The organism is Paenibacillus antri, from assembly GCF_005765165.1.
GTDB classification, from domain to species: Bacteria; Bacillota; Bacilli; order Paenibacillales; family YIM-B00363; genus Paenibacillus_AE; species Paenibacillus_AE antri.
The window spans coordinates 1-57,671 of sequence record NZ_VCIW01000001.1; the positions used below are offsets into that span (position 1 = coordinate 1).

The 57,671-nt window shown below is 58.4% G+C and carries 45 protein-coding genes and 1 rRNA gene (1 of these 46 running past the window's edge); 8 read left to right on the forward strand and 38 right to left on the reverse strand.

The features are described 5' to 3' along the window. Nucleotides 1–1,134 (reverse strand): 16S ribosomal RNA (locus tag FE782_RS00005); the annotation flags it as partial. 489 nt (nt 1,135–1,623) lie between these two features. On the opposite strand from FE782_RS00005, the gene FE782_RS00010 reads away from it, so the two are divergent. Further along, nucleotides 1,624–2,550 carry a PD-(D/E)XK nuclease family protein gene (locus FE782_RS00010; protein ID WP_138191238.1) on the forward strand — a complete coding sequence of 309 codons (927 nt, stop codon included), beginning with the start codon at nt 1,624–1,626 and terminating at the stop codon, nt 2,548–2,550. 68 nt (nt 2,551–2,618) lie between these two features. Here the strand turns inward: FE782_RS00010 and FE782_RS00015 are convergent, their stop codons facing one another. After that, a complete protein-coding gene (locus FE782_RS00015; RefSeq protein WP_138191240.1) occupies nt 2,619–3,095 on the reverse strand; it encodes a YiaA/YiaB family inner membrane protein in 477 nt (158 codons plus the stop codon). A gap of 155 nt (nt 3,096–3,250) precedes the next feature. On the opposite strand from FE782_RS00015, the gene FE782_RS00020 reads away from it, so the two are divergent. The 4 genes from FE782_RS00020 (at nt 3,251) to FE782_RS00035 (ending at nt 7,488) form a co-directional block, all read left to right on the forward strand. Further along, on the forward strand, nt 3,251–4,651 hold the full coding sequence (locus FE782_RS00020; RefSeq protein WP_138191242.1) for a spore germination protein: 1,401 nt from the start codon (nt 3,251–3,253) through the stop codon (nt 4,649–4,651). After that, the gene (locus tag FE782_RS00025; protein WP_138191244.1) at nt 4,648–5,736 is read left to right on the forward strand and encodes a GerAB/ArcD/ProY family transporter; all 1,089 of its coding nucleotides are present in this window, start codon (nt 4,648–4,650) and stop codon (nt 5,734–5,736) included. Before FE782_RS00020 ends, FE782_RS00025 begins: the two co-directional genes overlap by 4 nt. After that, on the forward strand, nt 5,733–6,857 hold the full coding sequence (locus FE782_RS00030) for a Ger(x)C family spore germination protein (RefSeq protein ID WP_138191246.1): 1,125 nt from the start codon (nt 5,733–5,735) through the stop codon (nt 6,855–6,857). The genes FE782_RS00025 and FE782_RS00030 overlap by 4 nt, the downstream gene beginning before the upstream one ends. A gap of 136 nt (nt 6,858–6,993) precedes the next feature. Beyond that, a complete protein-coding gene (locus FE782_RS00035) occupies nt 6,994–7,488 on the forward strand; it encodes a hypothetical protein (protein WP_138191248.1) in 495 nt (164 codons plus the stop codon). A gap of 44 nt (nt 7,489–7,532) precedes the next feature. Here the strand turns inward: FE782_RS00035 and FE782_RS00040 are convergent, their stop codons facing one another. The 27 genes from FE782_RS00040 to FE782_RS00175 form a co-directional block, all read right to left on the reverse strand. Then, on the reverse strand, nt 7,533–8,576 hold the full coding sequence (locus FE782_RS00040) for a glycoside hydrolase family 88/105 protein (RefSeq protein WP_138191250.1): 1,044 nt from the start codon (nt 8,574–8,576) through the stop codon (nt 7,533–7,535). 66 nt (nt 8,577–8,642) lie between these two features. Further along, entirely contained in the window at nt 8,643–10,295 is a 1,653-nt protein-coding gene (locus tag FE782_RS00045) for a type 2 periplasmic-binding domain-containing protein (protein WP_138191252.1), read from the reverse strand. A 36-nt stretch (nt 10,296–10,331) separates the two neighbouring features. Continuing rightward, entirely contained in the window at nt 10,332–11,231 is a 900-nt protein-coding gene (locus FE782_RS00050; protein ID WP_138191253.1) for a carbohydrate ABC transporter permease, read from the reverse strand. A 15-nt stretch (nt 11,232–11,246) separates the two neighbouring features. Then, nucleotides 11,247–12,212, reverse strand: coding sequence for an ABC transporter permease (locus FE782_RS00055; RefSeq protein WP_138191255.1), 966 nt, complete (start codon nt 12,210–12,212; stop codon nt 11,247–11,249). Between the two features lie 259 nt (nt 12,213–12,471). After that, the gene (locus FE782_RS00060; protein WP_138191258.1) at nt 12,472–14,757 is read right to left on the reverse strand and encodes an AraC family transcriptional regulator; all 2,286 of its coding nucleotides are present in this window, start codon (nt 14,755–14,757) and stop codon (nt 12,472–12,474) included. Between the two features lie 327 nt (nt 14,758–15,084). Beyond that, the gene (locus FE782_RS00065) at nt 15,085–15,399 is read right to left on the reverse strand and encodes a phage lytic cycle repressor MrpR family protein (protein ID WP_158299177.1); all 315 of its coding nucleotides are present in this window, start codon (nt 15,397–15,399) and stop codon (nt 15,085–15,087) included. 12 nt (nt 15,400–15,411) lie between these two features. After that, entirely contained in the window at nt 15,412–17,061 is a 1,650-nt protein-coding gene (locus tag FE782_RS00070) for a catalase (RefSeq protein ID WP_138191261.1), read from the reverse strand. Nucleotides 17,062–17,193: 132 nt separating this feature from the next. Next, nucleotides 17,194–18,102 (reverse strand): DMT family transporter, encoded by a 909-nt coding sequence (locus FE782_RS00075; protein ID WP_338016879.1) that lies wholly within the window; start codon nt 18,100–18,102, stop codon nt 17,194–17,196. A 206-nt stretch (nt 18,103–18,308) separates the two neighbouring features. Further along, nucleotides 18,309–18,641 (reverse strand): antibiotic biosynthesis monooxygenase, encoded by a 333-nt coding sequence (locus FE782_RS00080; RefSeq protein WP_138191265.1) that lies wholly within the window; start codon nt 18,639–18,641, stop codon nt 18,309–18,311. Nucleotides 18,642–18,753: 112 nt separating this feature from the next. Continuing rightward, nucleotides 18,754–19,434, reverse strand: coding sequence for a PadR family transcriptional regulator (locus tag FE782_RS00085; protein WP_138191267.1), 681 nt, complete (start codon nt 19,432–19,434; stop codon nt 18,754–18,756). Between the two features lie 152 nt (nt 19,435–19,586). Continuing rightward, nucleotides 19,587–20,984, reverse strand: coding sequence for an MATE family efflux transporter (locus FE782_RS00090; protein ID WP_138191269.1), 1,398 nt, complete (start codon nt 20,982–20,984; stop codon nt 19,587–19,589). After that, on the reverse strand, nt 20,971–21,798 hold the full coding sequence (locus FE782_RS00095) for a sugar phosphate isomerase/epimerase family protein (RefSeq protein ID WP_138191271.1): 828 nt from the start codon (nt 21,796–21,798) through the stop codon (nt 20,971–20,973). Before FE782_RS00095 ends, FE782_RS00090 begins: the two co-directional genes overlap by 14 nt. A 6-nt stretch (nt 21,799–21,804) precedes the next feature. After that, entirely contained in the window at nt 21,805–22,863 is a 1,059-nt protein-coding gene (locus FE782_RS00100; RefSeq protein ID WP_138191273.1) for an oxidoreductase, read from the reverse strand. A gap of 19 nt (nt 22,864–22,882) precedes the next feature. Then, on the reverse strand, nt 22,883–23,779 hold the full coding sequence (locus FE782_RS00105) for an AraC family transcriptional regulator (protein WP_138191275.1): 897 nt from the start codon (nt 23,777–23,779) through the stop codon (nt 22,883–22,885). Then, on the reverse strand, nt 23,776–24,531 hold the full coding sequence (locus FE782_RS00110) for a sugar phosphate isomerase/epimerase family protein (protein WP_138191277.1): 756 nt from the start codon (nt 24,529–24,531) through the stop codon (nt 23,776–23,778). The genes FE782_RS00105 and FE782_RS00110 overlap by 4 nt, the downstream gene beginning before the upstream one ends. A gap of 41 nt (nt 24,532–24,572) precedes the next feature. After that, complete coding sequence (locus FE782_RS00115) at nt 24,573–25,685, reverse strand: Gfo/Idh/MocA family protein (RefSeq protein ID WP_138191279.1); 1,113 nt, start codon at nt 25,683–25,685, stop codon at nt 24,573–24,575. Between the two features lie 245 nt (nt 25,686–25,930). After that, a complete protein-coding gene (locus tag FE782_RS00120; RefSeq protein ID WP_138191282.1) occupies nt 25,931–26,446 on the reverse strand; it encodes a CBO0543 family protein in 516 nt (171 codons plus the stop codon). 382 nt (nt 26,447–26,828) lie between these two features. Beyond that, nucleotides 26,829–28,127: an alpha-L-fucosidase gene (locus FE782_RS00130; RefSeq protein WP_138191284.1), complete on the reverse strand. Its 1,299-nt coding sequence runs from the start codon at nt 28,125–28,127 to the stop codon at nt 26,829–26,831. A gap of 265 nt (nt 28,128–28,392) precedes the next feature. Continuing rightward, on the reverse strand, nt 28,393–29,859 hold the full coding sequence (locus FE782_RS00135) for a DUF2961 domain-containing protein (RefSeq protein ID WP_138191286.1): 1,467 nt from the start codon (nt 29,857–29,859) through the stop codon (nt 28,393–28,395). Between the two features lie 17 nt (nt 29,860–29,876). Then, entirely contained in the window at nt 29,877–31,334 is a 1,458-nt protein-coding gene (locus FE782_RS00140) for a sulfatase family protein (RefSeq protein ID WP_138191288.1), read from the reverse strand. Then, nucleotides 31,331–32,728 (reverse strand): sulfatase-like hydrolase/transferase, encoded by a 1,398-nt coding sequence (locus tag FE782_RS00145; RefSeq protein WP_158299178.1) that lies wholly within the window; start codon nt 32,726–32,728, stop codon nt 31,331–31,333. Before FE782_RS00145 ends, FE782_RS00140 begins: the two co-directional genes overlap by 4 nt. 18 nt (nt 32,729–32,746) lie before the next feature. After that, entirely contained in the window at nt 32,747–34,117 is a 1,371-nt protein-coding gene (locus FE782_RS00150) for a sulfatase family protein (RefSeq protein WP_138191292.1), read from the reverse strand. A gap of 95 nt (nt 34,118–34,212) precedes the next feature. Further along, entirely contained in the window at nt 34,213–35,970 is a 1,758-nt protein-coding gene (locus FE782_RS00155) for an S-layer homology domain-containing protein (RefSeq protein ID WP_158299179.1), read from the reverse strand. Between the two features lie 90 nt (nt 35,971–36,060). Next, on the reverse strand, nt 36,061–41,013 hold the full coding sequence (locus FE782_RS00160) for a right-handed parallel beta-helix repeat-containing protein (RefSeq protein ID WP_138191297.1): 4,953 nt from the start codon (nt 41,011–41,013) through the stop codon (nt 36,061–36,063). A gap of 355 nt (nt 41,014–41,368) precedes the next feature. Further along, nucleotides 41,369–41,824, reverse strand: coding sequence for a helix-turn-helix transcriptional regulator (locus tag FE782_RS00165; RefSeq protein WP_138191299.1), 456 nt, complete (start codon nt 41,822–41,824; stop codon nt 41,369–41,371). A 186-nt stretch (nt 41,825–42,010) separates the two neighbouring features. Then, nucleotides 42,011–42,979: a response regulator gene (locus FE782_RS00170; protein ID WP_138191301.1), complete on the reverse strand. Its 969-nt coding sequence runs from the start codon at nt 42,977–42,979 to the stop codon at nt 42,011–42,013. A gap of 3 nt (nt 42,980–42,982) precedes the next feature. Continuing rightward, complete coding sequence (locus tag FE782_RS00175; RefSeq protein ID WP_138191303.1) at nt 42,983–44,725, reverse strand: sensor histidine kinase; 1,743 nt, start codon at nt 44,723–44,725, stop codon at nt 42,983–42,985. 122 nt (nt 44,726–44,847) lie between these two features. Between FE782_RS00175 and FE782_RS00180 the strand changes: the two genes are divergently transcribed. The 3 genes from FE782_RS00180 to FE782_RS00190 are packed head-to-tail and all read left to right on the forward strand — an operon-like array spanning nt 44,848 to nt 48,306. Continuing rightward, the gene (locus FE782_RS00180) at nt 44,848–45,795 is read left to right on the forward strand and encodes an ABC transporter permease (RefSeq protein ID WP_238392271.1); all 948 of its coding nucleotides are present in this window, start codon (nt 44,848–44,850) and stop codon (nt 45,793–45,795) included. Further along, nucleotides 45,789–46,667 (forward strand): carbohydrate ABC transporter permease, encoded by an 879-nt coding sequence (locus FE782_RS00185; RefSeq protein ID WP_138191305.1) that lies wholly within the window; start codon nt 45,789–45,791, stop codon nt 46,665–46,667. The genes FE782_RS00180 and FE782_RS00185 overlap by 7 nt, the downstream gene beginning before the upstream one ends. A 55-nt stretch (nt 46,668–46,722) precedes the next feature. After that, nucleotides 46,723–48,306: an extracellular solute-binding protein gene (locus FE782_RS00190; RefSeq protein ID WP_138191307.1), complete on the forward strand. Its 1,584-nt coding sequence runs from the start codon at nt 46,723–46,725 to the stop codon at nt 48,304–48,306. 92 nt (nt 48,307–48,398) lie between these two features. Here the strand turns inward: FE782_RS00190 and FE782_RS00195 are convergent, their stop codons facing one another. From FE782_RS00195 to FE782_RS00235, 9 genes are all read right to left on the reverse strand, one after another. Beyond that, entirely contained in the window at nt 48,399–48,782 is a 384-nt protein-coding gene (locus tag FE782_RS00195; RefSeq protein ID WP_138191309.1) for a hypothetical protein, read from the reverse strand. A gap of 90 nt (nt 48,783–48,872) precedes the next feature. Further along, on the reverse strand, nt 48,873–49,652 hold the full coding sequence (locus FE782_RS00200) for an SDR family oxidoreductase (RefSeq protein WP_138191311.1): 780 nt from the start codon (nt 49,650–49,652) through the stop codon (nt 48,873–48,875). 29 nt (nt 49,653–49,681) lie between these two features. Next, complete coding sequence (locus FE782_RS00205) at nt 49,682–50,410, reverse strand: glycerophosphodiester phosphodiesterase (protein ID WP_238392272.1); 729 nt, start codon at nt 50,408–50,410, stop codon at nt 49,682–49,684. After that, nucleotides 50,407–51,750, reverse strand: coding sequence for an FAD-dependent oxidoreductase (locus tag FE782_RS00210; protein WP_138191313.1), 1,344 nt, complete (start codon nt 51,748–51,750; stop codon nt 50,407–50,409). Before FE782_RS00210 ends, FE782_RS00205 begins: the two co-directional genes overlap by 4 nt. 15 nt (nt 51,751–51,765) lie before the next feature. Continuing rightward, on the reverse strand, nt 51,766–53,340 hold the full coding sequence (locus FE782_RS00215) for an extracellular solute-binding protein (protein WP_158299180.1): 1,575 nt from the start codon (nt 53,338–53,340) through the stop codon (nt 51,766–51,768). 27 nt (nt 53,341–53,367) lie between these two features. Next, entirely contained in the window at nt 53,368–54,228 is an 861-nt protein-coding gene (locus tag FE782_RS00220; protein ID WP_138191317.1) for a carbohydrate ABC transporter permease, read from the reverse strand. Next, nucleotides 54,222–55,133: an ABC transporter permease gene (locus FE782_RS00225; RefSeq protein ID WP_238392273.1), complete on the reverse strand. Its 912-nt coding sequence runs from the start codon at nt 55,131–55,133 to the stop codon at nt 54,222–54,224. The genes FE782_RS00220 and FE782_RS00225 overlap by 7 nt, the downstream gene beginning before the upstream one ends. 98 nt (nt 55,134–55,231) lie before the next feature. Then, nucleotides 55,232–57,004: a cache domain-containing sensor histidine kinase gene (locus FE782_RS00230; RefSeq protein WP_138191321.1), complete on the reverse strand. Its 1,773-nt coding sequence runs from the start codon at nt 57,002–57,004 to the stop codon at nt 55,232–55,234. Further along, on the reverse strand, nt 57,001–57,671 hold the 3' end of the coding sequence (locus FE782_RS00235) for a helix-turn-helix domain-containing protein (protein ID WP_238392313.1). 910 nt of this gene lie beyond the right edge of the window; the window shows 671 of its 1,581 coding nt (coding positions 911–1,581); the start codon falls outside the window, past its right edge; its stop codon occupies nt 57,001–57,003. Before FE782_RS00235 ends, FE782_RS00230 begins: the two co-directional genes overlap by 4 nt.

Sequence of the window (57,671 nt, forward strand, 5' to 3'; positions counted from 1 at the left end):
ACGTGCTGGCAACAAAGATCAAGGGTTGCGCTCGTTGCGGGACTTAACCCAACATCTCACGACACGAGCTGACGACAACCATGCACCACCTGTCTCCTCTGCCCCGAAGGGAAGGTGCATCTCTGCACCGGTCAGAGGGATGTCAAGACCTGGTAAGGTTCTTCGCGTTGCTTCGAATTAAACCACATACTCCACTGCTTGTGCGGGTCCCCGTCAATTCCTTTGAGTTTCACTCTTGCGAGCGTACTCCCCAGGCGGAGTGCTTACTGTGTTAACTTCGGCACCGAGGAATCGAATCCCCGACACCTAGCACTCATCGTTTACGGCGTGGACTACCAGGGTATCTAATCCTGTTTGCTCCCCACGCTTTCGCGCCTCAGCGTCAGTTACAGGCCAGAAAGTCGCCTTCGCCACTGGTGTTCCTCCACATCTCTACGCATTTCACCGCTACACGTGGAATTCCACTTTCCTCTCCTGCACTCCAGTTTCCCAGTTTCCCATGCGAACCGAGGTTGAGCCCCGGGATTAAACACAAGACTTAAGAAACCGCCTGCGCGCGCTTTACGCCCAATAATTCCGGACAACGCTTGCCCCCTACGTATTACCGCGGCTGCTGGCACGTAGTTAGCCGGGGCTTTCTTCTCAGGTACCGTCAAGCCTAGGGCATTCCCTCCCCAGGCTGTTCTTCCCTGGCAACAGAGCTTTACGATCCGAAGACCTTCCTCACTCACGCGGCGTTGCTCGGTCAGACTTTCGTCCATTGCCGAAGATTCCCTACTGCTGCCTCCCGTAGGAGTCTGGGCCGTGTCTCAGTCCCAGTGTGGCCGATCACCCTCTCAGGTCGGCTACGCATCGTCGCCTTGGTGGGCCGTTACCCCGCCAACTAGCTAATGCGCCGCAGGCCCATCCACAAGCGATGCCGAAGCATCTTTCACGATTCGCTCAGGCGAGCGAATCGATTATCCGGTATTAGCAGGCGTTTCCGCCAGTTATCCCGGTCTTATGGGCAGGTTGCCTACGTGTTACTCACCCGTCCGCCGCTAAGTGAACCCCGAAGGGAACACTCCGCTCGACTTGCATGTATTAGGCACGCCGCCAGCGTTCGTCCTGAGCCAGGATCAAACTCTCCAAAAAGGGTAGTTCAATATACTGCGCTCATTACAAGCTAGCATTTCTTACTTAAAGCATATGCTTGGAGATTTTTTCTCGGCGAGTTCCTCGCCTGCGAAAAAACTCCGGCTCATGTTCAGTTTTCAAGGAGCAAGCTTGTGTTACTCGGTGTTACTCGGTATTGCTTGTCCGACCCTCGAGATTTTTCTCCGACGCTGTCGTGCGTCTCCGAAAAACTCTGCCCTCACGGCCGGAAGACTAATTTAACACAAATCGTAATGCGAAATCAACAACTATTTTATTCCAATCGGTTGTTTTCTTTGCTGAAAAACGACCGGATGACTAATATACCTGATATTCCGCATAGAGGCAACAGGGATTTCCTGCCAGTCGATGTGGAACTAATTTATTATGAACCGACGGAGGCGTTCTTATTCAAGCGCCATTTCACGTACACCCTCTTGTCCGGTTATAATCGAAGGGAAATAACCGAGAAAATGAGGTTCATCCGTCATGAGCAAATTCCCGGAATTCTCGTGGTCGTATTCTCGACATTCCTGTTTCGAGGATTGTCAGTTGAAATATTACTACCACTATTACCTCTCCCACGGCGGATGGCTGTTCAACTCGGCCACCCCCGAGAGCGCCGCCGCGTACCGACTGAAACAAATTACGAACTTATACTTAGTATTCGGCGAATCCCTACATAAAGCGGCGGAGAAACTAATCGAACGCATCTCCCGGAAGCAGTCCCTGCCGGACTCGGATGCGGTACAACGCGTGATCAGAAACGATCTGAACCGAGCCTATGCCGAGTCGCTCGATCCGCAACGGTGGCAGCAGCAACCGAAGCAGCGAATCATGCTGCATGAGCTGTATTATGAAGGAGCGCTGTCCGAGAAGGCGATTTCGACCATGACCGAACGACGGAAGGCGTGCGCGGACCGGCTGCTTGCATCGAAGACGCTGCAAGAACTGCTGCATGAAGAGCGGGCCGAGATCCTGGAAGTCGAAAAGTTGAATACGCAACTGATCCATGAAACCAAAACCTATGTAAAGATGGATTTGCTCTATCGCTTGGGCGATCAATACGTCATTGCCGACTGGAAAACCGGGAAGGAGAACCAAGGACACGAAATTCAGCTTCTCCAATATGCGAGTTATGTCTCCGAGCATTACGGCGTGCCGGCCGAAAACATCGTCATCCGACTAGAGTATCTTCTTGGCGGAAACCACGAGGAAATGTACGTCGAGGCGGGCTTCGAAGAGAAGATGAACGACTTCATCGGGGAAAGTCTACATTGGATGAAGGCGAAGCTCGACGACGATTACTTCAATAAGGCCAAGCCCATGGAGCATTTCGAGTCCGCCCGCTCGCCTTTTCTTTGCAAATCCTGCAATTTCAAACAAATTTGCAACCGAAGCCTGGCGGTGTCGTAAGCGAACCGTCCGGCGGTATAAAACCGGGCGATACTCGCCGATGGACGGATCAAGGGCTTTATCGATGTCTAACCTTGGATCGTTCGATGCGGGTCTTGTCGCTCGAGGATTTCCTTGTCCTCGGCGTTATCGCGGACGACCTTCTGTACGCTTATGGCGCTGTAAGCGATCAACAGGATGACGGCGATGTAGTATCCTTTCACGTTCAATTCGAACGGAGCGTTATATAAGCCGATGAAAAACATAGCGAATCCGATGATGAGCCCGACGTAAGCCATTCCCGTAAACGCCGCCGTATTTCGCATCCGATGATTCGGGTTGTCTTGGCGAAGCTCGCGATCCTCCGTGTTGTCCCGAACGACCTTCTGTACCACGATGCACGCCATCGTTATGAGGATCATGCACAAGAGATAATATCCCTTCACATTTAAATCCCAATCGGCATTGTACACCCCGATGCAGAACAGGAACATGCCCGCGGCCAGACTAAAATAGGAAGCAGCCGTATATGCCGGCGTATTCCGTCGACGGTAACGTGAATTCATATGGCGCGAACCTCCCGGTCGGTAGACGTTAGTTTATTACTTATTCGCCCGCACGAAGGTTCATTCCGTAAATCTGAATCCCGGCGACGGACGACGCGTTGCATAGTTTTCCAAATCCATCGAATGCTATAAGAAAACGGTGGGAGGACGAAACGGTGGATCCGAAGACGAGCGCCATGCTTCAGGAGACGACCGCCCTGCTAGCGAATTGCGCGGATCTGGTCCGCAGGCGCGAAGCGGAGTCGGACGTCGAGGTGTTGTACTTCCAGTCGCTCGCCGACCCGAAGCGGCTCCACGACGTCGTGATGACGCCGCTCGCCGAAGGCGCGGCCGACGCTTCGAGTGTGCGGGAACAGCCGCATTATCGCCGCGTAACGAACGCCGAAGCCGCCGTCGACGCGCTCCTTCGCGGCGAAGCGGTCGTGTTCGTCTCCGATAGCGCGTTCTCCGCGGAGATTGCGGCTCCCGTATCCAGAAACGTGCAGCCGCCTGAACAGGAAACCGTCATCACCGGACCGATGGACGGGTTTACGGAGTCGCTGAATACGAACCTCGGTTTGATTCGGAAGCGAGTGAAGAGCCGGCAGTTGAAGAACGTCTCGGTGACCGTCGGGTCGCTCTCGAAGACCGCCGTCAACATCCTATATATCGAAGGGTTGGCCGACAATCGGCTGCTGAACGAGCTGCTCCGCCGGATGAACGGGCTGGACAAACGTGCCGTGTTCGACGGCAATATGCTGACCCAATACCTCAGCGACGACATCTATTCCGTCTTCCCTCCGTTCCTCACGAGCGAACGTCCGGACGTGATCGTTTCGAAGCTGACGGAAGGGAAGATCGTCGGGCTCGTGGACGGCAGTCCGCACGCGTTCAGCCTGCCTTCGACGTTCCTCGAGTTTTTCTCGTCGGCCGAAGATTATTACCAGCGGTGGGCGGTCGGCACGGCGCTCCGCGTGCTGCGCATTATCGCCTTCGCGATATCCGTTTCCTTCACGGCGATATACGTGGCGGTAACGACGTTCCATTACGAGATGATTCCGCAATCCCTGCTCCTGACGTTGGCCGAGTCTCGAAGCCGCGTACCTTTCCCTCCGCTGTACGAAGCCATGATCATGGAAGTGACGATCGAGCTGCTTCGCGAAGCGGGTGCCCGTCTTCCGACGAAGATCGGCCAGACGATCGGCATCGTCGGCGGAATCGTCATCGGCCAAGCCGCCGTGGACGCGGGGTTCACGAGCAACATTCTGATCATCGCCGTCGCGTTGTCGGCTATCGCCTCGTTCGTGATTCCGAGTTACGTCATGAGCGCATCCATTCGGTTAATTCGGTTCGGCATGATTTTGCTCGCGGGAATTTGGGGCAATCTCGGGATCGCTATGGGGGTGGCGCTGCTCGTGATCCACCTCGGCGGATTGACCAACCTGGGCGCCCCGTACTTGGCGCCGTTAGCCCCGTCCAGCGGAAGAGATTTATTAAAGGCGTTCTTCCGGCTTCCCCAAAGACCTCGTTGGAGTCGGCGCGGCAAGCCGTCGGCGGAAGGGAACGATTCGGCTTGAACGAAAAACTGCACCCGTATCATACGGCGATTCTCATTTACATGATCCAATCCGGCATTACCATCTTCAGTCTTCCGCGAACCATCGCGGAGACGTACGGCACGAACGGATGGGTCATGGTCTTCGCGTACGCCGGGCTCGCGACGATCGGGATTTATCTGATTTCCGTCGTTCACCGCAAAGGCGGAGGAGAGAGCGTCTTCAACATCGTGGAATCGAGGCTGCCGACCTTCGCGACGATCCCGTTATACGCGGCCCTCGTCCTGCTGTGGTGCTTACTCGCGGGACTCGTGTGCAAGCAATATATCATGATTTTGCAGATGGTGGCGTTCCCGACGACGAGTCCGCTGGCGATTCACTCGATGTTCGGTTTTCTGCTGTACCTGCTGCTGGTGAAGAGCATCTACAGCATCAGTAAAACGACGACCGTCTTTTTCTATTTGAGCATTACCATGATGTTTTTGCTCTTGTTTCACATCGGAGACATTTCTTTGGTTCGCTTGACCCCATACGTGCTGCAAGGCGGAACATGGGATTGGCGAACGATTCTTGACATCTACGCAGCGTTTCTCGGTTATGAATTGGCGTTGTTTCTGATTCCATACGCCGGCGAGCGCCGGGGATTTATCAAGGGAGTGTATGCGGCGAACGCATTCGTAACGTTCGTGTACTTCAGCACGACGTTCGTGGCGCTCGGCTTCTTCGGGGTGACCATGGTGAAGACGATGAAATATCCGATCCTCGACTTGCTGGCTTACGTCGAATTCCCGTTCGTGGAGCGGATCGAGAACGTTCTGTATTCCCTGTTTCTTTTCAAGATTCTCCTGACGGCGCTGATGTATTTGTGGGCCGCGTTGGAAACGGCGAAACGAATCGTTCCGCGCGCGAATCCGAAGTGGCTCACCGTCTTCCTGATCGGGGCGAACCTCGCTTTGGCGGTCCCGCCGACGACGCTGCAGGAAGTCGAGGATTGGCTGCGGATCGGGTTCGAAACGGAGACGCTTATCGCATTGGCGCTCCCCCTGCTGCTGATCGCGCTGCTCCCGCTTCGCAAGCGACGGTCGACGGGAGGGGGGAGCGGATGAAGGGCACGAAACTTGCCGCGATCCTATTATTGCTGCCGCTTCTAGCGGCTTGCGGGCGCAGCGACCGCCGAATTATCGAAGAAGTAGGGTTTATCGGGCTTGCCAGTTACGATGCGCTGCCGGGGAAGGACGGAGAGAAACCGGAAGACGCGGGGATCTATGTAGGTCTCTCCGTGCCGCTCGTCGATCCGAAGGCGAAGGCGCGCCGCGAAGTGCTCGGTACCGAAGCGCGATCGAGCAAGAACGCCCGGCAGAAGCTCGCCGCGCGGACCGATCGTATGCTCGTGAGCGGCCAGCTCCGGAACGCGTTGTTCGGCGCCAAGCTCGCCAAGCAAGGAATCTGGGTGCAGATGGACACCCTTGTTCGAGATCCGTCCATCGGTCAACGCGTCAAGGTGACGGTCGTGGACGGGAATGCGTTCGAGTTGCTTTCTTCCGATTACGGCCCGCACGTACTCACGGAGCAATATCTCAACGATCTGCTTAACAAAGAGGCGGAGGAGCATGTCGTCCCGCTTACGATGCTGTTTAAGTTCGCAAGGGATTATCACGACGACGGCATCGATCCCGTCGCCCCCGTCTTGCGGAAGGCGGGGGATCATGTCGAAGTGAGCGGCATCGCCCTGTTTCAAGACGACCGCCTGGTCGGGAAGATCGATCTTGAATCCTCGCCGTATTTCGGGTTGCTCCGGGGCAGCTTCCGAAGCGGCGAAATTAGCATGGTACTGGAAAACGGGGATCACGCGATGCTCAACTTTATATCCAATCGCCGCCGAGTGAAGATCAAACGGGTGGCGGGTTCGCCGTCGGACATCGCCGTCGACGTGTCCTTGCGCATCGAAGGACAGATGCTGGAATACTTCGGCGATTCGAAGCTGAGCGATCCGGAACAACAGTCGAAGCTGGAACGAGCGATGGAAGAGGCTATACAATCGAAATGCGAAGACGTGATCAAGCGAATGCAATCGAAGAAAGCCGACGCGATCGGCTTAGGACAATACGTTCGAAACCGGATCGGCTACGCGAGGTGGAAAGAACTCGAGTGGAGAGAGGTTTTCCCGCTCGTCGATATCCGCGTGACGGTCGACGTCCACGTCAAGGATTACGGATTACTAACGTGAAGAAGACGACCGCCGATGCAGCAAGGGATCGGCGGTTTTCGTCGCGGGAAATTCGGAGAGATCGGATTCGTTCGGACGAGCGAAGCGAGGAAGTGATATAATAGAGGGGATTTTTTGAAAATGGAGGTACTAACGGATGTGGACCGTGGTGAAGTGGATCGTTAAGCTGGTACTCGGCCTAATACTGTTGTTCGTGCACTGGTCGCTGTTTCTCTTGTTCGTCGTTCTTCTCATGCTGCGCAACTGGCAGAAGCAGCGCAGACAGTCGCACGCTCGCTTGAGCGAGGAGCAAGAGGAGGGCATCGTCTACCGCGAATTCGAGCTGTTCGACTTGGAGGGCAGGAACGAAGACGGAACCGATCGCAAGGCGATTTACGACAAATGTTACCGCGGCGATGAGGTGACGCTGAAATACAACCCTGCGCCCGGGAACGAGAATCGATTGGAGGTCTGGACGAAGTTCGGGCAAATCGGCTTGATTGCGCCCTATTACGTGGAACAATACGCGGATACGTTCAAGTCGGAAGCCGGCGCCCGCGGACGAATCAAAAAAATCGCCTCGGGAGCCGACGCCTCTTGCATTTTGGAAATCGCGTTTCCGACGGAAGAGGAGAACGCTGCCGACCGATAAAACGGTGCGGCGGTTCTCCCCCTTTTTCCCAATTCGGTATGAAATTATGCGCCGTACTTCGGACCCTCGTTCGACTCCAGCGCGGCCGTCAAGAACGCTAGCGCCAATCCTTGCCCCCAACCCTGGGCCCATTTCCGGTCGATGCCGAGATATCCTTCGATATTCTTCATCACCGCGGTGCCGCCGGATACGTTCAAGACGCGCCCGTTCTCGGCGATATTCCCCAACACGCCGTCCAATGCTTTCCGTACGTATTTCGCATGCAGCGGATTGCCCTGCATGACCATGGCCGCGGCGATCCCCGACGACGCCGAAACCTCGCTGTAAGCTTCCGGGTAATCGAGAACGGTGCCCCAGAGGCCGTCGTCCTTCTGCAGCTTCTTGAGCGCCGCGAGCTGATCGCGTAACGAACTCCAGATATGCATCATCGGAGGATACAGATAGCTTTCCGGCAGCCCCCTTGCCGCGCGGGACATCGTATAAGCCGCCCAAGCGTTGGCGCGCGCCCAGTAGATGCCGGACATATGATCCTTGCCGATGTGGTTATACCCGTGGTACCAGAGCCCCGTATTTTCGTCCTGCAAATAATTGATATGCCAGTAGAACTGATTCAGCGCGTCGTCGATCAGACGCTTCTCCTGCAGCTTCACGCCGACGCGAAGCAGGAAGTAAGCCGCCATGAACAGCGTATCCGCCCATGCCTGCTCGGGGAAGTCGTTCTTCGCGGACACTGTATGCTGCAGCACCCGATCGCCGAAACGCAGCGCTCTATGCTCGAGATAGTCCACCTTGCTTAGGATGAGGTCGAGGTACTTCTGATCCCCCGACTGCTCATATAAGGTAAGCAGCATATGCCCCATGGCGCAGGTGTTTACCGTCCATCCCGGAAGTCCCGCTTCGATGTATTCGTCCACCCAGCCCGCCATCCGGTCCAAATACGATGGCTCGCCGGTTACCTCGAACGCGCGGCTAACCCCGTAATACGCGACGCCGCCCGGCCAATCCCACGTCAAATCCATGCCGAAGGTGTATTCGACGACGCGGTCGATCGTTTGCTTCAAGTCGGATTGCGCGACATGCAGTTTCATTCGGTCCGTCTCCTTAGCCAAAGCCCCTGCCGGAAGCAGGGGCTTTGTTGTTATTAACTTGCTGAATTATTTAAACTGACCGGCATCGATAGCGGCTTGCTTCTCGTCAAGAATTTCTTGATAGCCCGCTTCGAGGTACGTCTTCTTCGCTTCTTCGTACAGCGCGTCGAATTCGGCTTCCGGCGCGATCGCGATCTTCACGTACAGCTCTTGGAAGAGGGAGTTCAGATCGGCCTTATACTCGGCCACCTTCTCGAGCGTTACGCTGAAGAGCGCGTCCGGCGTACGATATTCCGCCGTCTCGTCTCGGTACTTCAGCATATCTTCGACAAGATGCTCGTAGCCTGCAGGCGCCCAGCTCTTGAAGAACGCTTTGCGGGTGATCTCCGGATCCGGATACTCCGCGATTTCCGTTACGAGAGCCCAGTAGTCTTTGTTGTTGTTCGGCGCTTGCTTCGTTTCGCCGTTGAAGTCCGGCGTCTTCACGGCGATGCCGTCGGCGTCGAGCGTGTAGTTTTGACCTTCCACGCCGTTCTGGAGGAAGAACAGGTTCTCCGGCTGGCTCATCCACTCCAGATACGTCCACACGGCTGCACGCTCTACATCCGTAGATTCGTAATTAATGCCCATGATGAAGCCGAACGGCCAGTAGGCGCGTTGCTGCGGCTTCTTCCCTTCCGGCGTGCCTGCGCCCGGCGGCAATACGGCGAACTCCGCGTCCGGATTGTTCGCAAGCGTCGCGCCGATGACGTCCGTGTTGGCCGTCAGATAAGTGCCGTAGGTTCCGGTCTTGCCTGCGACGAACTCGGCCTTCGCTTTCGCATCGTCGTCGCGGAGGTAGAATTCCTTGTCGATCAACCCGTTATTATACTGATAGTTCAAGTTCCGGAGCCAGAGCTCCGTCGCTTCCGTCGTGAAGTCCGCTACGCCGAGGTCGGAGTACAGCGCGCGCCACTTGGCGTCGATCGGCCAATCGCGGAACCCGTAGCTGTAGATGTAGTTGTTCCGGGTCAAGACGCCGCCCGCAACGCCGAGTCCGGCTTCCTTCCACTTCATGAGCATCTCGTTGTATTTCTCGAGCGACGTCAGATCCTCCACTTTCATGCCGACCTTCTCGACCCAGTCTTTCCGGATGAGCGAGGCGAAGTTATCCGCGTCGGGACGCTTGGCGAAGAAGAACGTGTTCTTGCCGTCGACTTGGCCGTACGTTTGAATCGTCTCTTTCATGTTGTTCCAGTACGTCGGCGCGTAGAACGCGATTTCGTCGTGATTCAGCTCTTGCATGACGTCTTCGCTGTAATACGCAAGCGCTTGCGGCATGTCGTAATGGAAAATGATATCCGGCGCCTTGTGCGAAGCAAGCAGCTGCTCGTAGTCTTGGACCTCGTTGCTGCGCGCGATCGGGACGAATTTCACGTCGACGTTGTATTTATCGCCGAAGTTTTGCTGGATCCAGCGCGTGTAATAGTTGTCTGTTACGTTCCAGCCTTCGAATGCGCGCTCGTACACCGGAATTTCGAGCGTCACGCGCTCCGGGAAGCCGTTCGAATAGTCCGGGAAAGCGCCCTCCGCCGTTTCGCCCTTCGACTCGCTTTCGGTCGGCGCAGGCTTCGCCGTGCTGCCGCTGTCTCCGGAATTGCCGTTGTCCATGCAGCCGGCCAGAAGACCGGATGCCGTAATCAAAGCCAACATCGATGCCGCTAACGATTTTTTCCGCATTGCTTTGTTCCCCCGTTTTCATATTCGGATTTGAGATTACTCTTTCACGGCGCCAAGCATCGCGCCTTGCACGAAATACTTCTGAACGAACGGATAGATGCAGACGATCGGCAGCGTCGCGAACACGACGCAAGATGCCTTGAGCACCTCGGGATTGCTGAGCTGCACGTTCGTCATTTCGAGCTGGAAGCTTTCGCTCGCCTGAATGACGAGGTAATAGAGCTTCAGCTGAAGCGGGCGTAAATCCGTAGCTTGCTTGATATAAAACAAGGCGTCTTGATACGCATTCCATCGTCCGACCGCATAGAAGAGGGACAACGTCGCGATGATCGGCTTGGAAAGCGGCAACACGATGCTCCACAGGATGCGGAAGTGTCCGGCGCCGTCGATTCGGGCGGATTCTTCCAGACTGTCGGGAATGCTGCTCGACATGGTGCTCTTCATAATCAATAGATTGAAGGCGCTGAACGCCGGAGGCAAAATCAACGACCACAACGTATCCAGCAGACCGAGATTGCTGACGTTCAAGTATTCGGGGATGATGCCTCCGCCGAAATACAACGTGAAGATGAAGAGGAACGTGAGCCACGTGCGTCCCTTCAACTGCTTGCGCGACAGCGGATACGCGGCGCAAATCGTAATGATCATGCCAAGGACGGTAAACACCGTCGTAACGACGACCGATACGTAGAACGACTGAATGATGCTGGCGTCCGCGAAAATCTTCTTGTATGCCTCGATCGTAAAGCCCTGGGGCCACAACACGACCTTATTCGCGATGACGTAAGCGTCTGCGCTCAGCGACTTCGCGGCGACGTGCACGAACGGCAGGAAGCAAGCCAGCGAAGCGACGATCAGGACGAGGCGGATCAGTACATCCCATAGATCGACTCTTTTCTTGCCGCGCGCAGCTAGTAAACTGCCGGATGAAACCATGGATACGCCTCCTCTCTAAATCAATCCGTCTTCGCCGAGCTTCTTGGCGATGCGATCGGCGGCAATGACCAGAACCAAGCCGATGATCGCTTGGAACAACCCGAGCGCCGTCGCGCGGCTGAAGTCGCCGCTTTCGATCCCCCATCGGTATACCAAGACCGGGATCGTCGTGGTGAACTCCGTGGTGGCTCGGTTCATTAATGCGTACACCCGTTCGAACGAGCCGTCCATGACGCGGCCGAGACTCATAATGAGGAGCGTTACGATCGTGACCCGGATACAAGGCAACGTAACGTTCCACGCCTTCCGAAGCCGTCCCGCGCCGTCGACAGTGGCCGCTTCGTACAATTCAGGGTTTATGCTGCTGATCGCCGCCAGGTAGATGATCGTGCCCCAGCCCATGCTTTGCCAAACCCCGATCGCCAAGTAGCTGATCAACCAGTTCGTATCCTCTTGCAGGAACGGAACCCGCGTTCCGCCCATCCCTTCAATGACATTGTTCACCACGCCACTGCCTTCGCCGAGCAGCTGATAAGCGATCGCGCCGATGATAATCCAGGAGAGGAAGTGCGGCAAATACAGCAGCGTCTGATTGACCTTCTTGAACAAGACGCTCTTCACTTCGTTGAGCAGCAGGGCGAGCAGGATCGGCGCCGTGAAACTGAACAACAAGTCAAGGCTGTTGAGCAACAGCGTATTGCGAACCGCCCGACCGAAATCTCTGTTCGCGAAGATTTCCCGGAATACTTCGAACCCGACCCATTCGCTCCCCCAGACGCCTCTCGCAAGCTTGTAATCCTTAAAGGCAAGCACGAGTCCGGACATCGGCGCGTATTTGAATATCAACACGAACGCCAGCGGGAGAAGAAGAAGCGAATAGAGCTGCCAATCTCGCCGAAGATAGTACGTTAGCGGCCGGTCATCCAATCTTGCTTTCTTTACTGCGGCATCGTTTCGAATTGAAGCGTTTTCAACTGTCATAGTGTCACCTCCCGTTTCGAAATCGTTTTCATGTTTCCCAGCCGCTTTCTCATTTGGTGTGTGGCGGGTCGTGTTTGCATCTTACCTCCGGAGAACCGCTCCGGTAAATCGTGAGTATTGCTAACCGCTTTCATTTTTGATTTTTCCGGGCCGCACAGCAGCGTTTATCAATGATAAAAATCATAATTGATCGGAATAAGCAAAACTGAAGCCGCTTTCATCGGTCCGAAACGACCGGAAAGACGGCTTCATGGAATGGCTATAACGACTCTCTTTCCGGCGACGTTCCGGATTTCAAGGCTTTGTACCCGCTCGGAGGCATGCCCTCGAATTTGCGGAAGAACCGGTTGAAGCTTTGCACATTGGCATAACCGACTTCCGCGGCGATCTGCGCGATGCTTCGGTTCGATTCCAGCAGCATCCGCTTCGCCTCCTCGATCCGCAGCATATTCGTATAATCGATCAGGCTCTTGCCCGTAACCTCGAATATAATTTTCCGCATATAGGAGTAACTGATTCCGATTTCTTTGGCCATATCCTCGAATACGATTTCCTCGCGGAAATGCTCTTCCAGGTATCGGATGATTCGTTCTCCATAGTTCGCCTCGCCGGGACTGCGCGCCGTGTGCCGGATCATCTCGCCGAAGAACTCCACTAGGTAGTCCTCGAGCTCGTCGAGGGTGTCGAGGGAGGCGATCGTCGAGTAGACGTTCGCCCGACCGGTAAACAGACGCGATGCGCCGACATGATTTTCCCTGATATGCTTGATCGCGACGCCGATGATCTGGTTGTAAATAAACAAGATGTTATCGTACGAAATATAGTCGACCGAACGAATCTCGTCGCGGATCAGCTCCAGTTCCTTAACGATACTGTCGAGGTCCCCCGTGTCGAGAAAGTTCAGAATCCGCCGTTCGCTGTTCGACGGATAAATATACTTCTTACTGCCGTCGGGTTCCGGCTTCCAGTACGTAATGCGTCCGCTGCCTTCGATCAAGCGATATTTAATGACTTCCATCGCTTCCACGACTTTGTCGGTAATTTCGGCGCCCGTCTCGGCTTCGCCGCTGACCCCGATCGTGACGGAGTGGCCGAGCAGCTCCCCCGCTTTCTCGCGGAGCGCGGCGAGCGCTCGATCGACATTTTCCAAACGGTCGTCGAGCTCTGCATCCCCATAGTTGATGACGATGACGAAGCAGCCGTCGCCGGTGTAGACGCATCCCGCATGGATCCCTTCCGGGAACAGGCTTTCGCATTGCGAAATGAGCACGTAGCGATGGTAATTCCGGGTTTCCGGGTTCGTACTGCTCACGTAGCGCCTATACCGATCGATGGAGACGACGGCCACGCGAGAATACGGCTCCGGGAACAGCTCGGCCGACTGCTTCGACGCTTCGCCTCGCAGCAGGTTATGAATCGCCAGGCTCCGGGTATCCTGCTCCCGCGCCTTCAAGAGCTTGTAAAGCTCTTCTTCCTCCTCTTGCATCCGCCGGAAAGCCGCATCGAGGAAGACGAGCTCGTTCCTGTTCGATTCGCCCAGGTTGCCGCGAGCGCGCACCGCTCGAACCAGCTGCCGTACCGGCTTGGACAGCCATGTCGCAAGGAAGACGGCGAGCGCCGCTCCTACAATGATAATAATGATCGTGATCACGTTAATGCTGCGCTGCAAGGTGTGCGTCTTGCTCATCAGCTCATCCATCGAATAGACGTTCACGATCCACCAGCGAAACAACTCCGAACGCGACCAGGTATAGATCAAGCGCTCGCCCTCGACCTCATGGATCGCGTACCCCTCCCGCTCGACGCCCTGCAGAATGTCCGGAATGAAGGCTTGCGCGTTCCCGTCCGTAAGCAGCAGACTCTTGTCATTGTGGGAGATGACGGTGCCGTCCGATTCCAGAAGGAAATAGCCGTGCTTGCCCGGCTCGGAGGAACGAAGATACCCTCCGATCTGGCTTTCTTTCAAATTTACGACGATCGTTCCGCGCGTCGTCGTCGACAGCCGGTTCAGCTCGAGGATATACGAGACGACGGTCGTCCCCGAAGCCAGCTTGCGCGGATACCATACGCCGCTGATCCCTCTCTTGCCGGCGAGCGCTTCCTCCATCCAATCGAGCGATTCATATCGATTCAGCCTCGTGATCCCTTTGTCCGTCGAAACCACATAGTCCGAGTCGCTTAGGTGGAAAAAAGTGGAGTACACTCCGTCTACCCTGTGATTTAAATTATATAGCTCCTGCAACACCATCTGCGTATTTCTGACGTTATTGTAATTCGCGTTCGCCTGTTCGAACGTCTCGAAACTCCGAATGCGGTCAAACACCTTGGTCGCGGCCAGCCGCACTACGTCCTGAGCGAGGTTGTTCAGCGCGTTCTCGTTGAGCTTGCGGCTCGCGTTCAGACCGGCCAACGACGTTTCCGCGATGGCGCTTTCCGCGTTTTGCAAAATCCGCGTATCGCTGTACCACGTCAAAATCCCCATCGGGACGGCCATGACGAAAAACAAAATCAACATCAGCTGCAGCATCATCGGAAATCGTCGCATCGGACCTCTCCTTTCGCTATAGAATCGTATCGTTAGGCAGCGCTTACAATTCCAGATTGGAATGATTGTGAATTAATGTTTATATTAAGTAAATTCAATTTTCATCAATTCATTTACTATAATAAAAGCGCATTCAACATTTTACAACCCAATCCCTTTATAATTTATCGAGAACGCCGTACGCATAAGGGCTTTCGGCGTCGTTTTTAATCGATTGGATCGACTCGAACTCGGGGAGCGGGCTTGATGCAGAACTAACCTACATCAACGAAAAGAGAGGTTCCCGGCAAACGGAAACCTCGATGGTAATCGCAAAGAATAGACTCGTTAAGTCGACGTCACGAATTGGTAACACCATTCCTCGTCGCACTCGCGCAGCGGATTGGGCTCGTTCCGGTAGCCTTGTTCCGTGCACCAATCGATGTACTTCTCGATGCTCTCCTTGTTCCGAATCGCCGTTCTCGTGAATTCCGGCGCTACGTGATGGAATACCGCGATCAGCTCGTCAAGGCTGCAATCGGCGAGATCCTTCCCGAATTCGCTCTCCATCTCTTTCGCCTTGTCGAACACGCGCTCGAAGGTCGGCCGCGCTTCGTCGTCGACGTCCTCCAAGAACTGCAGCTTTCTGTTTACGTTATACATGACGGATCATGATTAATACGGATCGGCTTCGCGGCTTTTCTTCACGGCCTCTTTCGCCGCTTGATTCGCCGCCATCGTCCCTTGACCGTATTTCGAGATGCCCGCTTCGCGGCCCGGCACCTTCACTTCCAATTTCATCTGTTGCAATTCTTTCGTTTTCTTTTGGATGCCTTCCCTCACGCGCCGGCCGTACTCTTCGTCCGCTTGCGAGAAATGCCCGATCATCGCTTCTTGAATGCGCGGATCGCATACCGCCAGCGCTTCGGACAGGTTATTGATCAATTCGTCGCGCTCCCAATCCTGCAAGCTCCGATAGGTGTGGCCCGCTTGACCGTAATCGTTCGGGCGATCGATCGGCGCGCTCATGACCGCCGCATCGTACCTCGGGTTGTGCGGCGGACGATCTTGCTTGTCCGCTTCCTGAAAGCCTCCGATCATGGACGGCTCATAGTTAATATGCGGGCTTTCCCCGGACTCCGTCGGATCGCGGAAATCCATCTGTCCGCGATGCTGGTTCGTGCGAACGGGCACCTTCGGCGCATTCACGGGCAGCTTCAAATAATTCGCGCCCACGCGATAGCGCTGCGTATCCGAGTAAGAGAACGTGCGGCCTTGCAGCATTTTATCGTCCGAGAAATCCATGCCGTCGACAAGAACCCCCGTACCGAAGGCGGCTTGCTCGATCTCCGCATGGAAATCCACGGGATTGCGATCCAGAACCATGCGACCCACCGACCGCCACGGGAATCGATCCTCCGGCCATAGCTTCGTATCGTCGAGCGGATCGAAATCCAACTCCGGATGGTAGCCGTCCTCCATGATCTGCACGTAGAGCTCCCACTCCGGATAATCGCCGCGCTCGATCGCTTCATATAAATCTTGCGTCGCATGACCGACGTTCGTCGCCTGGATGGCGTTCGCCTCTTCTTGCGTTAAGTTCCGAATCCCTTGCTTCGGCTCCCAATGATACTTCACCAGCACGGCCTCGCCCTTGTCGTTGACCCACTTGTACGTGTTGACGCCCGAACCTTGCATATGGCGGTATGTCGCAGGTATGCCCCAAGGGGAAAATAGGAACGTAATCATGTGCGTAGCCTCGGGCGTACGGGAGACGAAGTCGAACATCCGCTGCGGGTTCGGCACGTTCGATGCCGGGTCCGCTTTGAACGCGTGAATCATATCAGGGAACTTCATCGCATCGCGGATAAAGAAGATTTTCAGGTTGTTCCCGACCAGATCCCAATTCCCGTCCTCCGTATACATCTTGACCGCGAACCCGCGCGGGTCCCTGGCGGTTTCCGGAGAATCTTTCGCTCCCGCCACGGTGGAAAAGCGAACCATCAACGGCGTCCGCTTCCCGGCGCCCGAGAACACTTTCGCCCGAGTATACTTTTCTACAGGCTCGTCGCCGACTTTCCCGTACGTTTCGAAGTATCCGAACGCCCCGGATCCTCGCGCATGCACGACGCGCTCCGGCACTTCTTCGCGATCGAAGTGGGAAATTTTCTCGATGAAATGGTAATTTTCCAGCGTGGCCGGTCCGCGATTTCCTACCGTGCGGATATTTTGGTTATCCATCACGGGGTGACCCTGGCGAGTCGTCAGCGTCTCGCGTTCCACGTCTTGTCCGGTTGCGGCAGTCCCGTCCTTGTTCTCCGCCATCATGTAACCCTCCTTGGAATCAATCCCTCCTAGGTTACCTATAATTGGGAAAATTATTCTACCTACCCTTTCACGCCGCCGTCGCCAAATCGAAAAGCAGTCCCAGTCGGCGGATCTTCCCCGCTCGAGCGCTTAGATCCCAAGATCTTGCCTTTCCTTCGCGACGCCCCTTCGCCCGTTCTGCAGCGCTGCGACGACCGTGGCGCCGATGAGTACGATCCCGCACAGCGTCACTCGCACGGATGGCGGGTTGCCTAGCAGCGAATAATCGAGCGCGGCCGTCACGGCGGGCTCTAGGCAGAACAGGATGGACACGGTCACCGGCGGTAGACGCCGCTGCCCGATTACCTGCAGCAGGTTCGCAGCCAACGACACGAACAAGATCATATAGGCGATGCCGGCGATCGTCTTCGGTTGCGTCAACAGCGCGCCGATCTCCAAGCCGCCAGGGCTGAACCAAACATAGATGACTGCCGCGACGGTGAAATAAGCGGCGCAGCCCGCAACGCCCAGGAACGATACCTGCATCACCGACGCCCGATCGGTCGCCAACAGACGATTCGTAAGCACGATGGAATAGGCGTAGCCGATCATGCCCACGAACGCCAGAACGTCCCCCAATTGAACGAAGCGATCTTGCGGCTCGAACAGCAGCGCGATCGCGAACAGGGCGATGCCGATCGCCCATCCCTCGTGCCTAGCCGGCTTGATTCGTTCATGAATCCATCGCAGCAACGGAACAACTCCGATAATCAGGCCGTTGATGACGACGACTCGCGTCGGCGTCGTATGCTGCACTGCGTAGATCGAGAAGATGCCCAGCACGAAGTTCGCGAGCCCGAGCCGAAGAAGCCCGATCTTCCATACGTGCGCAGGGATGAGCCTGAGGGTTCGATGAAAAGCGGCCGCAAAGATCGCCGTCACGGCCGCGTACCGCCAAAACTGGAAGAGCAGTTGGGGGTAATCCGTAGTCGCCGCCTTCATCACGATGTAAGACAGCCCCCAGATCACCACCGCTCCCAATACAACAATGTATCCGATCGCTAGTACCCCCTTACGTTTTTCTTATATCTACATCCATCATAAGGGCGCACGGGGAAAAAGGAAATGATCGGTATTGCGGAAATGGCAAGCTTCTTTCGACTTTTCGCCTGCCGAGCACGAAGTTACCATAGGAAAACCCCGGCCGGATCGATATCCGTTCGGGGTTTTCGGCTGACGCGACCGCGCCGGCTTTCCGGCAGTCGTCATTTATATTTGCTTACGCCTTCTTTGATCGCCTTCACTTCATACATATTCACGGTCACGCTGATGATGTGGTCGGGCTTCGGTTTCCCTTGATTCTGGCGATGGCCTTGAATATGGGCGTCGCTCTTCTCCCAATTTTTCCAGTCTTCGACGGATCTCCATCGCGCCATTACGACGATTTCCTCTTGATCGTCCTGCTTCTTCCGGTTTACCATTACGGATCGATCGATAAGTCCCTCCATCGTATCCATCGGGCCGTCTTGCATGAACCGTTCCAGCACCAAGTCCGCCGTACCCTTCTTAACGACGATCGTTCTCGTTTGAATCAACATTGAAAATTCCTCCTCTTAGGATATGCCCATCGGAAATTGGCGAATACGACGCTGGCGATCGCATGGAGCGCGAACGACGCGCCACGACGCTCGGAAGAACGACTTCAACCCGTCACTCCCCGTTGTCATTCGCCAGGTCGTCCTGCGGCGGCGTCGCGGGCGGAACCGGCTCCGCGAGCTTCTTCAACCTTTCTTGGAATTCGGTCATGAGCGCTTGAAACTCCTTCGCTTGCTTCGACGAAGGGTTCGTCTTCGCCGCTTCCGCCGCGTTCGACATCAGGAAGATGACGTCGGACCATTCCTTCATAAAGCCGCGCAAGTGGTGCTTCCCGAACCCGCCGCCGCGCGGCCGATGCCGCCCGCGGTCTTCCCAGCCGAGCTCCGAACGTTCCTCGGCGGCGCTCCCTTTCTCCCGAAGAACCGCCCGCCCTTCCTCCGTAATATGGTAAAGCTTCTTCCCGTCGGTTTCGCTCGAGCCGATCAACTGCATGTCTTCAAGCAGTTGCAGGTTGGGGTAGACCGAACCGGGACTAGGCGCATACAACCCGCCCGTCTTCTCCTCCATCGCTTTAATCAACTGGTACCCGTGCATCGGTTCTCCCGCCAGCAGCTCCAGCAAGGCGTATTTAAACTTCCCCCGCTCGAAGAAGCGTTTGCCTTCGCCCCGTCCGCCATGACCGCCCCTTGAACCGCCGCCGTGACGGTGCCTCCGTTCTTGGGAACCTTCCTCCTTATCGAACCTCTTCCTGCCCGGATGTCCCGGAGGCCAAGCTCGGTGATCGTAATATCTCATACGTCTTCAACTCCTCAATACGATATATCGTAATAATAAAACGATATATCGTATTGGTCAATACTTTATTTTCCTTTCAGGTAGAAAATGCGAACGGCGATCTCTCCCCGGTAGAACACCGGGAATCGATCGCCGCTTCGAATACGATTCTATTACGCTTCCATAGCTTTTTTAGTTAAACCTACGGCAGAACTTCGCCGAACGATCGCTTTCTTCTGCCATGCGCGGCTTCTCCATCGATGGAATAACAAAAGTCCCCGCGCCCACTCATCGAAAATGAATGCGAACCACATGCCGTATAATCCGAAGCCCCAATGCACGCCGAGCAGGTAGATCAGAGGGACGCTCGCCAACCAAGTCACCGCCAAGGCGGAGAACATGGAATAGCGCGCATCGCCGGCGGCATGCAGCGAACGCTCCATGATAACGTTGAAATTGCGTCCCGGCTCCAGCAGAAAGCCCAACAGGAGCAAGGAAGCGCCCAGGCCGACGATCGACGCGTCGTGGGTGAACAACCGAAGCAAGGGAATGCGGAATAGGGCGACCAGCGCCACGGCCGCCAGCGTCATCCCCATGCTGATCCCGAGATGCCGCAACGCCCGGCGGTACGCTTCTTCCGCTTCGCCGGCGCCGACGATCCGCCCGACGATCAATTGCCCCCCGCGTCCGATCGACGCCACCAACACGATGATCAGGAACGCGATGTTCTGGGTATAGATTTTCGTAGAAAGCATGCCCGCTCCCAACGTCGCGATGAAGCCGGTCGTGACGAGCTGGCTCGCGGAGTAGGATAGGTTGTTGACGGAAGAGGGAAAGCCGACGCTAAGCACATGGCGCACATGCTCCCGATTCCAGCGCGCGAGGACGGATACGTTCAGCTTCACGCCGATATGCTTACGCAATAGATATAAATTCACCGTAAGGCCGACCAATTGGGCGACGACCGTCGATAGCGCCACCCCCGGTACTCCCAACTTCGGAAAGCCGAGAGGACCATATATGACAAGATAATTGCCGCATACATTCAGGACGTTCATGCCGATCGTCACCATCATCGTGCTCCGCGTGAAGCCGTGCGCTTGGATGACCGCGACGACCGCGGACAGCACCGCTTGCACGACCAACGCGCCGCCGGCGATCCATAGAAACCGCTCCGCCTCTTGAAGCAGCGCGGGCTCCAACCCGAACATTCGCAATAACGGGCCGCTGAACGCGACGACCGACGCGCTGACGACGATGCCGAACAAGGCGTTCAGCCCGATCGCCGCGCCCGTCAGCCGCTCCACTTCGCGATCGCGGCCGGCGCCGAGATATTGCGAGATGACGATGGACGCGCCATAGGAGATGACGTTGAAGAGAAGAACGGCGAACAGCAACAATTGCGTGGCGACGCCGACCGCGGCGACCGCGTCGTCGGACACCTTGCTCAGCATGAAGGTGTCGGAAATCCGCAGCAGCATCTGCAAGGCCGATTCGACGAAGATGGGCCAGCTGATCGCGAAGAGAGACATCGACCGCCAAGAGTCGCTCTTATTCTTACTGGACCCCATAAATCCGCTTAACCGCTTCTAATCCGCGCTTTGCGACGTCCAACGCGGAACGGCCGCCGAAATCCGGAATGAACAGCTCCAAGGAGACGAATCCGCGGTACCCCGCGCCGTGAAGCGTCGAAGCGAACCGTTCGCCGGAGAAAACCCCTTCCCCGGGAAATACCCGATCTCGATCCTGAATCGTCTCCCTCGGCGGATCGGCCGGGTAATCGTTGACATGCACGATCCCGATTCGGTCGCCGCTCAGGCGGGACAATGCCTCGAGGGAGCTCCCCCCCGTATACATATGGAACGGGTCAAGGAGCAGCTTCGCATCGGCGACGCCGCTTCGGTCGGCGACGACGATCGCTTCCTCCAATCGAGAGAGCGCTTTGGCCCGCCCCCAAAATTCAAGCAGCGGATCGACGCCCAGCGGTCGGATGCGTCCGGCGAGCTCGCCGTAGCAATCCGCGATCCGTTCCAGCGAGGAGCCTTCGACCTGTCCGAACGGCGGCGCCGCCGCGGAGGGACAGCCGAGCTCCGCGAGCCGCTCGGCTTCGCGGATCGCAAGCTCCAGCCCGCCGGCCCGCTCCCTCTCGTCTAGATCGGCCCACTTCCAGAACGCGATCGCGTTCGCGAAGACGATCCCGGCGTCCCCGGCGTAACGCCGCAGCTCGGTAAGCGTCCCGCCTTGTTCCAGATACGCGTCGACATCTCTCATCCAAAACTCGATTCCTTCATATCCCGCCTCGGCCGCCACCCGAATTTGTTCGGGGAGCGTCAGCCGAAACGGAAACAACGTCGATGCATTCAGCGCGGTGCGAAACGTGTTCATACGCCGTTATTCCTCCTCTATCCTAATCGTCCGCTTCTCCCGATCGCTCTGCATGCCCAATTCGATCAGCCGTACGGCCATGCGAGCATGCTCCGGCAGCACCTGCAGCGCCCGGGTTCCGACGATCGCGGCGGCGACGTTCTCGTAATAAGCTGCATACCGCCCGGGCAACGTCTCCACCTTACCGGTCACGCGCAAGCCGCCCCAGTCGGCATGGAGGTCCCCCCAAAACTCGGGAGACTCTTGCCCCCAGCCGGGCTCCAGACCGGTGCCGCCGGCCTTGAGCGCTTGCTCTTGCGGATCTTCCCCGAATTTCACGAACGATCCTCTCGTTCCGTGCAGAATATATCGCGGACCGGGCTTCTGCACGAGCAAGGACGACTTCAACCGCACCGCCGGCCCGCCCGAGCCGTACCCAAGCGCCACGTCGAACGCATCCACCGCCTTGGCTCCTACCCGAGTCGTGCGTAAATCCGCGCGGATCGTCTCGGGGCGGCCGAACAAGCATAACGCTTGATCGAGGAAGTGAACGCCGAGGTCGTAGAACGTGCCGGCCCCGGGTTCGTCGACGTTCCGCCAACCGCTGCCGGCGTTCGGGCGATAGCGGTCCCAACAAAACTCCGCCTCGACGATGTCCCCGAGCGCTCCTTCCTCCAAGAGCTTCGCGATCGTGAGGAAATCCCCGTCCCAGCGGCGGTTATGGTAGACGCTTAGAATCAGGCCGGCTCCCTTCGCGAGCGCGATCAACTCGTCCGCTTCCGCCGACGTGACGGTGAACGGCTTCTCCACCACGACGTGCTTCCCGGCGAGCAGCGCCTCCTTGGCGAACCGGTAATGCTCGGTGCTCGGGGTCGTCACCACGACCAGGTCGATCGTCGGATCGGCATATAGCTCTCCGACATCTCGGTAGATGCGAGACTTGGGGTACCGAACGGCGGCTTCGTCGCCGGAGCGCTGCACGACGGCCGCCAGTTCGATGCCTTCCGCGGCCGTGATGACCGGCGCGTGGAACGTGCGGCCGGCGAAGCCGAAGCCGATCAGTCCCGCCCGGATGATTCGATTCATGCGTTTTTTTCCTCCTCGACTAGGATTTCGTTCCTCCGTTAACTAAAAACACGCGATTGATCGGGTATCGAGAATCCACCGCGTGGATCGGCGCTAAATCCCGGTACAGCGGATTCGCATAGCGCTTTCGATAGGCGGTGGCCGTCGTCCCTTTGACCTCCTTGAACATGCGGCTGAAATAATTTTCGTCCGCGAAGCCCACCTCGAAGGCCACCTGCTTGATCGATCGCCCCTCGTCCATCAGCAGCTGGCAGGCGCGTTCGATGCGAAGCTGCAGCAGCATCTCCCGCGGCGTGCGCCCCGTATGCAGCGCGAAGCTTCTCGAGAAATGTTCATGCGACCAACCGACCCTGCGAGCGATCGCCTCCACCTTCAGCGGCTCGTGCAGATGGTCCTCCATGACCTGGATCGCCCGCACGATTTGCTGCGGCATCGCTTCCCCTTCCGGCGGCATAGGTTGCGCGAGCTCACCGTTCAATTCGAGGAGCAGCGCGAGCAGCATCGAGCCCGCCCGCTCGCTCATCCGCTCCGGCAGCGCGTACGACAAGTAAATCAGCTGCTTCATCATCCCGATGAGCAGTTCATTATCCGAAGGAATGCGGCAAATCCCCCCGACTTCCAGGTAAGGGAGCGCAGGCTTCGCTTCCGGAGCGTCCTCGAAGCCGAAATGAATAAACAAATGCCTTGAGGCGACGTCGCGATCGTAAACATACTCGTGGCGCTCTCCCGGGCGGCACACAAGAAAGCAGGGAACGTCTAACGGAACCGTCTCGCCTTCCGCAACATAGACGCCCTTGGTCCCGGAAGTAAAGTACAACAGCTCGTAGTCCTCGATGGTCCGGGGACCGAGTCCCGTTCCGGGCTTCTTCGTAATGTCCCCGGCGTAATGAATCGTAGGGAATCCGGCCGAGCTCACGCCATGAAGCCCATTCCCTTCAAATTCTCGTAAGAAATTCGCAGGCTTTCGAACGGATCCCGTCGGCAGGCGTCCTGCTCGACGACCATCCACTCCACGCCGATGTCCTCCGCGACTTGCGCGATCGATCGGAAATCGAGGACGCCCTCGCCGACTTCCGCGAAAAACCGCTCCTCCCCGGCTTCCATATCCTTAAGATGCAGCCGCGGCGCCCGGCCCTCCAGCTGCTTCAAGTAGGCGACCGGATCTTCCCCGCCCTTCGCGATCCAGTAGGTGTCCAATTCCGTCTTCACCAGCTCCGGATCGGTGTGCTCCAGCAGCAGGTCGAGCGCATACGCCCCGTCGAACTTCTCGAATTCCCAATCGTGATTGTGGTAGAGGAAGGCGACGCCCCGCTTCCGGAACCGCTCGCCGATCTCGTTCATCCGTTTCGCCTTCGCCAGCACCTCTTCTTTGGATGCGAAGCGAAGCGAGATCGCGACGCATCGGCCGCCGTCCACCTGCTCCAAATAGTCCGCCAAGCGATCGACGTCGAACTCCAACGTGTCGAAGCCTGCGTGGCATCCGACGACGGATAAGCCTAACCGATCCAGCAGCTGCTTCTGGCTGTCGACGCTCATCCCTTCGGGAGGCGGTCCGATCTCGACCCCCTTATACCCGATCTCCGCGACGCGTTCTAATGCGCCGACGTAATCCTTCGCTAACGCCTCGCGAATCGTATACGGCTGTACCCCTATGGGAAATCGCTTCATGGGAAGCACCTCTTTTTTCGAATAGTTGTCGTTGAAAATGGTTACGCGTCCAGCGCGTTGAACTTCAGCCCAAGGGGCAGCGGCTCGATCGGCTCGAACGTCGTCTTCAAATGAACATGCCTCTCCGAAGCGGACGATTCGAAAATCGCAAACGATACCTTGAGCAGATGTCGGGCGATATCGCCGTTCGCGCGGTTCGGCCGCCCCGATTGGATCGCGTACGCCATATCCGCGACCCCGATCCCCCGGCTGTTCTCGGCGAACGGATGCGAGAACGGCATCTCCTTCGTTTCCCCGTTCGCCAGCTGCAGCTTGATCGGGCCGCTGAAGAAGTTCGGATCCGGCACGGTCAGATTGCCTTCCGTACCGAAGATCTCCATGCGCGGCAAGTAGCCGAAGCTTTCCTTGGCCGCTTGGAACGTGCCGACGGCGCCGGAATGGAAATCGAGCACGGCGGATACGTTCGTCGGCGCCTCGATCGGCACAGTCTGGCCATACGCCGGCGACTTCGGGTTGGACACCGTAATTTCCCGATTCAACTGCTGCGCCGAACCGGATACCCGGCGAACCGGTCCCAGCATCGTCAGCATCGCCGTCAAATAATACGGCCCCATATCGAAGAGCGGATCGCCGCCCAACTTCAAGAAATTCCGGAAATTCGGATGCATGCCCCCGCTCGAGTTGCCCATGACGATGACGGCGTTCGCCGCGTACGGGCGGCCGATCCAGCCGTCTTGAATGAGCTTGATGCACGTTTGGACGCCGGCTCCCAACATCGTGTCGGGAGCGCACCCGACGTATAACCCCTTGGACTTCGCCAATGCGAGCACCTCGTCCGCATCCTTCTCGGACAGAGCGAACGGCTTTTCGGTATATACATGCTTCCCCGCGTGCAGCGCTCTCAAATTGATCGGCGCATGCGCCGCCGGACTCGTCAGATTGAGCACGATATCGATCTCCGGATCCGCGAGCAGCTCGTCCAGGGTGCACACCTTCGGAATGCCGTACTCCGACGCCCGCTTCCGGGCCAGCTCTTCGACGCTGTCCGCGATCGCCGCGATCTCTAAAATATAATGGAACGTCTCGGTGCACGTTTTCAAATAAATATCGCTAATGACGCCTGCCCCGACGACTCCTACCTTCATTCTACGCATCGTCTCATCCCCTATATGGAATTGATGTTCCTGCTCTCATTATCGCCGTGCCGCCGGCGGATGACAATGGAGGAAAACGCAAATCATCTGGACGCATTTGATCCATCTTCCGATTTTCCTTCGAATCGCATCCCCTAAACTGGATTTCCTTGATTCGACGGATAGAAACAAACAAGCTTAGGAGCGGGCTCCTAAGCTTGATATGCGAGTTTACATCCAATGCATCTGAATTCGCCGATTCAGTTTCATTGCAGCACGGGGACTTGAAACCAAAGCAGTAAAAACACAGTGATGGGAATCGACAACGCATAGGCGGCAAGCGGGTTCTTATAATGGAGGCGAAGCATCGGAATCATCACAAGCAGGAAAGCCGCCGACCAACCGAAGTTCCAGCCATGACGATATACGCATTGCCCTAGCGCATTCATACATAATTCCCAAACCGCCCAGAGCGCCGCCCACGACAAGACATATTTGACCCGAGCCGCCACGCTGCTCCCTTCAGGATAGCGGTATAAGTAAATCAATATAAAGCTAGGATAAAATATAAACATGATAAAAAGGTTCATGGTCAAATGATTCGGCAGCAGGTTCGGCGGGGAAGGATACTCCCATAGCCGATGGTTCCAAGTAAACAAATTGTACAGCAAATCGAAAATGATAAAATAATGAATGGTCGGCAAATAGGTGCGCCAGTTGCGCCAATCCCCCCACCGCCATGCACATAGAGCAATCCCAATCCCGGCCGCAATCGGGAACACGAGCGCCCACCAACTTCCTGATTTTGTATAAAATGTATTATGTGCTCATTTATTATTTTTGATTCCCCCCACTCCTCCTGCTTTAGAAAATGGCTTTCGCTTCCCCGCTCATTCCCCGACCGTCTGACGGTCCGGCGCCGAGTACGCGATTATTATGCGGCAAGGCTCCCAACTCGTCACCTTGGCATTGTGGGGGACACCCCGCGGAATGCGAAGCATCATGCCCGGCTCCGGATTACGAACGATGCGGAGGCTCCGCCGCGATCGTCGATATACCATTTTCCATAACATACATTCACAGCGCTGCAGTTCATCCTGCCGGGGGGAAAGAAGGCCGAACCCTGAGAAGACTTCTCTCCGGATTCGGCCGACTGCTTCCATATTAATTGACATCGATCGCTTTGCCCGAACCGGTGTAAAGTTTCAGTTCGCCTTCCAGCTCGACTCGAATGACGGTAGCGCGTTCGTCCGCATATTCCTCCGGAAGGTCGATCCAGAGTATGCCGGGAACGTTCAACCAAGGCGCTCCGCCGATTTTCCGGAATCCCAGCTCCTTGCCGCTCTTGAGGATGTTAACACTCTTCACTGCATTGAACAGTCCCTTGACCGGCAAAGCTTCCAATGGTTTGTCGTAATAAAAGAGGTATAATACCGTTCGATCCTTGGAGAGCGTCGAGGCTCCGTTGTAGTGCCCTGCCGGCAGTCCCGCCATTGTTCCGTAGACGGCTTCCCCGTTCGGCTCCAACCATTCGCCCAACTGTAACAACCGGTCCTCCTGAACCGGGTCGATGGTGCCGTCCTCCAACGGCGCCACGTTCAGCAATACGTTACCGCCCATCCCGATACAGTCCGCGAACATGCGGATGATTTGACGCACGGATTTATAGTTTTGATCCTGCGGCTGATACCCCCACGAATCGTTCACCGTGAACCAGAATTCCCATTCTCCCTTCGGCGGCGCGATCGGGATGCCCTGCTCCGGGGTTTCGAAATCCCCCAAGCCGCACATACGGGAATTCAACACGACGTTCGGATTCAGTTCATGCAGAAGATCGCGCAATTCCGCCATCCGCCACTGCTCGGAGGAGCGCTCCCAATCGCCGTCGAAGCAGAACATATCGATCGTGCCGTATCGGGTCATCAATTCCGTCAGCTGCGCCCGGTGAAAGGCGAGGAACGACTCCCAACGTTCCGGACGGAGCTTGCCGTCCGCCGGATGTACGTAAGGACTGTGCACGAAGGTGCCCAACGCCATCTTCTGCAGATGGAGAGGACTGTACATGGTCGGATAGTCCGGGTGAGACCAGTCCAGATGCGAGAAGTAGAAGCCTACCTTCAATCCCTTCTTCCGCATGGCATCGCAATACGGTTGGACCAAGTCCCGGGCCGCCGGCGTCTTCTTCACGACGCTTAAATCGCTGACCGCCGTATCCCACAGCGCCACGCCGTCGTGATGCTTGGTCGTCAGGACGGCGTATTGCGCCCCGGCTCTCGCGAACAAGTCTGCCCAAGCTTCCGGATCGTAGCGACTCGCCGTGAACCCGTCGCATTGCTTCATATAATCTTCATAGCTGATCGATCCGTTAAAGAACGACCAAGATTCCGGAATACCGTTCACCGCGTAAATTCCCCAATGCAGGGAAATCCCGAATTTCGCATCCTTAAACCATTGCTGCATCATGGTCCATCGCCCCTCCTGTATCGTCATAGCCTAGGTACTCGAAGTCATCGAAATGGCCGATGCGCCCGTTCCTGCCGGATCCCGTACGCAGATCCCGATGAAAGGGCGAGTCGTGTCGCGCAGGGAAATAACTTTCGTCGCCAGGATGACGCGATCCCGCTTCCCTTGAAGGGCCTCTCCGATCCGCTCTCCGGACCTCCGTTGCCGTATTTCGACGCGGCGTCGATAAAATTGACGCCAAGGACATCCTCCTGAATTCCGGGGCTCATTCCGATAGTCGCAACGCTTCGGAAGACGCGCTGCGTTCGGCGGAAGTCGATTGATACCAATAACAAGTCCATTGATAATCCAACCATTCCTTGCCGTTCACGTTCGCGATGACCCCTTTCTTGGGACAACCGGCCTCCTGAGCCAATAACAAGCTCGTTCGGAACGGTACCGCGTCAAGGAGATGGAAGCGATACGCCGAGACGAGCCCTGCCGGCCGGCTTCCGTGCCGATCGTCTTGCAAATCCAAACATCCGTGCGCAGCGGACGACGTCTCTCCTTCGCGGTAGTAATATCCGCAGTTGTAATAGTCCTCGGTACCGGTACCGAGCCAGTTCGCCGTTGCGTACTGGTCTACATACATGTATTCGTTTCCTTCTTGGTGAAAATGCATATGCTTCGGCGCGCCGAGCTGCTTCATCACTTGATTCATCCCGACGAAGAGCCCCTCGCCCTTCACATGCAGCAGCGGGTACAACGTGCCGTAGGGGATCACTTGCCGCCGGTACTTGCAATGAAACCGGTAATTCGTATGCGGAGCGGCAACTTCCGTCCGAACGGCAAACCGGAGCGGAACCTCTGTCTTGAGCGGATTATATAGCCGAAGCGAACCTCCCGCAGCGAACGGCATCGGCATGGCGAAACGGAGCGTACGCGCCGTTCGAACGGCATACAGCGATTGAAACGGCCTGTCCTTGGAGCCTTGGCAGAAGAGATGCAGCAGCGGCACGTCGATCGCCGGCTCGTCGGCGCCGTCCCAGTACGCTTTCAAGACCAGAGACCGCAACGGCTCCAATCGCTCCGCTTCTACGATCAGCTCTCGGACGACGCCAGGCCCTTCGGTCAGGAACAACACGCTCTCCTCGCGAGGCGGCAAAGTCAACCGGTCGAATACGAGTCCTTCGGAGTCGGGCTTGCGATCCCATTCGTTCCGCAGCGAAGCCGCCATTGCCCGTTCTTCTTCGCTGAGAGGCAGCTTCGACGAACGCACCTCCGGGTGAGGCGGAAGCTTGAGGTGGTTAACCTGCCAATATAGGCTATCGGTTTGGCAGGACACGCGAATTTTACACGATTTCGCATAAAGAATCGGCCAATAACTCACCCTTCCGCCGCTGGACTCCCGATGATCCGATACGAGCGGTTTGCGGAAGGGGTCTTCTTCCCCCGCGAAGAATCGGCTCAGCGTCGTTCGGAGCAACGGCTGCTTCGCGCCGTCAAGAATGATTTCAAGCTCTCCGTCAAAGTCGCCGGCCGTCCAAAATCTAGTAATGCAGCCCGGACCTGCCTCGTCGACGAGCACCTTCCACTCCTTCCCCCCCTCCGACTCGGTACGAAGGAAATAGTTGCAGTCGCGCGGACCCATCTTCTGATTCAAGCTGGAAACCATCTCGGACCGTACGTTCGCCCAGAAGTCGAACGATGCGAGCGGCTCCGCCAACGCGCTCCACATGCGGGCGGTATCCATTGGAATTCCTCCTTCGATCAACCTCGGCGGGGATCGGGACGATGCGGGACCGCATCCCCGGTTTCCAGCAGGAACGTAAGCATACGATCTTTCAACTCGACCAGGACCGACTGCAGGGAAGGATCGTCGATCCGGTTCCGAACTTCCGCCGGGTCTTCGAGCATGTCGTACAATTCGTCTTGTTCATACAATCGCCGGATATATTTGTATCGCCGCGTGCGGCACATGACGGCTTTGCCGTGGGCGATATCGTCATGGACTTGCACGGAAAGCCTCGGCCAATACAGATCGGAATCGTCGGTCGCGGATTCAGTCTCCCTCGCGTGCGCCTCTTCGCGCAGTCTGCCGCCTTCGCAGAAGACGGCGTCGCGATGGTCCTTACGATCGCCAGCGAGGAGCGGAAGCAAGCTGCGGCCGAAGTGGGTATGCTTCGGCCGAATGTCCGCGAGCGCCTCTACTGTTGCCGGCATATCGATCAGCTCGACGAGCGCGTCGTTCACCCCGGGCTCGACGGGAACCGCAGACGGCGGTTTCACGATGAACGGAACGCGGACGAGACAGTCCTCGAACATGTTCTGCGCTTTCTCGACGACGCCGTAATCGCCGGTGTAGTCGCCGTGGTCGGAGAAGAAGAAAATCGCCGTCTCATCGTATATGCCCGCTACCTTGAGCGCCGCAACGAGCATGCCGAATTGCGCGTCCACTCGGGCGCACATGCCGTAATACGCCGCGCGGAGTTCCCTCCACCGCTCCTCGTTCCAGTCTTGCAACCCCTGCAGAGCGCGTATGCCCGTCAGCATCGCGGGTTTCCCGTCCGCTTCCGCGATTCTTGGAGGCAGCTTGCCGCGGTCGATGCCGCCGTACCACGGCTCTTCCACCCCGTAGGGCGGATGCGGATAGCCGAGCGCCAGGTAGAGGCAGAGCGGCCGATCCTTCGGACGGTTCGCGATCCGTTCGATGGCGCCGTCGATCGCGGCCCAGTCTCCGTCGTAACGAACGTCCTTCCCTTCGGATGCCTCCAGCTTTCCGGCGAAGAAGGAGTAGTATCCCGACATCCCCGCTTCGCATCGCCAGCTTTGATCGACGTGTAAGTCCGGCGCTTTGTCTCGCGGCGATCGATAACGAATATCGCAGACGGAATCGACCCCGGCATCGGCGGACACGAGATCGTTCTTGCCGGCCCACCAAACGAAGTAGCCCTCTTCCTTTAAGCGCCGCAGAAGAACCGGTTCGTCCGGTTTCATCATGTGATGCATCGTCCGATGCCCCCGCACGTGGGGATACCAGCCGCTCATGAAGGAGCATCGGCTGGGTGTGCACACCGGGCTCTGGCAGAAGGCGTGGCTGAAGGATACGGCGTCCGTCCGCACCATCGCGTCCAGGTTGGGCGTGACGGCGGCGGCGTTGCCCCTGTGCCCCAGGACGTCCCCTCGCCATTGGTCCGGATTGAAGAGTACGATGTGGGGCTTATTCATCCCCCGATCTCGACGGACAGCGGGTTGGCGAACGCGCGGTCTATCCCTTCCCTCGCCAAGTCGTTCGTTCTCGCGGCCCATGCCAGCAGGCGGTCCTGCATGGCTTCGATCGCCGGTCGATACGCGGGGTCGGCGATACGGTTGCGCAGCTCGCCGGGGTCCTCCAGCAGATCGTAGAACTCGTCGATTTCATGGGCCCGATAGACGTATTTATATCGATCGGTGCGAATGGCGCGTATCGTATTCATGTGAATCGTGGCGCCGTGATGCTCGACGACGATCTCGTCGCGCGGCTCCGATGGATCCCCGCGAAGCAGCGGTACGAACGAGCGGCTGTCAAGATGGTCGCGGCGCGGCGCCCCCGCCAGCTCCATCGTCGAATTGAAGAGATCCCCGAGCGTGACGAACCCGTCGACGCGCCGCGGCGCGAACCGATTCTTGCCGTAGACGACGAACGGAATGCGGATGAGATCGTCGACGGCGAGCTCGTTCTTGCCGACCAAACCGTGCCTTCCCATCAACTCGCCGTGGTCGCTCGTAAAGATGACGACGGTGTTCTCCAACTTCTCGAGCTCTTCGAGCTTGTTCATGATGCGCCCGAATGCGTCGTCCACCATCGTGACGAGACCGTAATATTTGGCCAACGCGCGGGCCATCGTCGGCCAATCGTTCCGAATGCGGCAATAATTGACGTCGTAATAATGCTTGCTATACGTGAGCGGTTTATCCCGATAGTCGTCCCGGTAGTTGTCCCACTCGGGCAGATCGGCGGGGTCGTACATTGAAGCGTACGGCTCGGGCACATGCCAAGGGACATGCGGTTCGATGCACGAGGCGAACAGGAGGAACGGTTCCGGCGATGCGGCGGTTTCCTCCAACCACCGCTCGACCGCGCTCGCGATGCGGAACACCTCCGACTGTTCGGGAGGGGAGCTTACGGTCGAGGCTAGAACATGTTCTCCCTTACGGTCGCGAAGCATGATCGGATCCGTCCGTTCGACGTCCCCCTCCCGAGGAGCGATTCTCAGGTTCGCGTCGAAGCCGTGCTCCTCCGGCTGCGAATGCCCTACGTGCCATTTGCCCGCGTACGCGGTCCGATAGCCTTCCTTCCGCAGCGCGTCGCCGATCGTCTCCATCCCTTCTCCGAGCTTGTTGCAGAACGCGAACGGCGAATGGGCGTTCTGCACCACCTTATGTTCATGCGGATGAAGTCCCGTCAGCGCCGTCGCCCGGGCCGGCGTACACATCGGGCAATTCGTGAAGGCGTTCGCGAACGCGACGCCTTCTTCCATATACCGGTTCAAATGAGGCGTCCGGCATAAGCCGTCCGCGCCAATCGTCTCTACGTGCTGTTGGTCGGTCATGAAGATGACAATGTTCGGTTTTCGATCCATGGGTTCCATTGCCCGCCTTTATTCTGTAATGTCCTCCGACGCGACGGTTCTCGGGCCGTCGACGATGTCCGGGTACGCGACGATGTCCGGCACTGCTTCTCCCGCCTCCGCCATTCTGCGCAGCAATCGCTCCTTCATGTGCTCCGCAACGCCGCGATGAGAGCGTTGGTTGATCAGGTTCGTAAGCTCGTACGGGTCTGCCTGGAGATCGTAAAGAAACTGCTCCGCGTACCGGTCCGATCCGCTGTCGTCGTACGGATGCCGATCGGGGGCCGTGACGCCGTACTTCCAACGTTTGGTGCGCACCGCTCTCGCGACTTGAGACTCGCTGATTTGTACGAAGACGTCGTCCGGCCAAGGCGCCGCTTCCGTATCGAGCCGCCGAAGCAGCGAACGGCCTTGCATGGTTTCGGGGATCGGCAGGCCGGCCGCGTCGAGCAGCGTCGGCGGGAGGTCGATCAAGCTGACCATCTCGTCGATCGTGCCGCGCCGGCGAAAGCCCGGGCCGGAGAAGCCGAGCGGCACGCGAATGGAGCTGTCGTGGCAGGAACGCTTGTACTCGCCGTTGCGGGTTTTGAAGTGACAGCCGTGATCCGAAGTGAAGACGACGATCGTGTCGTCGAGCATCCGCAAGCTCTTCAGCGCGTCCATGATCCGGCCCAACGCGTCGTCCAGCCGCTTGACCATGCCGTAATAGCCGTCAAGATGCTGATGCGCATTGCCTCCTAGAGCGGCCAGGTCGGGCGGAACGTATCGCGAGACGTAACGATTCCTGTACGCGTCCGGCGACGGGTAGTCGTCGCGGCTGTTCTGGTGATGCGGCTCAAGGAACGACAGAAACAGGAAGAACGGTTCCTGCGCGCTCTTCCGGCTGTCGAGATAACGAATCGCCGCGTCGGCGCAAGCATCCACGCGATAACCGGGAAGATCGACGGGCTCGTTGTTCGCATCGAACAATCTTGTGCGGTAGGCGTCGGACGTAAATTCGAGCACGTCGGCCGCCAGCCAGTAGCGGTAACCGCCCCGCCGTTCGATCGGCACGGGTTCGACGCCGGTTTCAGCCAGATGCCACTTTCCGATGTACGCCGTATCGTAGCCTCCTGCACGGAACTGCCCCGCCAGCGTCGGAAGCTCCGACGGGAGCGGGATGCCGTTGCGGTAGCAACCCGAAGTCGTGGCGTATAAACCCGTCTGCATGCAAGAACGGGCCGGCCCGCACACCGGCTGGCTGGTGAAGGCGTTCTTAACGAACGTGCCGCCGGCGGCCAAGCGGTCGAAATTCGGCGTCAGGTCCAGCGGATTTCCGTGCAGACCGGTCGTGTCCCAACGTTGCTGATCGGTAAAAAATACGAGGATGTTCGGCTTTCGGTGCGAGGTTTGGCGTTCCACGAAAATCCTCCTCCTTTATGCCTTCCATTGTACGCGGGGGCGACAAGCGGGCGACAGGTTCGATTCCGCACTTCGATGGCATTCTGATGACATGTTTAATTCATCCAACCGGAGGATGTCAGCATCCGATGCAAGGCGAGCGCCGCTTGCGCCCGGGTCGTCGGCTGCCGCGGCGACATCGTCCCGTCCCCCATGCCCTGGAGCCATCCAGCTTGCACCGCCGCCGCGACGGAAGGCTTCGCCCATCCGCCGATCGAGGTTGCATCGGCGTACGCCGACAGCAAGTCGGCGTACGCGGCGGCGTCATGCGATTCCATAGCGCCGATTAGGGAGCGTGCGCGGACGAGAGTCGCGGCCATCTGCTCGCGAGTGACCGGTTCGTCCGGTAGAAAGCGCCCGTCCGGGAAGCCTTCGATCAAACCGGCGGCTTGCGCGGCTGCGACGCTTTCGGCGTACCAGGCGTCCTCCCGCGTATCTTCGTACGACAGGGCGTTATCGACGGGCACCAGTCCCAAGCCTCGGACGAGCAGCGCCGCCCACTCGCTACGGCGGATCGATTCGTCGGGAGCGAAGCGATCGTCGGTGCGACCGCTGACGAGAAGCTTCGAAGCCAGCGCCTCGATGTCGCGTTGCGCCCAGTGTCCGTCAAGATCGGCGAACGGCTCGCGCTCGATGCGGACGATCGCGTAGACGCTGTTGCCGTTGCGGCGCAGCTCCGCGACCGTACCATCCTCCGTCTCCCGAAGCGCGGTCGGCACGAACGTCGGCCGTCCCGTCGCTTCGTCGATCGTCGCGCCGGCGGCCGACGAGCCGTCGACGCCGGACGGCAAGCGGAACGCGCGGACGGCGAACCGATCGCCGAAGTCGCGGATCGTGCGGACGCCGTCCTCGGACGCAACCGTTATGCGGAAAGCATACGGCGGCGCGAGGAAGCGGACGCCGTCGACCGACGGAGGCATCGACGGCTCGATGCGGATTTCGACCTCGCCGTCTTCCGTTCCGGCGAAGAGCGCGAGCGGCAGCTCGTACGACAGGTCGTCGCCGAGACGAAGCGACAGCGTCGCCTCCGGCGCCGAAGCCGCAGCCCGGGCCAACGCGCCGCCGTCGACGAGCAAGGCGCTGGCGCCTTCCGTCGAAGCGTCCATGTCGACGACAATCTTCCGTTCGCCGTCGGTCGTGTCGCGCGACGAAGCGACCGCCGCTTCGAACGCCGCCGCGTCGAGCTCGTATACCGCCGCGCCCGATGCGTCGGAAGGCGGCCGATTCTTCGCGAGGCCCGGCGGCTCGCCGGCCTCGTCGTTCGCCGGCGGCGAGTCCGGTCCGTTCCCGGCGGCCCGGACGTTCACGCGAACGGTCGCGTCCGCCTCGACGACGGCGCGGTTCCCGTCTGCGTCCTCCGTTCTTATCGTCGTCAGCGCGATCGTGCCGCTGCGGACGTCGAGCGCCGTGAAGCGCAGCTCGAGCAAGGCGGCGTCACCGCTGACTTCATCGTTCCCCAGCATAGTGAGGAACGCCTTCGCCGTTCCGTCCCCGCCGCCGGGCGCCGTTCCCGCGAAGCCTTCGACCGTCCCGCGCACGGCATCCAGCCGGAGCCACTCGTCGTCATACGTCACCGTCGCTTCCAGCGCGAACAGCCGCTGCAACCCGGCGCCGCGCAGTCGAACGACGACCGTCCCCCCCGCCGTCGCCGGCTGAATCGGCGCCTCGAGCGAGAAGCTCGGCGCCGCGGCCTCGGCCGCCTGCGCCGCCGGCGCGGGCGCAGCCGCCAGCGCGAGCGAGAGAGCGATGCAGCCGGCGAGCCATCCTCGAACGGCGCACGGCTTCCAGAATCGATTCATTATCCATTTCCGCATGTCATTCATCCTCTCCCTGATCCCTCGTCGATCGCGAACGGGCAAGCCTCGTTTGGCTTGCCCGAACGCTCCCTTCTTTTATGCGCAGCGTCAATCGAACATCTTCCTGGCCGCGACGCTCAGATCGAATACGTCGACCGCGCCGTCTCCGTTCAGATCGGCGAATTGCTTCGCCGTCCAATCCGAGTCGCCGGCGGACGCGCCGTACGCGGCGGCGAGGATGCCCAGATCGCCGACGTTGACCGCGCCGTTGCCGTCGATATCGCCTTCCGCGAAGTCGTTCCTGGCCGCCGCGAAGTCGGCGAGCGCTTCGTCCAGCATCGCCTTGGCCGCATTGACCTCGGACTGCGTCGCCGCGCCGTCCTGCGCCGTCGCCTGCGCGGCTTGGACGGCGCTCAGCAGCGCGGCTTTGACGCCGGGAGCGTATTGCGTCCGGAATCGCCCTTCGACCGCCTCGTCATGCAGCGCGATCGCCGTCGCGATCGTATCCAGCAGCGCCGTTCGATCGACCGCCGGAAGATCGATCCGATGCGTCGAGCCGACGGCCGGGACAACCGTCCCGTCGCCTCCGGCGAGCTCCGCCCGCACGATCGACACGTCCGCGGCGGCCGCCGCGTCCACAGGCTTCACCTCGAACACAAGCTGGAATTGCAGTCCGTCCTCGACGACCGCATGCTCGGCGCCCTCGCTGATCGCGACGATGCGAAGCGTTCCGGGCTCGTCGTCGTCGCGCTCGATCGCCTGCAGGCCGGTCCGGAAGCCGGTCGCGTCGACGAACGTCAGACGGTCGGCATCATAGACGAACGTAATGTCCTGCGCGTACACCGCTTCGAGCACGCTCGCCGAGAGATGCTGCAGACGGTAGTCGATCGTCACCGTATCGCCGGGCGCCGCCTCGGACGGCCCGCCGAGCTTCGCGGCGACCTGCAGCGCGTCGGACGTTCGAATCGACGTCTCCGGGCCGGACGTCGTCCACACCCCGTCCGCCTCGGCGAACACGCGGAACGTATAATCGGTGCCGTACGTCAGCTCCGTGACCGTGTACGTCGTCGCGTCCCCGGGTACGAACGCGGAGCCTTCCGCCCAGTCGATTCGATACCGGGCGATGCCGGAAGCCGCTTGCGCCGGCGTCCAGACGAGCGTCGCTTCGTCCGCGCCGACCGACGTCGCCGCGACGGCGGCGCCTTCCGGCCAGCTCGGTCCCGCGGCGGGAGCGCCGTTCGCGGACGACGCGAACGTCTCGATCGCCGCAAGCAGCGATTGCCGCGCGTCGTCGACCGCCGGCTGCGCCGCGGCGGGCGCATCGATGACCGCCCGCGCCGCGCCGATCGCGGCCAGAAGCGAAGCTTTCGCGCCGGCCGGATATTGTCCCTCGCCGGCGCCTTCGATCGCCGCGTCGTGCAGCGCCTTCCCGGACGAAACCGCGTCGGCCAAGGCCGTCTTGTCGGTTCCGGCCAGTTCGACGTACACGCCGCTTACGATCGCTTCCGTCGTCTGGATCGCTTCGTTCTGATGCGTGAAAGACACCAGCGACAGACCGGACGTCAGGTTGTTCGTCGCGTTGAACGTGTTCTGCGACCGCGCGACTTCCGTCCAGCCGTCGCCCGTCCGTACATATCCGATGAACGTCGTGCCTTCCTTCGTCAGCTTGATCTGCGCCGGGAATTCGATCGCCCCGCCCGCCTTCGTGAAGGCGGCCCCTTGGAACGTCGACCGCGTCACGAGCTCGAGCCGGCCGTCGGCGGTCGCTTGCAGCGTGACGCCTTTCGACTTGTCTTCATTGATGGAGCCGCGGATATGCAATCCCGCCGCAGCGTTCGGATGGGTTTCCTCCACCCCGAGAATCGTCGCGGTAATCGCAAACTTGTCGGCCGAGTTCGGCATATCGCGATGAACGAACGTAAAGCTGTCGTTCGAAGGCCCCATGCTGTCGCCGTTCGAGACGACGCGGAACGTCCCGTCGTCGAATCGGGCGAAGCCGGTCCGGCCGTTGCTGCCGAACGTCTTGACCGCCCACGGCGCCGGCACGTCGTTCGAGGCGTTCTCGAAGACAGCTACATGCAGCTTCTTCGTCTTCGTCGCGCCGCCGATCGTCACCGCGATTTCGATGAAGCTGCCGCCCTCCCGCAGCGCCTTGATCGTTCCGTCGTCTCCGACGGATACGACGTCCGGCCGTTCCGCCGTCACCTCGAGCTCGTCGGCTTCCGGCGCGACCTTGGCGTTGTTGGACAACACCGCGAGCACGTTCAGCGACGCCGACTGCCCGGGCTCCAGCACGCTCGCCGATAACGTCGCCTCGAGATCGGTCAAGACGGTAGCGACGATGTCGATCGCGATGCCGCCCGACGTCTTCTCGATGCCGTCGTACGACGTCGTCGCGGTCACCGTCGCGGCGCCCGGCGCCAACGCCCGGATGCGGCCCGCCGTATCGACGGACACGACGTCCGGCGCGCTGCTCGCATATACGGTCGGCGATGCGCTCAGGTCGAGCTCCTGACCGAACTGGTTAAACCATCGGATGCGCGTCGGCGCCTCCATGCCGATCTCCCATGCGCCGCGAGTCGTCGTCAACTCGACGCGGTCGAGCGCCGGCGACTCCGATCCGACGACGACTTCGACGGCGACGCTTCGCGTCGTCCCGTTCTTCGATGCCGCGGCGGTGACGACCGCGCTGCCTTCGGCGACGGCCGACACGGCGCCGTCCCCATCCACCGTCGCGACGGCCGCATCCGAGCTCTCGAAGGCGACCGTCAGGTCGGCCTCGGGAATCGCCTCGCCGAATACCGAACGGGCCGTTACGGTAAGCGACGCCGACTCGCCGACCGCCAGATGTATGCGGGACGTATTGAGCAGCGGCTGATCCGCGGCGACGGACGCGCGCGCCAATGCGTTGGCGTCGTCCGCGAACGCGTAGCCGGGCAGCAAACCGGCGCGATCGAGCGGCGCGTCCGCGAAGCCGATCTGCGCGTAGACGCTAGAGTCCGGTCGCAGCCGGTAATCGCCTTGTTGCCAATTCATGAAGACGGCTTCGGGGTCATCGACGAAGACGTTCCCGTCGAAGTTGCCGTACGTCGTCACCTGCGTATGCAGCTGCGCGCCTACGCCGTGTTGATTGACGATCAGATTGCGCGTGAATTCGTTATATTTCGGATCGAGCACCGGCAGCTCGTTCGTCAGCACCGCGAGCTCCGGATATCTCGTCCTCCACAGCTCGCCTTGATACGGCATCTGCAGCAAATTATCGAGCGAACGCTGGTTGTAGCCCGGCGTCTCCGGCGCCTGACCGCCGTATTTGATGCCCCGCACGTAATAATAGAGCGGGTTGATGATGACATTTTCATACACCTTATTGTTTCTTCCGCCATGCGTATAAAACGGGATCCCGACGTTCTCCATGACGTTTCCGTACACTTCCGTGCCGCTGACGTTGTCGTCGAGATAGACGGCGACGCCGCGTACATTGTGCCCTTCCCGCCCGATAATGTCGTGGAAATAATTGTATCGGATGACGTTCCCCCAGTAGGAGTAATCCGTCGCCGTGTAGATAGCCCCGGAATCGTTGGAATCCTGCAGGACGTCGAAAATCTCGTTATATTCGATTACATGGTCGTTGCCCGAAAAGTTGATGGCGTAGTGCGCCGAATCGTGAATGCTGTTATAAGCGACGCGCGTACCGACGCCGTCGATCCGGATGCCCGGCGCGTACGTCTTCTTAATTCTCGAGTAGGCATGAATGTGGTTGTTCGTGACCGCATGGCCGCTCGGCGTTAACGTCGGACGATGCCCGCCCGAGGCGATAATGCCGCCGGCTCCCGTCTGGAACACATGATTGCCTGTGATCGTATGATGACTGCCGCCCCCGACCTCGATCCCGTACAGCCCGGTATTCGAAATTTCGTTGTTCGCGATGACGATGCCGGCGCCGCCTTGGGTCTTGATTCCGGTGCTCCGCGTCACCCCGATCGTCAGATCGCGGAATTGAACATACGAAGCATCGACCGTCTTGACGATCGGCTTCGCGTTGAAGGACAACTCTACCGCGCTGTCCCCGTCGAAGCCGGCCGGGGGATACAAATACAGCTTCCCGTCCGCTCGATCCAAGTACCATTCCCCGGGAGCGTCGACCTCTTCCAACAGATTGTAGAAATAGAACCTTCGATGCTCCAGGTTCGGATTGATCCCCCACCAGGCGGATTGAAGACCCGCGACCGTTCGGGAAGCGGCGTCAAGCGCTTCGACCTTCATATTTTCCTCGGCCCAGTCGTAGAAGAAATATCCGAACATCCAGATATCGTCGGCTTCCGTCCACGCGAGCGCCCGATCCGAAGCGTCGTTGTAGACGAAGGTAGGACCGTCGTCGAGCGTACCGCTGTTACCCGGAGTACCGGCGTCCACGATGCTGTCGATCCTCAGCCAATCCGCATTCGGATACCGTCCGAGCGTCATCTCTTCTCCGTCGACGAACAGTTCCATCATCGACGGCACGAGCGGCCAGCCTTGACCTTGATGGACGATGCCGCCGTAATCCTCGCTCGGGATTCCGATTGCCGGCAAGTCCGCGACGATCACATGAGCCGCTGCGCCGGCCGGCAATCTCCCGACAACCTCCGGATCGACCGCGGACGAGAACGCGCCCGCGTCGAGCCGCTTGCCTCCAAACAGACGTGCCTGTTCTCCCGGATACGAGCGATACACGATCGGCGCTTCCGCCGTCCCGGAATCTTGCTCCTCCAACAGGAAGCTATCGTCCAGGATCGGGTACTCTCCTTCCCGCAAATACACCGTGATTCCGCCCGCGGGAAGTCCGGACAACTGTTTCGTGTCGCGAATATGGTCCCGGGCGCGCTCTAACGTCAGAAACGGACGTTCGCTCGTCCCGTCTCCGGCGCTGTCGTCGCCGTCCGGCGCGACGTACAGAGCAAGTCCCGGAGCCGCCTCCGAAACTTCCTGCGCCGAGGCGCCGACCGCCGAACCGAATGCCGCCGTAAAGCAAATCGCGACCGTCAGCATCAGGGTTAAGCCTTTCTTCCACTGCTTTCTCATGCTCCCGTCATCCCTCCAACAAGTTGTTATATATGCAATCCCGGCGGCCCGCCCGCGAGCGAACCGCCGGAAACCTGATGACTATCGCTTGATCGCGCGATAGTGTTTGCGCTTTCATGAATAGCCGGGATCCCTCCTGTTCCGCAAAGCGGATGTTTTCTGTAAACGATTACAAACAAAGGTTTGGCATTGACGCCGTTCGGCCCGCTAATCCGTTTCGCAGTTCCCATTGTAGTGCTTCGCTACCCGGAAACGGAATGCTACAAAACAGACATGCATGCAGTTTTCATGACACCTTTCGCGATCGGTGAACGGCAATCGGCTTCGACACCCTTGCGTCGAAGCCGATTGCCGTTCACGCTCTATTCTTGTCTCGATACTCCTGCGGCGTAATGCCGAAGTAACGCTTAAACACCTTAATGAAATATTGGGGATTCTGATAGCCCAGCCTCGCCGTAATCTCGTAGATGCGTTCTTGCGTATTCTTTAACATATACGCCGCCTTCTCCATTCGAAAGCGATACAGGTAATCGCTGATGCTCTCCCCGGTCTCGCTCTTATAGACTCTCGACAAATACGACGGGTTCAAATACACGTGATCCGCCAACGTCTGGACGGAAACGTCCTCCTCCATATGCAATTCGATGTAGCGGTGTACTTGGTCGACGATCGTCGCGCGGGTATTGCCCGCCTCCTTGTCCATCTCTTGTTTTAATCGCCCGTAGACGCGGTAGGACCAATCCTCGAGTTGTCGGATCGTCTGGAACTGGTTCGCGTCGAGAAGCATTTCGTAATCGGTCTCGGAAATCAACTCGTGCAGTCTTCGTCCGTTCTTATGGCTGATATAAGCGAAGGACCCCGATACCTCGAAGAATACCTCCAGAATATGTTCTTGCGACTCGTTCCATATATCGTTGAGTTCCTTGAAGATGCGCTCCAGCTTTCGTTCGAGCTGTTCGAAGCGTCCCGCCTCGAACAGCTGCTTGAAGGTCGGCGGCTAGTACAGCCGCTCGATCGATCGGATGCGGGCGGTTTCCGCCTCTCCGCGAATGGTCAGGAAAAACTCCCGCTCGCTCCCTACCTGCTGTCTGAAAGAAAATAGCGCTTGTTGATACAAAGGCGGAATATCCCGCGGGAAGACGCCCCGACGCGTGGCCAGAATCGATATGCGGCCCTTCAAGAAATGTCGAACCTGTTCTTGCAGTTGCTCGGCCAACGCCTCGAGATCCGCGTCTCCCGCGTCCGGCTTTCGTTTCGCGAGAAAGACGAGATAGTCGTGGGGGTCCTTGCCGAACCACAACTCGAAGGCCGGACGGAAAATTTCCTCCGTAATGTTGCACACTGCGAATTCGAACAGCGACACGCTGTGTTCGTCGTAATCGTCGAACTCCTCCTCGAGCCGAATCATCAGCATCGCGACTTCGTCGCCGGGACCGAACTGAAGCTCGTAGGTTCGCATCTTGTTCAACAGCGCCGTCTCCGAACCGATTCGCCGCTGCAGCACGTCCAGCAAGAGCGTCTCGTGCAGACGCGGCAAGTTTTCGCGCAGCGTATGAATCGCGCGCCGTACCATCTCGTCGGATTCCCGTTCCCGCGCCAGTTCGCCGATGACCCTGCTTACGACTTCTATAATCTCTTCGTTGGACGCCGGCTTGAGCAAGTAGTCGGAAATCTGGGCCAGAATCGCTTGCTTTGCATACTCGAATTCGGCGAAGCCGGACAACAGGATGCACTTGGTGCCTGGCCGAGCGGACCGGATGCGGTCGAGGAGCTCGAGGCCCGACATGCCGGGCATCTTGATATCCATCATGACGATGTCGACCGCATGCTCCTCCAACACCTTCAGCGCGCCGTGCCCGGAATACGCTTTATATACGGGACCGACGCCGAGTTCCTCCCAGCGGATCGTGCCGGCGATATCCTCGACGATGTGCGCATGGTCGTCGACGATCAATAATGGGTGCATCGATCATCCCTCCTTGTTCCCGGTTGATTCTCTCCAATGGAGCGTTACGATGCATCCGCCCGTCTTCGGCGAAGCGATCTCCAGTCCCGCTCCCTTCCCGAAGCGATGAACCATCCGTTGATGTACGTTCCACATCCCGTACCCCGTCTCTTCGTCCTGCGGGAGACTTAGCTTCCGTTTCAACGCGAACAGGGCTTCCGGCGCCAGACCTACGCCGTTGTCTTCGACGACGATCCGATGTTCGTCGCCGTCGGACAGGCCGTAAATATGAATCATCCCGGGAGCTTCCATCGGCTCGATCCCGTGAACGACCGCATTCTCTACCGCAGGTTGGATGATCAGCCTCGGAATGACGGCATCCATCATACGCTCCGGAATATCGACGCTGAAGTTAAATCGAGGCATCTGCAGTCGCTGAATATTCAAGTAATTCGCGATGAGCTCCATCTCTTCGCGGATCGTCGTGTCCTCCGATTCGATACGCGTCGTATAGCGATAGTATTTGCTTAAGTTTAGCGCCATCGCGACGACCGGTTCGTTTTTTCCGAGCTGCGCCATGCTCTTGATGAAAGCGAAACAGTTGTATAAAAAATGCGGATTGATTTGGGACTGCAGTTGCTTCAGCTTGGCCTCCTTCGACCGAAGCTTCTCTTGGTACACCCGCTCGATCAGCTCTTGAATTTGCTCGGCCATCTCGTTGAACCGGGTAAACAAAAAGTCGAATTCGCCGCTTTGTTTCATCGCGATCCGTGCGGAATAATCGCCGATCTTCAGCCGTTGCACGCCTCGAACGAGTTGAACGATCGGCATCTGCACATGTTTATAAAGCAAATACGCGGAGAGAACGCCGAGCGTGACCATCAGTCCCGCGGCGAAGAAGAACGTATTGCGACTATCTCGAATCGGCGACAAAATCTCTTCCACGGGAATGTAGTCGATCAAATACCAACCGAGACTTTCCGAGCGAACGTAGCTGAGCAGGTAGTCTCGCCCCTCCAGCTTGACCGTCCGATGACCGGAATCCCCGACGACCGGCGGTTCCGTCCCGCCGATGATCAACCCGATCAACGTCCGTTCGGCCGAACGGTTCGTAATCGGTCGGTAGGAGGGATGATACAAGAACGGGTCGCCGGTTCCTCCGATCTTAAAGTCGTCGAGCATCTTCACGATGCTGTCTTCGGTAAAGCCGACCTCGACGATCAGCTCCGCCCGGCGCGGGTCGGCTTCGGCGGCCGCCGGCAATACCTCATGCTTCACGAAGGTATGCCGTTCTTGCCCGTACAGATCGTTCAGCCGATACGACCATCGCCTTGTCGATAAGCTGGTCGAAGCGAATTTCCGTTCGTAATCGATCGAGGCGAGCGTCGTGACTCCGGTCCGCAGCCGCGGCGAATAGACGGTCAGTTGGTTGGTCCAGCCGCCGATCGCGTTGTGCATCCGCAGTTTATCCAACATCCGGGTCTTGACCTCCACCATTTGGTACACCCTTGCGTCTTCCCTCATGTCCTTGAATTCCCGCACGGTCGAGTCGGTCCCCAACGTGATCGCGAACAAGTCGAGCTGTTCGATGTTGGTTTCTACCTGGCTGAGAAAGAAGGATAGCTGCTTCACCGTCGAAGCGGCGATTTCGCTCCGGACCACATTCTCGCTGATGCGGTTGGAGTATAGAAACAGGATGAGGAACGGGCCTAGCAGCACGATCAACGTGACCATGCCTTTCTGGAAAATGTTCATTTTCATCCACATAGGCGCGACCTCCGGAAGTAATTAAAAGTGCATCGAAGTGGGAAGATTGCCATGTAACCCTTTACAAACAACCAGTAGAATGACCATATCACAAGATTTCAAGAAAGCGAGGCTTACTTTAAGTGAAATTGAAAACGACATCGACCGTTCCTGTCAAGCCTCAAAGTTTCGGCACGTGGAAGAGATTGTACCAGTACAGGTACCTATACCTGCTCGGCGTGCCCGGGATCGTCTTCTTCCTGATCTTCAAGTACATCCCGATGGGGGGCATCGCGATCGCCTTCCAGAACTACAGTCCCATCCGGGGCATGATGGGAAGCGATTGGGTCGGGTTCGCGCATTTCGCGAGATTGTTCGGCGAACCGGATTTCTGGATGATCTTCCGAAATACGCTCGTGTTGAGTATGCTCGGCATCATCTTTTTATTCCCGGCTCCGATCCTGCTCGCGCTCGTGCTGAACGAGGTGCGGAGTAAGGTGTACAAGCGAACGGTTCAAACGATCATCTATCTTCCACACTTCATCTCATGGGTCGTTATCGTCAGCCTTACGTTCGTCTTTCTCTCGACGGAGGTTGGCCTTCTTAACAAACTGCTCGTCGCGCTCGGTTTCGATAAGGTCCGATTCATGATGGAAGAAGACTACTTTTACCCGATCGTGCTGCTCCAAGGGCTGTGGAAAGATGTCGGATGGAATACGATCATCTATCTGGCCGCGATCGCCGGCGTCAATCCGTCGCTCTACGAAGCGGCCGAAATCGACGGAGCCGGACGGTTTTCCAAGGTATGGAACGTGACGGTGCCTTCGATCGTCCCGACGGTCATCATTCTGTTTATTCTCGGTCTCGGCAACATTCTGGAAGTCAACTTCGAACAACTATGGCTGATGCAGAACCCGTTGGTATTGAATGTATCCGAAGTGTTCGATACGTACGTCTACAAGGTCGGCATTCAGGGCGGTCAATTCAGCTACAGTACCGCCGTCGGCATCTTTAAGTCTTTCGTCGGCCTCGCGTTGATCGTCGGAGCGAATTACTGGATCCGCAAGAAAGGATATGAAGGCATATGGTAAGAACCGATCGACTGTTTCTCGCCGCCGTCTACACGTTCCTCTTTCTGTTATCGGCCGCGATGATATTTCCGTTGCTTTACGTGTTGGCCGTATCGTTCACGGACCCGAAAGTGTACGTTCCGGATCAATTGACGTTGTGGCCGAAGAAGTGGTCTCTTAGCGCGTACGAGTACATTCTTTCCGGCGGGGCGATCGTTAACGCCTTGAAATCTACGTTATTCATCACGGTTGTCGGAACGCCGATCTCTCTCATCGTTACAAGCTCGTTCGCCTACATGTTGTCCAAAAATTATTTGCCCGGACGCAACGTCATGCTGCTGCTCGTTCTGTTTACGATGCTGTTCAGCCCCGGCATGATTCCGAATTATTTACTGATCCGAAATTTAGGGTTACTGGATAGTTTATGGGCTCTGATTCTCCCGATGGCGACGAACGCCTGGTCGATTCTCGTCATGAAAAGCTTCTATCAATCGATTCCGTCCGAACTGGAGGATTCCGCCAGAATCGACGGCTGCAACGACCTTCAGATTTATTCGCGCATCATCTTGCCGCTCTCGAAGGCGCCGATGGCCGCGTTCACTTTATTCTTCGCCGTAGCCTTCTGGAACGTGTACTTCTCAGCCCTTCTTTACTTGCGGGACAGTACGCAATGGACGTTGCAGGTCATTCTGCAGCAGGTCGTCCTTGCCTCGAACGCGTCGCAATTCGTCGACAGCGCCGTGGCGTCGCAGATGGATAACATCATGACGATGCCGCCCGAGACGGTCAAGATGGCCACGATTATTATCGTCATCGCGCCGATCCTGCTCGTCTATCCGTTTTTACAGAAGCATTTCGCCAAGGGCGTATTGATCGGGTCGGTCAAGGGATGATTTTAGAGAGAGAGATCTCTAAAATAGATAACAATACACTAGGAGGGTTCCAAAGATGTTGAAACGAATGAGACCTAAGGGAGCTAACACGGCTTCCGCCATCCTCCTCTGCGCCGCTCTTACGGTAGTTACGGCTTGCAGCGGAAACGGCGGTACCGCGACGAACGAAAGCCCGACCGGAACGGCGACCCCGCCGGCGGACAATCCGTCGACGGGGATCGAGACGCCGGCAGAACCGTTGCCGCCGCTCGAGATCTCTTGGATGAACTATGCCTGGGGAACCCCGCCGGCCGGAAACGACGAAGTGCTAAAGAAGATTGAAGCGGACACGAACACGATCATCCGCTTCGATTGGGTTCCGACGAACGGATACGAGGAGCGTACGAACGTGGCGCTGACGACAGGCGACGTAAACGACGTCGTTCAGATCGAAACCGGCAACTCCCAATTGTATACTTCCGTCGTCCACGGAGCGATCCAAGCAGGCGTGTTCCATGATCTGACGCCGTATCTCGGCACTCCGGAGGCTCGGGCGCAATATCCGAATTTGGCTCGTTATCCGGATACGACGTGGGATAACATTCGATACGAAGGGAAAATCTGGGGCGTTCCTCGCCATTCCAGCCCTCCGGTCTGGGACGGCATCACGATTCGCAAAGACTTGCTCGACCAAGTCGGCATGGAGCCCCCTACGAACATCGAAGAGTTCACCGCGTTCCTGAAAGCGGTCAGCAAGCCGCCGGAGATGTACGGTCTCGCGATTAAAGAGGTGAACACGATCTTCTCCAACGCGTTCACCGGCGTACAGAATTGGGATACCGACGAAGAAGGCAATTTTATCTTCCATGCGTTCATGCCGGAGTACAAGGATTATCTCGATTGGCTGAAAGACCTCTATGAATCGAAAGCGCTTCATCCGGAATTTCCGGTTGTAGAAGGGACCGTTCAAGCGATGTTCCGCAAGGTAGGCACGTATGCCGCCGTAGCCTCGAACATGCATCAGTTGACGATTCCAAGCTTTATTCAACAGCTCAAAGACGTCGTCCCTACCGGCGAACCGTTGACGCTCATGCCGCTGCAAGGGCCGAAAGGGTATGTGACGAACATGACGCTCGGCTTCTGGACGAATTTGATGATCAGCTCCAAGGTAAAAGAAGAAGATATTCCTCGCATACTCTCGCTGATCGATTACATGTCTTCCGAAGAGTACATGGTGAAATTAACGAAGCAAGGCATCGAAGGCATTCACCACAACGTCGTGGACGGCAAGGTCGAGCTGACCGAAGCGTACAAGAACGAAGCGATCGAAGGCTACGGCTGGCCGGGCGACTACTACAACGGCATGAACAATGCGCAGTTGAACGACGCGGAGCCGGAGCGGCTGGAGCATCTCAAGCAGGTATATGAGAAGTCTACCGAGGTTTCGACCTACTCCAATCCGGCGACGAATCTGTACTCTCCGACGCTCGGAGAGCGCTGGGGCGACCTGACTCGTACGCTCGAGGACATGAAGGTGAAATACGTCATGGGCGAAATCACGGTTCAGCAGTGGGACGATTATGTCGCGGGCATCACTTCTCACGCCGACTATAAGAAAATCCTCGAAGAATTGAAAACGTCCTACCAAAACGCGAAGTAACACGCAATGCGAAAGGGACGGTCTCGAAGTCATCCTTGATGACCGAGAGACCGTCCCTTCGCGCTTCATTGGAACCAATCGTCTGCGTCGGGTTACCCGACCTCGTTCACGGGTTCGTCGAGCGCGGCCAGCTGTAGCGACCGCAGCTCGCTCTTCAACGACGCGACGCGGTCCGCGTAGGCCGGGTCGGCGTATACGTAGTTCAAATCGTACGGATCCTTCTCCAAGTCGAACGATTCCCACTCCGGAGGACGGCGTTGCTCGATCGACCCGGACGTGCCGAGCGCTTCCGCGTAGTATCCCCGGTCGTTCGAGCTGTACATGCAACGCTTCGAGCGGCGGCCGCATTTCGAGACGATCTCGCTCGGAATTCTGCTCGAGATCGTCGGCTCGTGATGCGGGAGCTCGTATCGCCTCCGCCGCCCAAAAGAAAGCTCCATCTCGCGCGCGAGATGGAGCAATATATCGCGGAACATTATAGAGAACGAATTCCAGTGAAGCGCTTGGCCGAACGGATCGGCCGTTCGCCGAATTACGCGGGCGCGTTCGGCGCTCGCCAGCCGTTCTTACCAGACAGTATAACCTCCGTCTACGCTGAACACGCCGCCCGTCGCGAACGACGACGCTTCCGAAGCCAGGTACACGGCGATGCCCTGAAGCTCGTGCGGCATGCCCGGCCGGCCCATCGGCGTCATGCTCATCCACCGTTCGATCAGCTCGCCGCCGGTGCGGAAAAACTTCTCCGTCAGCTCGGTCTTCATATAGCCTGGCGCGATCGTATTGACGCGGATGCCGTGAGGCGCCCATTCCGCGGCAAGCGTCTTCGTCAACGAAATGACGCCGGCCTTCGAGACGTTATAGGCGATCTGATTTTGCGGCGTATTTACGATGGTTCCGGACATCGAGGAGATGTTGATGATCGATCCTCTCCGCTGTCGAATCATCTCCCGCCCGACGGCTTGGGACATCAGGAAGACGCCGTTCAAGTTGACGTCCATGACGGCCGTCCAGTCCTCGTACGTCATGTCCTCCGCCTTGGCGTTCCGCACGATGCCGGCGTTGTTGATCAAGACGTCGATGCGTCCGAATGCCCGGACGGTCTCCTCGCGGACCCGCTCCGCGTCGTTCGGATCGCATACGTTCGCCTCGATCGTCAGAACGCGAACGCCGTACCGTTCCCGCAGCTCCCGAGCCGCTTCGTCCGCCTTCGCCGCATTCAAATCGACGATGACGATGTCCGACCCCATCTCCGCCAGCCCCTCGGCCATCGATTTGCCGAGTCCGACCGCGCCTCCCGTGACGATCGATGCATAGTTCGCCAAGGAAAATTGTTCGCGAATTCCCATTAGCCGTCCCCTCCTTCGTCCATGATAGCTTACGTCGGCCAAAGCTGTCGACGGTTCCGGTAAAACTCCGCCCAACGCTCCAGATGATCGGTCGTAATCAAGGAAGCCGGGTACAAGGACGCGACGATCTCCATCTGCTCTTGCGTTTCGACCGGCCACGGTCCGGGCACGATGCCCTCCTCCAGCATTCGCTCGTAGAACAAGGGGGAGAAATAACGAAATTGGGTGAATAAGTAGTCCGCGCGAATCTCTTTCATGAACGGAAACACGTACGGCATGCTGCCGGAGCTGATCAAGCCGAGGCGGATGCGATCGTCCAACGTTCTCGTCCGCTCCACCGCGTAATGATCGAAGGACGTGACGCACGATTGGTCCCGCGTCCCCGTGCGGTACAGCACCTCGAGCACGGCCGCTTCCAAGCCCGGATATAAATCCCCGGCTTGCTTCAGCTCGATGAATACGTCGGCGCGGCCCTTCAATGCATTCATCGCTTCTTCGAGCGTAGGGATCTCCTCGCTCCCTCGCACGCGATAACGCTTTAGCTGTTGCAGCGTGTAATCTCGGATCGAGCCCGACCCGTCGGTCAACCGGTCCAGCGTAAAGTCGTGAAAGACGACCGGAACGCCGTCCTTGCTCAGTTGTACGTCCAGCTCCACATGGGAGAAGTTCAGCTCGCACGCCTTCCGGAACGAAACCAAGGTATTCTCGGGCAGCAGCGCGGGATACCCTCGATGGGCGATGCCTCTTATTTTCATCATGACGTCCCCCCTTCTCGCGCGTCCGGCACGATCGCGCCGTGCCGGCGCAGCGTCGCTCGCAGCTCTTCGACGTCCACGTCCCGGACCGGCACGCCGGAGCGGACCGCGATCGCCGCCGCCGCCCCGGCCGCCTGTCCGGTCGCCATGCTGGACGCCTGCACGCGGTATGCCGAATGCGCCTCGGCGTCCCCCGAGACGATGCGTCCGGCCGCGAGCAGCCACTCGCTGTTACGCGGGACGAGCGCGCCGTACGGAATCGTCGCGACGACGCCGTCGGCCAGCGGCCGGATGTCGATGCCGTTATCGTCGGGGAGATGCAGATCGATCGGATAATAGCTGTAGCAGACTGCGTCAGGCCACAAGCGTCCGGTTTTGTAATCTTCTCCGGTGACGCGCGCCTCTCCGACGATACGGTTCGTATCTCGAATGCCGCATTCCGCCCCGAAATCGTCGATGCTCAGATCCGCGCAGCCGGGCACCCGCCGAAGCAGGCGGTAGATGCGCATCAACGCGGCGCGTCCTTGCAAGTCCGCCTCCGCCTTCGAGCGGGAATCCGAGCCGTCGATCCGGACGATGTGGTTGCAGTTTCCGCCGCCCGACCGCAGCTCCCGCCAGAACGGCGGCTCTCCTTCGCCCGGCGGCGAGTGATCCGTATGCCGGATGTCGCCCGCCGCCGCCGCCTCGGCGGCGAGCGTCCGCAGCGCCTCGCGGTCGACATCCTCTAATCGGTATCCCGTCATATGGTACATCATCGTTCCGGGCTGCCTGCGCTCGGATTGCTCCAGCGGCAGTCCGAGCAGCGCGGCGACGTTGGCGTCCCCGGTGCAGTCGATCGCCGTCTTCCCATACACGGCCGACAGCCCGGTCTTTCCTGCCAACACGACCTCATAACCGCCTCGTTCCGACTTCCGGACGACGGCGGGCGATTCGTGCAGGCGCAGGCGTACGCCTGCGCCGCGCACCGCGTCGTCCCAGACGCTCGCGTACACGAACCGATTGACGAGAATATGATGGCGCGGATGCTTCCTCGGCGGATAAGGAACCGTGAAGTCCGGCAGCGCGGCCCCGCCTCTCCGCACCGTCTCCTCGATCGCTTCCCACCCGATGCCGCGAATGACTTGGCGTCCGAGACGCGTATGGAACAACCCGGGGAAGTTGACGCCGCCGACCGTCGCCGTCCCGCCGAGCATCCCGGTTCTCTCCACCAACGCGGTCCGCATGCCTTCTCTCGCGGCTTGAATCGCCGCGACGGCGCCTGCGGGACCGCCGCCGAAGACGAGTACGTCGTACTCGTCTTCGAGCGGGATCGTCGCTTGCAACGTTATCGATCCTATCGACATGGCCCGCTTCGCCCCTTACTTCAAGATGCCGAGCTTCATTAATTCGTCCGACGCGGACGTCAGGTACAGCTCCAGCTGGAACGTATCCCGAAGCGTCTGCAGGAACGCCGGAAATTCGTCGGTCGGACGAGTGCCGTAAATAAACTTGACGAGCTCCTCGCTCTCGAACTTCGCCTTGTCGGCCGGGTTCACCCCTTCCGGAATCGGCGAAAACCCGTCGTACACCGTTATGATCGGCAACGCGTTGGCGAATTCGAAATACGGCTTCAGCGAGCCGAACCGCGCGTTCAAATATTCCAGCTCCTTGCGGCCGGTCATCTGATGGATCGTCGCGTGTCCGACCTCCGCGAGCGTCTCCTCGATCACTTGCGGTCGACCGTCGACCAAGTTGTAGTGGCGCCCTTCGAGGCCGAAGTTGACGAGCAGCTGCCCTTCGCCGCCGGAAATATAGTTGAAGTACTCGACCAGCTTCCCGACCTTCTCCGGTTCCTTCTCCAACGTCTTCGGAATGACCATCCGGTAGCTCGTATTCCCCGCATCGTACGCGTCCGCGAACTTCCCGCCCGGTCCCGTCATCGCGTCCAGCTGCGTCCACGATTGGTTCGGGTTGATGGAATTCATTTTCTCCACCATGTCCGGACGCTTCATATGCGCCCAATGCGCGTATACGATGCCTGCTTGCCCCTTAAACCCTTTCTCCTGATGGGCAAGACCGGAATTCGTCAAAAACTCCGGATCGATCAAGCCCTGCCCGATCATGCCCTTGATATATTCGATCGCCTGCCGCGTCGCCGGAAGCTCCGTCGAATAGACGACTTGGCCGTTCTGGATCATGTAATGCCCGGGGGCGGCGACGCCGAAGGCGGCGAAGATCGGGCCGAGCGTTCCCTCGAAGCCGTTGCCGGTAATGCCGATCGTGTCCTTCTTCCCGTTCCCGTCGGGGTCTTCCTCGACGAACGCTTTCGCGACGGCCGACAACTCGTCGAGCGTCGTCGGCGCCTTGAGGCCCAGTTTATCCAGCCAGTCCTGACGCACCCAGAAGGTCGTCTGCACCGGAATGAGCGGGCGGTACGGAACCGAGTACTGCTTCCCGTCGACCTGCCCCTTCTTCATATGATCCTCCGTAAACCCGTTCTCCGGCGTAACGTTCGGCATGTCTTTCAGGTACGGCGTCAAATCGAGCAACAAGCCCTGCTTGGCGTATTGCGTCATCTGCAGCTTGTTGACCTGGAACGCGTCCGGCGGGCTGCCCCCCGCGATTTTCACGTTCAGCTGCTGTTCGTACTCGGAAGGAACCATCGTGATTTCCAGTTCCATATTGAGATTTTCATTCAACGCTTGCAATATGACGTCCTTATCCGGCGCCGGGAGTCCGCTGCCGCTTCGCATCATCGTCAGCTTCACGGGCTCCGCCGGCTTCGCGGGCGCCGGTTCGGATGCGGCCGGCGTCTCCGAACCGGCGGGCTTCTCCGCCGCATCGTCCGTCGGCGCGGTCCCCCCTCCGCCCGATGATCCCGAACATGCCGTAACGACCATCGAAAATAAGAGCAACATTACCGCAGCTTGCCGTCTCCAACGATTCCGCTTCATGTTCAACCGTCCCCTTTTCATTTGACTTTACCCCTTCACCGAGCCAAGCAGCGCGCCTTGCGTAAAATATTTTTGGATGAACGGATACACGATCAAGATCGGCAGCGTCGACAGAATGACTGCCGCCATCTGCAGCGATTCCGTCGGCAGCACGCGCTCGAAGTCGAGCTCCGGCATCTGCGATGTGTTCAAGATCCCGCGCAGCACGACCTGCAACGGATGCTTGCCGGCATCGCCGACATATAGAATCGCGCCGAGAAACTCATTCCAATGGCCGACCGAATAAAACAGGCCGACCGTCGCCAGGATCGGCGCCGAGAGCGGAATCACGATCATGGCGAGGATGCGGAGATCGCCCGCGCCGTCCACCTTCGCCGCTTCGTCGAGGCTTTCCGGCAAATTTTCGAAATACGTCTTCATGATGAGCAGATAAAACGTATGCACCGCCCCCGGAACGATCATCGACCAGAGCGAATCGATCAAACCGGTCGCCTTCACGACCAAATACGTAGGAATCATCCCGCCGTTAAAAAGCATCGTGAACACGAGGAACATCATGATCGGTCCGCGCAGCGGCAGCCGCTTCCGGCTGAGCGGGTAGGCCATCAGCGTCGTCAGCAACAAATTTAACGCCGTTCCTGCCACCGTAATAAAGATCGTGACCCCGTAAGCGCGGGGAATGTTGCTGTCCGTCATAAACGCGGTATACGCTTCGAACGTGATATTCCTCGGAATGATCGTAAACCCGCCGTTCTTCAACACTTCGGCATACGGCGTAAGCGATACCGAGAAGACGTACAGCAAGGGGAACAACACCGCCAGCGCCGAGCAGGCGAGCAGAAGGTAGACGAAGAAGAGAAATATCCGCTCCGCCCTGTTCGTTACCATATCCCGTCCCCCCATCTCCGCGCGACGCGGTTCGCCCATACGACCAGTACGAGTCCGATCAACGATTTAAACAGCCCGATCGCGGAAGCCAAGCTGAAATTAAACTGCTCGAGTCCCGTTCGGAACACGAAGGTGTCGAGAATATCGGCGACGGGATACACTTGCACGTTGTACATAATGAAAATCTGGTCGAAGCCCGCCTCCAAAATATTGCCGAGCCGAATGATCAGAAGCAAAATAATGACGCTTCGCATGCCCGGCAGCGTGACGTGCCAAATTAAGCGGAGCCTTCCGGCGCCGTCCGACCGGGCGGCTTCGTAAAGGGAAGGATCGATCGCGGCGATGGCGGCCAAGTAGATGATCGCGTTCCACCCGAATTCCTTCCAAATTTCCGATCCGACCAGCACGGTGCGAAACCAATCGATCGACGTCAGGAACGGCACGGTCGCGTCGAAATTTTCTTTCAACCACACGTTGACGAGACCGGTTCTCTCGGACAACAGCACAAGCAGCATCCCGTACACGATCACCCACGATAGGAAATGCGGCAGGTACGTAATCGTCTGAACGACTCTCTTAAACGCCAAGAGGCGAATCTCGTTCAGCAGGATGGCGAAGAGGATGCCGGGAGGGATGCCCCATAGCAGCTTATACAAAGAAATCAACAGCGTGTTGGAGAGCAGCTTCGTGAAGTAAGGTGATTCGTAGAAGTAGAGGAAATGCGAGTACCACGGATCCGCCCAAGGGCTGTCCCAGACGCCCAAGCCGATATTGAAATCTTTGAAAGCGATCACGGCCCCGAACATCGGTCCGTACTTGTAGACGGCGTAAAACGCAAGGCCCGGCAGCAGCATCAAGTAAAGCATCCGGCTGCTCCACATTCGCCGCAGCAGGCTGTGGTTCATGGCGTTCCATCCCCCTCTCATATAGTGCCTTACCACAATAATAGCCCTGAATCGGGAGGGACCGAAACAGGGCTGCGTTATCGTTTCGCAGGGGTACGTTAATGTCCGGCATCCGATTCCGGGCGTAACGCCGGATGCCGAAGGATCGTTCGGACGCCGCCGCCGCCGGTCCGCTCGAATGCAACGCCGTAGGTTTCGCCGAACGCGCGCCGGAGGCGGCGGCATACATTAGGCAATCCGATCGTTCGCGGCGTCTCTTCCTCCCGCCCGATCCGATTGAGCCGCGCGATGCTTTCGTCGTCGCAGCCCCGGCCGTTGTCCTCGATCGTGCATACGATATCGCCGCTGTCCGCCTCTCGATATACCGACAGGATCAGCTTGCCTTCGCCCGGCGGCAGCGGCCGAATGCCGTAGCGGATCGAATTTTCCACTAACGGCTGCAGAATCAGCTTCAGGAAGGGCAGCGGGCCGAGACCCGCGCCGACGGTAACGAGAACTTGGAACGAACCTTTGCGCATCTGCTCGATGCCGATATACGCTCGGACATGGTCCAATTCCCGCTCGAGCGTCGTCATCTCGCTTCCGTCGCTTAGGCTGAAGCGGAGCAAGTCGGCGAGCGACCGCACCATCTCCGAGATGCCTTGCTGTCCGGCCATATCCGCCCGCCACTTGATGGAGTCGAGCGTATTGTACAAGAAGTGCGGATTGATTTGGTGCAGCAGCATCTGGATTTCCAGCTTCCGCCGCTCCTCCTCCGAGCGCTTCGTCCCCTCGAGCAACTCTCGCATGCCGCCGATCATGGAATTGTACCCCCGCGTCAATTGGCCGATCTCGTCCGTTCGCGCCGAATCGCCCGGATACGGGTAATCCTCGAGCTGCCCGCGGTGCAGCTTCTTCATATGGCGGGCGATGCGCCGGAGCGGATCGGTAAAGCTGTTCGCGATCCATGCCAACAGGCCGGTGATGACGGCAAGACTGACCAAGACGGCGATCCAGACGTACCGATTCATCTGCCGAACTTGTCCGGTCACCTCCGCGGCCGGAATCATCGCCGCCAATCGCCATTCCTCGGCGCCGATGCGGGCCGATGCGGCATACAGCTCCTCGCCGTCTTCCGTATGCAGGCGAACCAGCTCTCCCGCAGCGCTTGGCGGCGTAAATCGGGCGGGCGGCCGCGCATCGTCCGCCGACGGCCCCCTCGCCTGCAGCAGGTCGCGTCCGTCCCGGTCTAACAGCTGAAGCCGATAATTCGGATATCGTTCGGTTTGCACGAGCGTCTCTCGCACCAGGCTAGCGGGAATGCGAATCGTAACGACCCCGAGATGGCGGAAATCCGGCGGGTACAGCGAACGGACGGAGCGCACGAAGTAAAAGTCGGCGTACTCGACGCCGAACTCATTCTGGAACTCATGCATCCAGAAGCCTTCTCCCGCTTCCCGTTCGGCCCGTTCGATCCAATCCCGTACGCCGCGCGGAGCGTCGGACCATAGCAATCCATAAGGCTCGAGCCGCTCCCAATTCCGTCCGAGCACGCTGAAGTAATAAGGACCCGCCAACTCCGATCGCAGCTTGGCGGCCTCGTTTTGAAATTCGAAATCGGCGACGTTCCCCGTCAAGTCGTTCGCGAGCAGCCGCTGCAATTTCTCCGACGCGTACAACGATACCGAATGACGCTCCACGGCTTCCATTAACTCCTGCAGCCTGCGGGCGTTGTTTTGTAAGTGGTCGAGCAGGAAGGCGGCGGTCGCGTTGTCCAGTCGCGCGCTGCTTTCGCGGTAGGAGAAATAACCGAGCAGGATGACCGGGACGTAGACGGACAACAGAAGGAGCGACAGCACCCTGCGGAACAGGGTCGATTCCGTGCCGCTCATCGTCCGAACCGAAATTCCTTGGGAGAGTGGCCGCACTTCTTCTTGAACGTCTGCCCGAAATGCTGAACGTCGGTATATCCGACCTTCTCGGCGATTTCGTATACCTTCAGCGTCGTCTCTCGCAGCAGCCTGCGGGCGGCTTCCATCCGGAGGTCGACGACGTATTCGCTGAAGGTCGTTCCGGTTTCGCGCTTGAACAGCTGGCTGAGCCAAACCGCCGACAGCCCGACATGCTCCGCGAGCTCCTGCAGCGTAATATCGCGGAAATACCGCTCGCGGATCCATCGTTTCGCTTGCTCGACGACGGCGTTCTCGTGGGTCGCCGATAGCCGCCCGCCGATGCCGAGGCAATGCTCGTATAGAAACCGTTTCATCTCCGGCGCCGTGAAGATCGCCTCCAGCCGTTCCCATAGCTCCACCGAAATTTGCGGGTGACCGCCGTCCAGCCGAGCGCCGACCGAGCCGTACAGGCGGGCGATCAGGTCGAGGCAACGTCGCTGCAGCTCCGCCGAGCTCGCCGCGGCGCCGCCGACGACCCAGCCGTCGACGACCTTCTCCACGCCGATTTCGATCCGCTCCGCGTCCGCGCTCACGATCGCTTCCATCAGCGCCGCGGCGGGATCTTGATCCTCGACCTTGGAGCGGACGTCCATATATCGGCAGACGG

Bases quoted from the DNA above. Each gene is read 5' to 3' on its own strand.
- FE782_RS00055 (WP_138191255.1), bottom strand. From the start codon at position 12,212: ATGACAGTTGAAAACGCTTCAATTCGAAACGATGCCGCAGTAAAGAAA.
- FE782_RS00015 (WP_138191240.1), bottom strand. From the start codon at position 3,095: ATGAATTCACGTTACCGTCGACGGAATACGCCGGCATATACGGCTGCT.
- FE782_RS00190 (WP_138191307.1), top strand. From the start codon at position 46,723: ATGTTGAAACGAATGAGACCTAAGGGAGCTAACACGGCTTCCGCCATC.
- FE782_RS00040 (WP_138191250.1), bottom strand. From the start codon at position 8,576: ATGAAACTGCATGTCGCGCAATCCGACTTGAAGCAAACGATCGACCGC.
- FE782_RS00060 (WP_138191258.1), bottom strand. From the start codon at position 14,757: ATGCGACGATTTCCGATGATGCTGCAGCTGATGTTGATTTTGTTTTTC.
- FE782_RS00145 (WP_158299178.1), bottom strand. From the start codon at position 32,728: ATGGATCGAAAACCGAACATTGTCATCTTCATGACCGACCAACAGCAC.
- FE782_RS00065 (WP_158299177.1), bottom strand. From the start codon at position 15,399: ATGTATAACGTAAACAGAAAGCTGCAGTTCTTGGAGGACGTCGACGAC.
- FE782_RS00160 (WP_138191297.1), bottom strand. From the start codon at position 41,013: ATGAGAAAGCAGTGGAAGAAAGGCTTAACCCTGATGCTGACGGTCGCG.
- FE782_RS00185 (WP_138191305.1), top strand. From the start codon at position 45,789: ATGGTAAGAACCGATCGACTGTTTCTCGCCGCCGTCTACACGTTCCTC.
- FE782_RS00205 (WP_238392272.1), bottom strand. From the start codon at position 50,410: ATGATGAAAATAAGAGGCATCGCCCATCGAGGGTATCCCGCGCTGCTG.
- FE782_RS00100 (WP_138191273.1), bottom strand. From the start codon at position 22,863: ATGAATCGAATCATCCGGGCGGGACTGATCGGCTTCGGCTTCGCCGGC.
- FE782_RS00095 (WP_138191271.1), bottom strand. From the start codon at position 21,798: ATGAACACGTTTCGCACCGCGCTGAATGCATCGACGTTGTTTCCGTTT.
- FE782_RS00085 (WP_138191267.1), bottom strand. From the start codon at position 19,434: ATGAGATATTACGATCACCGAGCTTGGCCTCCGGGACATCCGGGCAGG.
- FE782_RS00050 (WP_138191253.1), bottom strand. From the start codon at position 11,231: ATGGTTTCATCCGGCAGTTTACTAGCTGCGCGCGGCAAGAAAAGAGTC.
- FE782_RS00080 (WP_138191265.1), bottom strand. From the start codon at position 18,641: ATGTTGATTCAAACGAGAACGATCGTCGTTAAGAAGGGTACGGCGGAC.
- FE782_RS00170 (WP_138191301.1), bottom strand. From the start codon at position 42,979: ATGCACCCATTATTGATCGTCGACGACCATGCGCACATCGTCGAGGAT.
- FE782_RS00210 (WP_138191313.1), bottom strand. From the start codon at position 51,750: ATGTCGATAGGATCGATAACGTTGCAAGCGACGATCCCGCTCGAAGAC.
- FE782_RS00220 (WP_138191317.1), bottom strand. From the start codon at position 54,228: ATGGTAACGAACAGGGCGGAGCGGATATTTCTCTTCTTCGTCTACCTT.
- FE782_RS00230 (WP_138191321.1), bottom strand. From the start codon at position 57,004: ATGAGCGGCACGGAATCGACCCTGTTCCGCAGGGTGCTGTCGCTCCTT.
- FE782_RS00215 (WP_158299180.1), bottom strand. From the start codon at position 53,340: ATGAAGCGGAATCGTTGGAGACGGCAAGCTGCGGTAATGTTGCTCTTA.
- FE782_RS00200 (WP_138191311.1), bottom strand. From the start codon at position 49,652: ATGGGAATTCGCGAACAATTTTCCTTGGCGAACTATGCATCGATCGTC.
- FE782_RS00195 (WP_138191309.1), bottom strand. From the start codon at position 48,782: ATGTTCCGCGATATATTGCTCCATCTCGCGCGCGAGATGGAGCTTTCT.
- FE782_RS00070 (WP_138191261.1), bottom strand. From the start codon at position 17,061: ATGGCGGAGAACAAGGACGGGACTGCCGCAACCGGACAAGACGTGGAA.
- FE782_RS00090 (WP_138191269.1), bottom strand. From the start codon at position 20,984: ATGGGGTCCAGTAAGAATAAGAGCGACTCTTGGCGGTCGATGTCTCTC.
- FE782_RS00115 (WP_138191279.1), bottom strand. From the start codon at position 25,685: ATGCGTAGAATGAAGGTAGGAGTCGTCGGGGCAGGCGTCATTAGCGAT.
- FE782_RS00010 (WP_138191238.1), top strand. From the start codon at position 1,624: ATGAGCAAATTCCCGGAATTCTCGTGGTCGTATTCTCGACATTCCTGT.
- FE782_RS00140 (WP_138191288.1), bottom strand. From the start codon at position 31,334: ATGAATAAGCCCCACATCGTACTCTTCAATCCGGACCAATGGCGAGGG.
- FE782_RS00110 (WP_138191277.1), bottom strand. From the start codon at position 24,531: ATGAAGCGATTTCCCATAGGGGTACAGCCGTATACGATTCGCGAGGCG.
- FE782_RS00130 (WP_138191284.1), bottom strand. From the start codon at position 28,127: ATGATGCAGCAATGGTTTAAGGATGCGAAATTCGGGATTTCCCTGCAT.
- FE782_RS00155 (WP_158299179.1), bottom strand. From the start codon at position 35,970: ATGCGGAAATGGATAATGAATCGATTCTGGAAGCCGTGCGCCGTTCGA.
- FE782_RS00225 (WP_238392273.1), bottom strand. From the start codon at position 55,133: ATGAACCACAGCCTGCTGCGGCGAATGTGGAGCAGCCGGATGCTTTAC.
- FE782_RS00135 (WP_138191286.1), bottom strand. From the start codon at position 29,859: ATGGATACCGCCCGCATGTGGAGCGCGTTGGCGGAGCCGCTCGCATCG.
- FE782_RS00175 (WP_138191303.1), bottom strand. From the start codon at position 44,725: ATGTGGATGAAAATGAACATTTTCCAGAAAGGCATGGTCACGTTGATC.
- FE782_RS00035 (WP_138191248.1), top strand. From the start codon at position 6,994: ATGTGGACCGTGGTGAAGTGGATCGTTAAGCTGGTACTCGGCCTAATA.
- FE782_RS00045 (WP_138191252.1), bottom strand. From the start codon at position 10,295: ATGCGGAAAAAATCGTTAGCGGCATCGATGTTGGCTTTGATTACGGCA.
- FE782_RS00030 (WP_138191246.1), top strand. From the start codon at position 5,733: ATGAAGGGCACGAAACTTGCCGCGATCCTATTATTGCTGCCGCTTCTA.